At 73.8% G+C, this 56,455-nt stretch carries 53 protein-coding genes and 2 rRNA genes (1 of these 55 only partly in view); 18 read left to right on the top strand and 37 right to left on the bottom strand.

What is annotated here, in order from left to right:
* Together ABFY07_RS20485 and ABFY07_RS20490 are read right to left on the bottom strand one after the other, a co-directional pair.
* On the bottom strand, nucleotides 1-1,371 hold the 5' portion of the coding sequence (locus tag ABFY07_RS20485) for an FAD/NAD(P)-binding protein (RefSeq protein WP_346175888.1). The gene continues 516 nt to the left of window position 1, outside the view; the window shows 1,371 of its 1,887 coding nt (coding positions 1-1,371); it begins with the start codon at nucleotides 1,369-1,371; the stop codon falls past the left edge of the window.
* Between the two features lie 416 nt (nucleotides 1,372-1,787).
* On the bottom strand, nucleotides 1,788-3,044 hold the full coding sequence (locus ABFY07_RS20490; RefSeq protein ID WP_346175889.1) for a DUF5685 family protein: 1,257 nt from the start codon (nucleotides 3,042-3,044) through the stop codon (nucleotides 1,788-1,790).
* 237 nt (nucleotides 3,045-3,281) lie between these two features.
* Here ABFY07_RS20490 and ABFY07_RS20495 point away from each other — a divergent pair, with 237 nt between their 5' ends.
* Nucleotides 3,282-3,713, top strand: a complete 432-nt coding sequence (locus tag ABFY07_RS20495; protein ID WP_065958123.1) for a cell division protein SepF — start codon at nucleotides 3,282-3,284, stop codon at nucleotides 3,711-3,713.
* A gap of 39 nt (nucleotides 3,714-3,752) precedes the next feature.
* Here the strand turns inward: ABFY07_RS20495 and ABFY07_RS20500 are convergent, their stop codons facing one another.
* Both ABFY07_RS20500 and ABFY07_RS20505 read right to left on the bottom strand, forming a co-directional pair.
* Nucleotides 3,753-4,949 (bottom strand): acyl-CoA dehydrogenase family protein, encoded by a 1,197-nt coding sequence (locus ABFY07_RS20500; protein WP_346175890.1) that lies wholly within the window; start codon nucleotides 4,947-4,949, stop codon nucleotides 3,753-3,755.
* Between the two features lie 133 nt (nucleotides 4,950-5,082).
* Nucleotides 5,083-6,879, bottom strand: coding sequence for an MFS transporter (locus ABFY07_RS20505; protein WP_346175891.1), 1,797 nt, complete (start codon nucleotides 6,877-6,879; stop codon nucleotides 5,083-5,085).
* Nucleotides 6,880-7,123: 244 nt separating this feature from the next.
* Between ABFY07_RS20505 and ABFY07_RS20510 the strand changes: the two genes are divergently transcribed.
* Both ABFY07_RS20510 and ABFY07_RS20515 read left to right on the top strand, forming a co-directional pair.
* The gene (locus ABFY07_RS20510; RefSeq protein WP_346175892.1) at nucleotides 7,124-8,311 is read left to right on the top strand and encodes a mannosyltransferase family protein; all 1,188 of its coding nucleotides are present in this window, start codon (nucleotides 7,124-7,126) and stop codon (nucleotides 8,309-8,311) included.
* Between the two features lie 276 nt (nucleotides 8,312-8,587).
* A complete protein-coding gene (locus ABFY07_RS20515; protein ID WP_346175893.1) occupies nucleotides 8,588-9,640 on the top strand; it encodes a phosphatase PAP2 family protein in 1,053 nt (350 codons plus the stop codon).
* A 133-nt stretch (nucleotides 9,641-9,773) separates the two neighbouring features.
* On the opposite strand, the gene ABFY07_RS20520 is transcribed toward ABFY07_RS20515, so the two are convergent.
* Complete coding sequence (locus ABFY07_RS20520; RefSeq protein ID WP_065958132.1) at nucleotides 9,774-9,989, bottom strand: I78 family peptidase inhibitor; 216 nt, start codon at nucleotides 9,987-9,989, stop codon at nucleotides 9,774-9,776.
* A gap of 382 nt (nucleotides 9,990-10,371) precedes the next feature.
* Here ABFY07_RS20520 and gvpO point away from each other — a divergent pair, with 382 nt between their 5' ends.
* From gvpO to ctaD, 9 genes are all read left to right on the top strand, one after another.
* Nucleotides 10,372-10,674, top strand: coding sequence for a gas vesicle protein GvpO (gene gvpO / locus ABFY07_RS20525; protein WP_346175894.1), 303 nt, complete (start codon nucleotides 10,372-10,374; stop codon nucleotides 10,672-10,674).
* Nucleotides 10,675-10,737: 63 nt separating this feature from the next.
* Nucleotides 10,738-11,211, top strand: a complete 474-nt coding sequence (locus ABFY07_RS20530) for a gas vesicle structural protein GvpA (protein ID WP_346175895.1) — start codon at nucleotides 10,738-10,740, stop codon at nucleotides 11,209-11,211.
* Nucleotides 11,208-11,927, top strand: a complete 720-nt coding sequence (locus tag ABFY07_RS20535) for a GvpL/GvpF family gas vesicle protein (protein ID WP_346175896.1) — start codon at nucleotides 11,208-11,210, stop codon at nucleotides 11,925-11,927. The genes ABFY07_RS20530 and ABFY07_RS20535 overlap by 4 nt, the downstream gene beginning before the upstream one ends.
* An 8-nt stretch (nucleotides 11,928-11,935) precedes the next feature.
* A complete protein-coding gene (locus tag ABFY07_RS20540) occupies nucleotides 11,936-12,136 on the top strand; it encodes a gas vesicle protein GvpG (RefSeq protein ID WP_065958137.1) in 201 nt (66 codons plus the stop codon).
* Between the two features lie 107 nt (nucleotides 12,137-12,243).
* Entirely contained in the window at nucleotides 12,244-12,552 is a 309-nt protein-coding gene (locus ABFY07_RS20545) for a gas vesicle protein (protein ID WP_065958148.1), read from the top strand.
* The gene (locus tag ABFY07_RS20550) at nucleotides 12,549-13,388 is read left to right on the top strand and encodes a GvpL/GvpF family gas vesicle protein (protein WP_346175897.1); all 840 of its coding nucleotides are present in this window, start codon (nucleotides 12,549-12,551) and stop codon (nucleotides 13,386-13,388) included. Before ABFY07_RS20545 ends, ABFY07_RS20550 begins: the two co-directional genes overlap by 4 nt.
* Nucleotides 13,385-13,621, top strand: a complete 237-nt coding sequence (locus tag ABFY07_RS20555) for a gas vesicle protein (RefSeq protein ID WP_065958143.1) — start codon at nucleotides 13,385-13,387, stop codon at nucleotides 13,619-13,621. The genes ABFY07_RS20550 and ABFY07_RS20555 overlap by 4 nt, the downstream gene beginning before the upstream one ends.
* Nucleotides 13,618-13,896: a gas vesicle protein K gene (locus tag ABFY07_RS20560; protein WP_065958145.1), complete on the top strand. Its 279-nt coding sequence runs from the start codon at nucleotides 13,618-13,620 to the stop codon at nucleotides 13,894-13,896. Before ABFY07_RS20555 ends, ABFY07_RS20560 begins: the two co-directional genes overlap by 4 nt.
* Before the next feature lie 91 nt (nucleotides 13,897-13,987).
* Entirely contained in the window at nucleotides 13,988-15,706 is a 1,719-nt protein-coding gene (gene ctaD, locus ABFY07_RS20565) for an aa3-type cytochrome oxidase subunit I (protein ID WP_346175898.1), read from the top strand.
* On the opposite strand, the gene ABFY07_RS20570 is transcribed toward ctaD, so the two are convergent.
* The 4 genes from ABFY07_RS20570 to ABFY07_RS20585 all read right to left on the bottom strand — a co-directional run bounded on the left by ABFY07_RS20570 (nucleotide 15,666) and on the right by ABFY07_RS20585 (nucleotide 19,082).
* Nucleotides 15,666-16,625, bottom strand: a complete 960-nt coding sequence (locus tag ABFY07_RS20570) for a helix-turn-helix transcriptional regulator (RefSeq protein ID WP_065958149.1) — start codon at nucleotides 16,623-16,625, stop codon at nucleotides 15,666-15,668. The genes ctaD and ABFY07_RS20570 overlap by 41 nt on opposite strands.
* A 69-nt stretch (nucleotides 16,626-16,694) precedes the next feature.
* A complete protein-coding gene (locus ABFY07_RS20575; RefSeq protein WP_065958151.1) occupies nucleotides 16,695-16,865 on the bottom strand; it encodes a hydrophobic protein in 171 nt (56 codons plus the stop codon).
* An 88-nt stretch (nucleotides 16,866-16,953) separates the two neighbouring features.
* Nucleotides 16,954-17,835, bottom strand: coding sequence for a hypothetical protein (locus ABFY07_RS20580; RefSeq protein WP_346175899.1), 882 nt, complete (start codon nucleotides 17,833-17,835; stop codon nucleotides 16,954-16,956).
* Entirely contained in the window at nucleotides 17,832-19,082 is a 1,251-nt protein-coding gene (locus ABFY07_RS20585; protein WP_346175900.1) for a glycosyltransferase family 4 protein, read from the bottom strand. Before ABFY07_RS20585 ends, ABFY07_RS20580 begins: the two co-directional genes overlap by 4 nt.
* Before the next feature lie 271 nt (nucleotides 19,083-19,353).
* On the opposite strand from ABFY07_RS20585, the gene ABFY07_RS20590 reads away from it, so the two are divergent.
* Complete coding sequence (locus tag ABFY07_RS20590; protein ID WP_346175901.1) at nucleotides 19,354-20,151, top strand: hypothetical protein; 798 nt, start codon at nucleotides 19,354-19,356, stop codon at nucleotides 20,149-20,151.
* Between the two features lie 202 nt (nucleotides 20,152-20,353).
* Entirely contained in the window at nucleotides 20,354-20,737 is a 384-nt protein-coding gene (locus ABFY07_RS20595) for a hypothetical protein (RefSeq protein WP_346175902.1), read from the top strand.
* Nucleotides 20,738-20,764: 27 nt separating this feature from the next.
* Here the strand turns inward: ABFY07_RS20595 and der are convergent, their stop codons facing one another.
* From der to ABFY07_RS20665, 14 genes are all read right to left on the bottom strand, one after another.
* Nucleotides 20,765-22,225, bottom strand: coding sequence for a ribosome biogenesis GTPase Der (der, locus tag ABFY07_RS20600; RefSeq protein ID WP_346175903.1), 1,461 nt, complete (start codon nucleotides 22,223-22,225; stop codon nucleotides 20,765-20,767).
* Between the two features lie 72 nt (nucleotides 22,226-22,297).
* The gene (locus ABFY07_RS20605; RefSeq protein ID WP_346175929.1) at nucleotides 22,298-22,897 is read right to left on the bottom strand and encodes a lysophospholipid acyltransferase family protein; all 600 of its coding nucleotides are present in this window, start codon (nucleotides 22,895-22,897) and stop codon (nucleotides 22,298-22,300) included.
* 179 nt (nucleotides 22,898-23,076) lie between these two features.
* Complete coding sequence (gene cmk / locus ABFY07_RS20610) at nucleotides 23,077-23,790, bottom strand: (d)CMP kinase (RefSeq protein WP_346175904.1); 714 nt, start codon at nucleotides 23,788-23,790, stop codon at nucleotides 23,077-23,079.
* A 170-nt stretch (nucleotides 23,791-23,960) separates the two neighbouring features.
* A complete protein-coding gene (locus ABFY07_RS20615) occupies nucleotides 23,961-25,058 on the bottom strand; it encodes a prephenate dehydrogenase (RefSeq protein WP_346175905.1) in 1,098 nt (365 codons plus the stop codon).
* Nucleotides 25,055-25,417, bottom strand: coding sequence for a chorismate mutase (aroH, locus tag ABFY07_RS20620; RefSeq protein ID WP_065958165.1), 363 nt, complete (start codon nucleotides 25,415-25,417; stop codon nucleotides 25,055-25,057). The genes ABFY07_RS20615 and aroH overlap by 4 nt, the downstream gene beginning before the upstream one ends.
* Before the next feature lie 189 nt (nucleotides 25,418-25,606).
* A complete protein-coding gene (locus tag ABFY07_RS20625) occupies nucleotides 25,607-26,656 on the bottom strand; it encodes a pseudouridine synthase (RefSeq protein WP_346175906.1) in 1,050 nt (349 codons plus the stop codon).
* A complete protein-coding gene (gene scpB, locus ABFY07_RS20630; RefSeq protein ID WP_346175907.1) occupies nucleotides 26,656-27,378 on the bottom strand; it encodes an SMC-Scp complex subunit ScpB in 723 nt (240 codons plus the stop codon). Before scpB ends, ABFY07_RS20625 begins: the two co-directional genes overlap by 1 nt.
* The gene (locus ABFY07_RS20635) at nucleotides 27,375-28,601 is read right to left on the bottom strand and encodes a segregation and condensation protein A (protein WP_346175908.1); all 1,227 of its coding nucleotides are present in this window, start codon (nucleotides 28,599-28,601) and stop codon (nucleotides 27,375-27,377) included. The genes scpB and ABFY07_RS20635 overlap by 4 nt, the downstream gene beginning before the upstream one ends.
* Nucleotides 28,602-28,671: 70 nt before the next feature.
* Complete coding sequence (locus ABFY07_RS20640) at nucleotides 28,672-29,268, bottom strand: hypothetical protein (protein WP_346175909.1); 597 nt, start codon at nucleotides 29,266-29,268, stop codon at nucleotides 28,672-28,674.
* A complete protein-coding gene (locus ABFY07_RS20645; RefSeq protein ID WP_065958178.1) occupies nucleotides 29,253-30,269 on the bottom strand; it encodes a ParA family protein in 1,017 nt (338 codons plus the stop codon). Before ABFY07_RS20645 ends, ABFY07_RS20640 begins: the two co-directional genes overlap by 16 nt.
* Nucleotides 30,270-30,781: 512 nt before the next feature.
* A complete protein-coding gene (gene ald / locus ABFY07_RS20650) occupies nucleotides 30,782-31,897 on the bottom strand; it encodes an alanine dehydrogenase (protein ID WP_346175930.1) in 1,116 nt (371 codons plus the stop codon).
* Between the two features lie 143 nt (nucleotides 31,898-32,040).
* Nucleotides 32,041-34,194, bottom strand: coding sequence for a tetratricopeptide repeat protein (locus ABFY07_RS20655; RefSeq protein WP_428836970.1), 2,154 nt, complete (start codon nucleotides 34,192-34,194; stop codon nucleotides 32,041-32,043).
* Between the two features lie 211 nt (nucleotides 34,195-34,405).
* The gene (locus tag ABFY07_RS20660) at nucleotides 34,406-35,032 is read right to left on the bottom strand and encodes an NUDIX domain-containing protein (protein WP_346175910.1); all 627 of its coding nucleotides are present in this window, start codon (nucleotides 35,030-35,032) and stop codon (nucleotides 34,406-34,408) included.
* Between the two features lie 107 nt (nucleotides 35,033-35,139).
* Nucleotides 35,140-36,816 carry a CTP synthase gene (locus tag ABFY07_RS20665; RefSeq protein WP_346175911.1) on the bottom strand — a complete coding sequence of 559 codons (1,677 nt, stop codon included), beginning with the start codon at nucleotides 36,814-36,816 and terminating at the stop codon, nucleotides 35,140-35,142.
* A gap of 396 nt (nucleotides 36,817-37,212) precedes the next feature.
* Here ABFY07_RS20665 and ABFY07_RS20670 point away from each other — a divergent pair, with 396 nt between their 5' ends.
* A complete protein-coding gene (locus ABFY07_RS20670; RefSeq protein ID WP_065958186.1) occupies nucleotides 37,213-39,015 on the top strand; it encodes a glycoside hydrolase family 15 protein in 1,803 nt (600 codons plus the stop codon).
* 20 nt (nucleotides 39,016-39,035) lie between these two features.
* The gene (locus ABFY07_RS20675) at nucleotides 39,036-40,760 is read left to right on the top strand and encodes a PucR family transcriptional regulator (protein ID WP_346175912.1); all 1,725 of its coding nucleotides are present in this window, start codon (nucleotides 39,036-39,038) and stop codon (nucleotides 40,758-40,760) included.
* Nucleotides 40,761-40,817: 57 nt separating this feature from the next.
* On the opposite strand, the gene ABFY07_RS20680 is transcribed toward ABFY07_RS20675, so the two are convergent.
* From ABFY07_RS20680 to ABFY07_RS20705, 6 genes are all read right to left on the bottom strand, one after another.
* Entirely contained in the window at nucleotides 40,818-42,029 is a 1,212-nt protein-coding gene (locus ABFY07_RS20680; RefSeq protein WP_346175913.1) for a glycoside hydrolase family 64 protein, read from the bottom strand.
* Between the two features lie 165 nt (nucleotides 42,030-42,194).
* The gene (locus tag ABFY07_RS20685; RefSeq protein ID WP_346175914.1) at nucleotides 42,195-43,334 is read right to left on the bottom strand and encodes a glycosyltransferase family 4 protein; all 1,140 of its coding nucleotides are present in this window, start codon (nucleotides 43,332-43,334) and stop codon (nucleotides 42,195-42,197) included.
* Between the two features lie 231 nt (nucleotides 43,335-43,565).
* Nucleotides 43,566-45,317: a DNA repair protein RecN gene (gene recN / locus ABFY07_RS20690; protein ID WP_346175915.1), complete on the bottom strand. Its 1,752-nt coding sequence runs from the start codon at nucleotides 45,315-45,317 to the stop codon at nucleotides 43,566-43,568.
* A 158-nt stretch (nucleotides 45,318-45,475) separates the two neighbouring features.
* Nucleotides 45,476-46,405: an NAD kinase gene (locus tag ABFY07_RS20695; RefSeq protein WP_346175916.1), complete on the bottom strand. Its 930-nt coding sequence runs from the start codon at nucleotides 46,403-46,405 to the stop codon at nucleotides 45,476-45,478.
* The gene (locus ABFY07_RS20700; RefSeq protein WP_346175932.1) at nucleotides 46,402-47,268 is read right to left on the bottom strand and encodes a TlyA family RNA methyltransferase; all 867 of its coding nucleotides are present in this window, start codon (nucleotides 47,266-47,268) and stop codon (nucleotides 46,402-46,404) included. The genes ABFY07_RS20695 and ABFY07_RS20700 overlap by 4 nt, the downstream gene beginning before the upstream one ends.
* A gap of 69 nt (nucleotides 47,269-47,337) precedes the next feature.
* The gene (locus ABFY07_RS20705) at nucleotides 47,338-47,628 is read right to left on the bottom strand and encodes a hypothetical protein (RefSeq protein ID WP_346175917.1); all 291 of its coding nucleotides are present in this window, start codon (nucleotides 47,626-47,628) and stop codon (nucleotides 47,338-47,340) included.
* Between the two features lie 65 nt (nucleotides 47,629-47,693).
* On the opposite strand from ABFY07_RS20705, the gene ABFY07_RS20710 reads away from it, so the two are divergent.
* A complete protein-coding gene (locus tag ABFY07_RS20710) occupies nucleotides 47,694-48,041 on the top strand; it encodes a sterol-binding protein (protein WP_346175918.1) in 348 nt (115 codons plus the stop codon).
* On the opposite strand, the gene ABFY07_RS20715 is transcribed toward ABFY07_RS20710, so the two are convergent.
* From ABFY07_RS20715 to ABFY07_RS20730, 4 genes are all read right to left on the bottom strand, one after another.
* Nucleotides 47,989-48,909 (bottom strand): ABC transporter ATP-binding protein, encoded by a 921-nt coding sequence (locus tag ABFY07_RS20715; protein WP_346175933.1) that lies wholly within the window; start codon nucleotides 48,907-48,909, stop codon nucleotides 47,989-47,991. The genes ABFY07_RS20710 and ABFY07_RS20715 overlap by 53 nt on opposite strands.
* Nucleotides 48,910-49,064: 155 nt before the next feature.
* Complete coding sequence (locus ABFY07_RS20720) at nucleotides 49,065-50,108, bottom strand: FecCD family ABC transporter permease (protein WP_428836972.1); 1,044 nt, start codon at nucleotides 50,106-50,108, stop codon at nucleotides 49,065-49,067.
* 38 nt (nucleotides 50,109-50,146) lie between these two features.
* Nucleotides 50,147-51,199, bottom strand: coding sequence for a FecCD family ABC transporter permease (locus ABFY07_RS20725; RefSeq protein ID WP_065958215.1), 1,053 nt, complete (start codon nucleotides 51,197-51,199; stop codon nucleotides 50,147-50,149).
* 174 nt (nucleotides 51,200-51,373) lie between these two features.
* Entirely contained in the window at nucleotides 51,374-52,429 is a 1,056-nt protein-coding gene (locus ABFY07_RS20730; RefSeq protein WP_346175919.1) for an HAD-IIA family hydrolase, read from the bottom strand.
* Nucleotides 52,430-52,507: 78 nt separating this feature from the next.
* On the opposite strand from ABFY07_RS20730, the gene ABFY07_RS20735 reads away from it, so the two are divergent.
* A complete protein-coding gene (locus tag ABFY07_RS20735) occupies nucleotides 52,508-53,815 on the top strand; it encodes a DUF1015 domain-containing protein (protein ID WP_346175920.1) in 1,308 nt (435 codons plus the stop codon).
* Between the two features lie 99 nt (nucleotides 53,816-53,914).
* Here the strand turns inward: ABFY07_RS20735 and ABFY07_RS20740 are convergent, their stop codons facing one another.
* The 4 genes from ABFY07_RS20740 to ABFY07_RS20755 form a co-directional block, all read right to left on the bottom strand.
* The gene (locus ABFY07_RS20740; RefSeq protein WP_346175935.1) at nucleotides 53,915-54,754 is read right to left on the bottom strand and encodes a tetratricopeptide repeat protein; all 840 of its coding nucleotides are present in this window, start codon (nucleotides 54,752-54,754) and stop codon (nucleotides 53,915-53,917) included.
* A gap of 23 nt (nucleotides 54,755-54,777) precedes the next feature.
* On the bottom strand, nucleotides 54,778-56,013 hold the full coding sequence (locus tag ABFY07_RS20745) for a hypothetical protein (protein WP_346175921.1): 1,236 nt from the start codon (nucleotides 56,011-56,013) through the stop codon (nucleotides 54,778-54,780).
* Nucleotides 56,014-56,095: 82 nt separating this feature from the next.
* Nucleotides 56,096-56,212, bottom strand: a 5S ribosomal RNA gene (gene rrf / locus ABFY07_RS20750).
* Between the two features lie 128 nt (nucleotides 56,213-56,340).
* Nucleotides 56,341-56,455: ribosomal RNA gene (locus ABFY07_RS20755) — 23S ribosomal RNA — on the bottom strand; the annotation flags it as partial.

The following is a 56,455-nucleotide window of genomic DNA, read 5'->3' on the forward strand; positions in this document are numbered from 1 at the left end:
GATGTCGCCGAGCCGGAGCAGCTGGCCGTACACGGACAGCAGGGCGAGGAAGACCGCGAGATCGGGGCTGTGCTCGGGGTCGTGGCGGCGGGCGAGGTCGGCCTCGATGTGCCGGCGCAGCTCCTGTTGCAGGGCCTCGGGGCTGTCGAACCGCCGCCCGGCCAGGGGCCGGTCGAGGGTTTCCAGGTCGAGCCGGTCCGCCGGGTCGGGGACGGCGGCCGCGATCAGGGCGCGCTGTTCGGGGCCGCCGGGCGGGCAGGCGGCGTACCGCGCCTCGAAGTCGGGCCAGGGCGTGGCCGTGCGCTCCGGGTGGGCGGTGAACAGCCGGTGGTAGTGGGCGAAGCCGAGCTCCTTGGCGATCAGCGGCCACAGGTCGCGGCGGAAGTCGGGCCGGCCGGGGCGCCGCAGCAACTCCTCGACCTGGGCGGGCCCGAAGAAGCGGGGCAGCGGCGGGCGTTCGCCCCACCACCGGTAGCCGATCTTGGAGCGGTACGGGACGCCGCGCCGCGACCCGACGTACAGCACGGGCTCGCGGCCAGAGGGCCGGTACGCCGGCGCTCCGGTGCCGTCGCCGGTCTCCTCGTAGCGCCCGCCGCGGCCCTCGGTGAGCAGGACCATCAGGTCGATGAAGGCCAGCCCGAAGCCGCGCACCAGGACCGGCTCGCCGGGGCGCAGCCGGCTCAGGTCGCTGTCGGCGGTGAACTCGGGGGGCAGGTGGACGAGTCCGTGGTCGGCGGCGAAGGAGGCGAGCGCCCGCTGCCGCGGGTCGGGTTCGGCGTCGAGGTGTCCGAGGGCGAGGACGACGGCGTCGGCGCGGAGCGGGGTGGCCCGCCCCTCCAGCCACACCCGCTGGGTGCCGTCGCGCGGACCGGTGATCCGTACGGCGCGGCAGGGGTGCCGGTGGACCGTGACGGAGGGCGGCAGAGCGGCCACCGCCCGCTCGAGCACCCAGGCCAGATACGCGCTCTGGAGCCGTCTGCTGGCGAAGCTCTGGCCGGTCAGCGCGGCCGCCTCGGCGGCGAGTTCGGGGGCGAGGTCCACGGCGAGCGCCCCGGCGCGGACGCGCTCGGCCCACTCGGCGAGGGAGGGGCCGGGGCGGATCGGGCCCTCGCGCTCGACGGTGTCGTCGGTGAACATGGTGACGTCCTCGGCCATGGAGTTCATCCACAGCAGCGGGGACTGGTCGGGGCGCCAGACCCGGCCGCCGCCGGGCGGATGCGGGTCGACCAGGTGCAGTTCGAGCGGGGTGGCGTCGCCGTACAGCTCGGGGGCGTTGGCGGCGAGGCGCTCCACGAGGCCGGTGCCGCGGGGGCCCGCGCCGACGATCACCACGGCAGGGGGGCGGGAGGGAAGGTCCGGTCGCACGGACATGCGGAAGGCTCCGTCGGTTCGTCAGAGAACACGCCAGTGGCCTTCACACCGGCCGCGCCCCTCAGCACGGCCTGCCGCCGAGGCTAAGCCGTCCCTACGCCCCGCTGTCAAGGCTGTCCGAACTGTGAGCGGCGCGTCTCACGGGCAGTTGACGGGACACCGCAAGGCTGTTCCACTGGGGCCATGCAGCCACGTCAGCGACTGATCACGCGCGGACACATCGACTTCGGTCGGGTGTGGTCCGCGTCCTGTTCGGGCTGACCGCCGCCTCCGCCGCTGCCGGCGTTCCGAGGCCTTCGCCTGCCACACTCCCGTAATTCACGCATCAACGCGCCTTCACACACGCGTCAGCGCTTCACCCTCCCCCGCGCTCCCCTCGCGCTTCCCTCGTGCTCTTCTCCGGCTTGCTCAGCCTGTCAGCAATCGCAGCCGCAGCCATCGCAACAGTCACAGCTACAGCAATTGCCACAGCAGTCGCCGCAGTCACAGCAGTCGCAGCAATCGCTGCAGTCATCGCACTTGTGGCACCAGCCCTCGCGCGGCTGGCCGGTCCACGGGTCGTCGTACGGGTCCTTGCAGCACACCTGGCAGGTGCAGAAGAGGCCGGCCCACACCGCGCATCCGGCTATCAGCCCGCGCCGCCTGCGGTTCGGCGGCTCGGGCGGGGTGCCGGGGCCGCCGGGGCCGGGCCCGTACGGGTTGTTGATCCACGGCGACTGCGGCGGCGGCGCGCCGTGCGCGGCGTGTCCCGGCTGCGCGGCCTGCCCCGGGTGCGCGGCCTGTCCCGGCTGCGCGGTGGACGGCCCGTGGGAACAGGACGTGGTGCCGAACGTCCGGTCCACCGCGCGCTCCAGCTCGTGCGCCAGCAGGACGTGCGCGAGCCGGCCGCTCACGAACTCCACCTCGCGCAGCGCCAGCCGCACCCCGTGCACCGCGTCGTCGCACAGCCTGCGCACCTCGGCCAGATCCGCCCCGGTGGCGGTGATCGGGTTCCACGCGCCGGTCGCGGTGTCCTCGGCCAGGTCCTCCACCGCGTCCAGCAGATGCGCGAGCCGGCCGAACAGCCGCCCCGCCTCCTCCAGCGGCGCCCGGTTGCCGGGGCGCCCGGCCAGCACGGCGGTGTGTCCGAAGGCCGCGGCGGTCGCGGTCTCGGTCGGCTCGGTGACGGCCAGCAGCGGCGTGCCCGGGCCCGCCGCCCGCTCTATCCCCTCCTGGCGGCCGACCGCGTCGAGCAGTACGGCGGTGTCGAAGCCGAGCTCCGCGCCACCGCGGGCGCCCGCCCGGTCCCACCCGGCGGCGACCCGGCGGGCGGCCGCGGCGACCGGCCGGCGCGCCAACGCCCCGTCGCCGTCGGCCACATGATCCCGGATCTTCGCCGAGGCCAGCACCAGGGAGACGGTGGCCGCCAGCCGCGCGCCCTCCCCCTGGGCCACCGACGCGGTCCGCATGCCGCGCAGCGGGCAGGGCCCGGCGGTGCGCCGCCACCCCTCCGCGCGCGGCGACTGGGCCTCCACGAGGACCGAGACGACCAGGCCGTCGTAATTGGTGGCGATCCGCGCGAACTGCCCCCGGGCACCGCGCAACGCGAGGCACAACCCGCACAGATGCGCCATCCACTCGGAGCGCAGTTTTTCCGACAGCCGGTGCCGGCAAGGGCGGATAATGCCAAACAACTTTCTCCCCGTTCACCCGTACGTCCCCGGCGTCACCCGTCCGGCCCGGCGGAGTCTACCCAGCGCCCCGTCAGCGCCTTTCAGCAGGAGGAACTCTGATTCGCCGCCATACGTTGTGCACCAGTACCGTCACGAATCCCCTGTGCGGCCGCAATCCACGTGGCACACCTTCCGCATCATGGACGACGATAGAGGGGGCAGGCGCAGTACAGAGAGCGGCAGCGAAAGGAGGCGTCCATGGGATCGGTGCGCAAGGCGAGTGCTTGGCTTGGCCTCGTCGACGACAGCGATGACGAGCGCTACTACGACGACGACTACGCCGAGGGACCCGAGCCCGGCGACGCCTGGGTGACCGACCCGCGGGTGCGGGTCGCCGACCAGGCCGCGCGGGACGAGGGCACCCGCATCGCCACGGTCACCCCCGAGACCTTCCGCGACGCCCGCGGCATCGGCGAGATGTTCCGGGAGGGCGTGCCGGTCATCGTGAATCTGACGGCCATGGAGCCCGCCGACGCCAAGCGCGTGGTCGACTTCGCGGCCGGGCTGATCTTCGGGCTGCGCGGCTCGATCGACCGCGTGGCCAACCGCGTCTTCCTCCTGACGCCGCCGGACTACGAGGTGCTCAGCGCCAACAGAAGCCACGCCACGGGCTTCTTCAACCAGAGCTAGGCGAGGCGCCTCACCCGACCGCGCTCCACCCGACCGCGCTCACCGGAACGCGTCCAGTCCGGTGAGCGCCTTGCCGAGCACCAGTTGGTGCATTTCGACGGTGCCCTCGTAGGTGAGCACCGATTCCAGATTCGTCGCGTGCCGCATCACCGGGTACTCGAGGGAGATCCCGTTGGCGCCCAGGATCGTCCGGGCCGTGCGGCAGATCTCGATCGCCTCCCGCACATTGTTGAGCTTGCCGAGGCTGACCTGCTCGGGGCGGAGCGTTCCGGCGTCCATGCGCAGGCCCAGATGATGGGCGAGCAGCACGCCCTTGTGCAGTTCCACCGCCATGTCGGCGAGCTTGGCCTGGGTGAGCTGGAAGCCGCCGATGGGCCGGCCGAACTGCTCGCGGGATGTGGCGTACGCGAGCGCCGCCTCGAAACAGGCCCGCGCCGCGCCCATCGCGCCCCAGACGATGCCGTAGCGGGCGTGGCTCAGACAGCTGAGCGGCCCGCGCAGTCCGGTGACCCCCGGCAGCACGGCGTCCGCGGGCAGCCGAACCTCGTCCATCACCAGCTCGCTGGTCACCGAGGCGCGCAGCGACCACTTGTGCCGGATCTCGGGGGCCGAGAAGCCGGGGGTGTCCGTGGGCACGGCGAACCCCCGGATGCCCTCGTCGGTGCGGGCCCAGACCACCGCGACCCCGGCCACCGAGCCATTGGTGATCCACATCTTGCGGCCGGTGAGCACCCAGTCGGAGCCGTCCCGCTTGGCGTGGGTGCGCATCGCGGCCGGGTCCGAGCCGTGGTCGGGCTCGGTCAGCCCGAAGCAGCCGATGATCTCGCCGGTGGCCATGCGGGGCAGCCACCGCTCCTTCTGCTCCTCGGAGCCGAAGCGGTGGATCGCGTACATGGCCAGGGAGCCCTGTACGGACACCAGGGAGCGGATCCCGGAGTCGGCGGCCTCCAGCTCCAGGCAGGCCAGCCCGTACTGGACGGCGCTCGCGCCCGCGCAGCCGTATCCCGTCAGCGACATGCCGAGCGCGCCGAGGGAGCCGAGTTCGCGGGCCAGCTCGCGGATGCCGGGCAGCTCGCCGCGCTCGTACCAGTCGGCGATGTGCGGCAGGACGCGGTCGGCGGCCCACTGCCGCACCGTGGTGCGGACGGCGAGGTCCTCGGGGGTGAGCAGGTCGTCGATCCCGAGCGGGTCGGCGGGGTCGAACGGCGGCAGGCTGCGGGTGGGGCCCTGGGACATCGGTTCGCCCTCCGGTTCCGGTGCGGTTCGGCTGCGTTCGGACGACGCTACGACCAGGTGATCTTCGCCGTCCAGACCGCCGGGCTCCGCCGACCGTCCGGACCGCCGACCGCCGGGCCGTCGGCCGGCGCCCTCAGCCGGAGGACTTCACGTGCACGGCGGCGCGGTCCTGGCGGGAGACCCGCGCGGCGCCGGTGTCCCGCGCCGCGCCGGGGCCCGTCTCGGAACCAGAGCCCGAACCGGAACCGGAGCCGGGGTCGGAACCAGAGCCGGAGTCGGAGCCGGTCTCGGGGGCTGCGGCCGTCCCCGCCTCGCGCCCCGTGCCGGTCCCGCACGCGGCGTCCGCCCCGTCCTTGTCGGCGGGCGCGCACTCCATCGACTTCGGCAGCCGCAACGCCGCCAGCGCCCCCACCAGCAGCAGGGCCGCGCTGACCGCCAGCGTGACATGCAGGCCGTGGACGAAGGACCGGCGCGCGGCCGCGCGCAGCGCCTCGCCCGCCGAGCCGCCGAGCCGGTCGGAGACCTTGTAGGCGACGCCGAGCGACTGGGTCGCGGCCGAGCTGGCGGACTTCGGCACGCCCGCGACGGAGGAGACCCCGGGCGCGTACGCGGCGTTCATGACGCTGCCCAGGAGGGCTATGCCGATGCCGGCGCCGAGCTGGTAGGAGGTCTCGCCGATGGCGGCCGCGCCGCCCGCGGACTTGACCGAGGCCTCGTTGAGCATCGACTCGTACGCGCCGAAGAGCGTGGTCTCCAGGCCGAAGCCGAGGAAGAGGAAGGCGCCGACCAGGACCGCGGGCCGGTCGGACTGGCCCATGACGACCAGGGAGAGGACGGCCGCCGCGGTGAGCGAGAAGCCGAAGGCGACCATGGTGCGGGGGCCGAGCCGCTGGAGCATCCGGGACCCGGCGAGCCCGGCGGCCATCGCGGCGAGGGTGAGCGGCAGCAGCCGCATGCCCGTCTCGAGCGGCGTGAGGCCGAGGACGAGCTGCAGGTACTGGGCGGCTATGAGTTCCAGGCCGACGAGCGCCAGCAGGGCGAGCACGATGCAGCCGACGGAGATGCTGAACGCGGGCCGGGAGAACAGCCGCAGGTCCACCAGCGGATGCTCGCGGCGGCGCTGCCGGCGTACGAAGAGCACCAGCAGGACCACGCCGACCACGACGGGGGCGGCGGTGACGGGCTCCAGCAGCCCCGCGCCGCTGCCCACCCGCTTGACGCCGAAGACCAGGCAGAACAGCCCGCAGGCGGCCATGATCGCGCCCAGCACGTCCCAGGGGCCGTCGCGGTCGCCGGTGGACTCCGGCAGCAGCCAGCGGCCGACGGGCAGGGCGACCGCCATCAGCGGGATGTTGATGAAGAAGACCGAGCCCCACCAGAAGTGCTCCAGCAGGAAGCCGCCGAGCAGCGGCCCGACGGCCGCGCCCACTGCGGCCACCGCGCTCCATATGCCGATGGCCAGGGCCCGCTCCCGGCGGTCCGGGAAGACCTGGCGCAGGATCGACAGCGTCGCGGGCATGATCATCGCGCCGCCGACACCCAGGATGGCGCGGGCCACGATGAGGATCTGCGGGGTGCCGGCCTCGGCGGCGAGGGCCGAGGCCGCGCCGAAGAGGCCGTAGCCGAGCAGCAGCACCCGGCGGCGGCCGACCCGGTCGCCGAGCGTGCCGAACAGGATCAGCAGGGAGGCGCAGACCAGCGGGTACGCGTCGACGATCCACAGCAGCTCGATCGACCCCGGCCGCAGGTCCTCGGTGACGGCGGGGACCGCGACGTGCAGCACGGTCCCGTCGACGGCGACGAGCAGCAGACTGACGCAGAGCACGAGGAGGACGACCCAGCGGTTGGCTCCGCCGGACGCCTCGGTGCCGCGCCACTGCCGGGGGACGCCCGCCGTCCGTCGTTTTCCGGCCGTGGTCGTCCCGGACATAAACCGCACCTCCCTGTCTTGCGCTCGCGGCCCCTCGGGGGCGGGACGTCATGGCTGAGGACGTCCGGCGACCCGGCGGCGAGGGCGAGTGAATGGTCAGCGTACGCGAGTCGTCACGCGGGTCGTGTGGCCCATCCCATGTTGAGACCCACGTCGCAGAGGTGAACGCAGGCGTACGTTCCGGTGTCCCCCATTTGTCCCTCCCGTCGGCCGCCGGAATCGCGCCTGGATAATCGGGTCCGTGATGGGACTCGCCCGAGCCGACGCCCCGGCCGGAGAACACGACGAACGGGCGGGCCGCACGGTTCCCGCCGCGCTTCACCGGGCCGCTCCGGCGCTCCTGGCGTATGCGGGGACGCGGCTGCTGGGCATCGCGGTTCTCGCCATCTGGGCCGCGGTGGCGGGCAAGAGCTGGCACCAGCTGCTCTCCGCCCGCTGGGACTCTCTGTGGTACTCGCGCATCGCCGAGGACGGCTACGGCCACACGCTCCACCTGCCCGACGGCTCGGTCCACTCCGATCTGGCCTTCTTCCCGCTGCTGCCCTGGCTGGAGCGGCTGATCTCGGCGCTGACCCCGCTGGACGCGGCGGACGCCGGGCTGGCGGTGAGCTGGGTCTCCTCGCTGTTCGCCGCGTGGGGGATCTTCGCGGTCGGGGACCGGCTGCACGGGAGGCGGGTGGGCACGGCGCTGGTCGTGCTGTGGGCGGTGCTCCCCGTCGGGATCGTGCAGTCGATGGCGTACTCCGAGTCGCTCTTCACCGCACTGGCCGCGTGGGGGGTGTACGCGCTGCTCACCGGGCGGTGGGTGGGGGCCGGATCGCTCGCCGCGCTCGCCGGGCTGACCCGGCCGGTGGGGGTCGCGGTGGTCGCGGCGGTGTGGCTCACGGCGGCCGCGGCCCTGCTGCCCGGCGGGCGGTGGCGCGGGGCGTGGCGTCCGGAGCACCGCCGGATGCTGCTGGGGGTGGCGCTGGCCCCGCTCGGCTGGCTGGGCTATGTGGCGTGGGTGGGGGCGCGGACCGGAAGCGTCACCGGCTATCTCCGGGTCCAGGAGGGCTGGCGGAACGGATTCGACGGCGGCCTGGCCTTCGCGCGCTTCGTGGGCGGTCTACTGGCCGGGCCCGCCTTTCCGGCCGGGCTGGGGCTGCTGATCGGCGTGGCCGCGCTGCTCCGGCTGTTCGTGGAGTGCGTACGGCGGCAGGAGCCGCCGCCGCTGCTGGTGTACGCGGGGGCGGTGCTGGCCCTCGCGCTGACCGCGAAGGGCTACTTCGGCTCCAAGCCGCGGCTGCTCGTCCCCGCCTTCCCCGTCCTGCTGCCGATCGCGGCCGCCCTCGCGCGCCTGCCCGCGGTCAGGGCCGCGCTGGTCCTCGGGGCGGTGGGGCTCGGGTCGGCGCTGTACGGGGCCTTCTGGCTGAACGGCACGGGGCCGCCGTGAGAAGGGCGGACGGGCGCCGGGCGGGGCTCGGCGACAGGCGGGGAAACGGCGAGGAACGCCCCGGCTAATCGCCGATAAACGGCGCTGTAAGAATTCCATAAAGAAGTGCGGGAGCGGCTTCGGGAAGGCCGCTCCCGGAAAAGCCATGACCACCCGCGCATTCCTTCGGAATGGCGGGTCGTAAAACCCTGGACGAGACCCACTCCACATCACATCGTCATCACAAAGCGACCTGATCGACTGAAGCGGCCTGTCACGCAATGTAACGTCGATTGAGTGCGTACCGATGACAAGCTCCCTCGGACGGAGGGGCGCCCGAGCGATCTGGCGCGACCGCGCATGACCCGGACCCGGCGCTGGCTGCTCGGGTCCACCGTCGCGGTGTACGTGGCGACCGTGGTCGGGGTGCTCACCACGTCCTGGCTGGTGCAGCTCGACTGGCAGGTCATGCTGTTCCGGCCGTACAAGCAGTGGCCCGCGTTCCACACCTTCCTGGACTACTTCGTGGTCATGGGCCAGCGCGGCCCCACCGCGGTGGCGGTGGCCGCCTGGCTGGGCTGGTGCTGCCACAAGCAGCGCACCATGCGCCCGCTGATCGTGCTGGGGACGTCCCTGCTGCTGCTGAACATGACCGTCGGCGCGGTCAAACTGGGCCTGGGCAGGCTCGGTCCGCACTACGCGACCACGGTCGGCTCGAACGAGATGTGGGGCAACGGCGATATATTTCCTTCGGGTCACACCGCGAACGCGGTGGTCACCTGGGGTGTGCTGGCCTATCTGGCGACCACTCCCCGGGCCCGCAGGGTCGCCTCGGTCATCGCGGCGGCCTTCGCCTTCGGTGTCGGCATGACCACCGTCTACCTCGGCACCCACTGGGTCAGTGACGTGGTGCTCGGCTGGGCGGCCGGGGTGCTGGTGCTGCTGGCCCTGCCGTGGCTGGAGCCCGCCATGGGGCGCGCCGAGGTGCTGCTGCAGATCCTGTACCGGGCGGTGCGCGAGCGCCGGCTGCCGGTGTCGCTGCCGGTCTCCCGGCCGGTGGCCGGTTCCGGTCTGGCCACCCCGCGCGCGGCGCGCGACGGCGAGCTGCCGGCCCGCGAGACGGTGGGTGTCGGCGGCCGGGCGGGCGGGGCCGCGGGGCATGTGCCCGAGGGCCGGCCGCACCATCCGCTGCGGTCGCACCCGATCCGCCCGGAGCGGTCCGCCGTCGCCCCGGGCGGCAGCCGCCGCCCGCCGCACGCCGACCGGCTCTCGCACGCCGACCGGCTGCCGCGCGCCACGTCACCGCTGGGCGCGCCCGCGGGCCGCGGCCGCACCGCCACCGGCGGCTGACCGCCGGCGGGCCCGAGGGGGTGGTACGCACCCACGCTCCCCGAAGGCCCCGGACCATCGCACCGACGGGCCCGGGCGCTCCCGCAGAGCGTCCGGGGCCGTCGCCGTACCGGCGTCGTGGCGTCCCGCGCCGTCATCCCTTCCAGCAGCGCCGCACCACGTCGTCGGCCACTTCGAAGTTGATCCTCCCCCGCAGGTACTCCAGGGTGATGACGGTGCCCGGAGGAAGGGCGCGCACGGTGGTCCAGCCCCGTTCCCGGGCGCGCTCCTCGGCGGCCCGGGCGGTAAGGCCCACATAGCTGTCGAAGTCGTCGTCGGGTTCCGCGGCGGGCGTGGGTACAGGTGCCATGACGCCACCGTATGCGGGGGGACGGGGTGGTGACACCCTGGTGTCCGCCGCCCGCTGACACGGGCTCACCCGCGCCGTGTCCCTCACTCGTCACACTTGTGTCACAGAAAACACGCCCGGGTTTCCTCCCGGCTCCGTCACTCGTCCGTGCCCTCTGTTGACGGCGCGAAGGTGACGGCGAGTTTCCGCCGAAATCCCTCGCATTGGCCTCGGCCCGCTATTGCCGGGGCCGCCTCGCGGCAACTCGGGCGCGAATTCCCGGACCATGGCGGAAATGAGCCCCTCGCGCTCACGGAACGCACAATTCCGCCACAAACTCACCGAGTCGGCGGTCACAGGTTTGCTCCCGGCGGGACGCGGTACCCGCCGCTACGAGGCACACATGACAGACACATCAGATGAGACCGGTAAGAAGACGACGAACGGCGGACCGACACCGCTGGCGCTCATGCGCGCCGCCCGCGAGCAGCTCGCCGAGCTGACGGGTCTGTACCCCGAGGCGCTGCCGCGCCTGGAGCGGACCGAGGAGGGCTGGGTGCTGGACGCCGAAGTGGTGGAGCTGGCCCGGGTGCCGGAGACGATGAGCCTGATGGCGTTGTACGAGGTGACCCTCGACCCGGACGGCCAGCTCACCGGCTACCGCCGTGTCCGCCGCTACGAACGCGGGCGGAGCGACCGCGGCTGACGCCCCGCCGGCACCGCCCCGGGCCCGCGCGGCCCGGCCGGCCACGAGAGGAAGACACCCGACATGACCACCGTTGTCCCGGCACAGCAGAGCAGAAGCGGAGGCGGCACCAGCGGCCTGTACGACGTCCTCGAGCTGATTCTCGACCGAGGGCTGGTGATCGACGCGTTCATCCGCGTCTCGCTGGTCGGCATCGAGATCCTCAAGATCGACGTCCGGGTCGTGGTGGCGAGCGTGGACACCTATCTGCGGTTCGCCGAGGCATGCAACCGCCTCGACCTGGAGGCCGGCCCGAACAAGTCCGCCGGCCTGCCCGAACTCCTGGACGGCGCCACCGAGAGCGCCGCGCGCAGCAAGACCAAGGGCGCGCTCTCCGGCGCCGGACAGTCCGTCTCCAAGGCGGCCCACTCCATCGCCGACGCGCTCCGGCCCTCGGGCGGGAGCGGCGACGAGGAGGCCGAGGAGGAGTCGCAGGGCCGCGGCCGGCGCACGGCCACCCGTAAGGCCTCGTCGAAGAAGGCGGAGGAGGGCGAGTGAGCACCTACGTCTACGGCATCACCCAGGGCGCGGTCCCGGACCTGCGCGACAAGCTGCTGGGCATCGGCGACCCGCCCAAGCCGGTGCGCGCCCTGACCGAGGGCGAGTTGTCCGCGATCGTCAGCGACTGCCCCGAGCAGCTCCGGCCCAAGCGGCGCGATCTGATCGCCCACCAGCACGTGCTGGCCGAGGTGAGCGGCGACCGGGCCGTGCTGCCGATGCGGTTCGGCAGCGTCTCCCCCAGCGACGAGGACGTGCGCGGGGTGCTGGCCGAGCAGGCCGACCGCTACCAGGCGCAGCTCCGGCGTCTGGCACACCGCGTGGAGTACAACGTCAAGGCGGTGCACGACGAGGACGCGGTGCTCCACCAGGTGCTCGCCGAGGAGCCGGAGCTGCGGGCGATGGCCGAGGCCAACCGGGCCGCGGGCGGGGGCACCTACGAGGACCGGCTGCGCTTCGGCGAGCTGATGGCGGGCGCCGTGCGGGCCCGCGAGGTGCGGGACGCCCAGCTCGTCGAGAAGACCCTGACGGCGGCCGCCGAGGAGGTGCGGCCCGGCCCGGACAGCGGCGGCTGGTTCGTGAACCTGTCGTTCCTCGTCGGCAAGGACGGCGGGGGCGCGCTGACGGACGCGGTGGCCGAGCTGGAGCGGGCGCATCCGCGGCTGAAGCTGCGGGTCCACGGCCCGCTGCCGCCGTACAGCTTCGTCGAGTCGTAGGCCGGCACATGATCGGCTGGGTGCTGCGGCAGCTCATCGCCCAGGCGGAGCGGGAGTACTACGACCCGGCGAACGTCCAGCGGGCGCTGGCCGAACTGGCGGCGCGGCTGGAGGAAGGGCAGATCGGCGAGGAGGAGTTCGAGCGGCGGGAGGACGAGCTGCTCGACCGGCTGGAGGAGGCGCAGCGATGGGCGAACGGGATCCGCTGACCACCGAGCGGGGACCCGGCGGGCCGACCGGTGCGCCCGGGCCGGCCGCCGGGGCCGCGCCCTACGGGTCGTCCGGACGCGAACCGTCCGGCTTCGGGTCCCGGGGCCTGGCCTCGCCGGGCCAGGGGTCGTCGGGCTACTACGGGCTCGCGGGGTCCGGCGACTCCGCCAACCTGGCCGACATTCTGGAGCGCGTCCTGGACAAGGGCGTGGTCATCGCGGGCGACATCCGCATCAATCTGCTCGACATCGAACTTCTCACGATCAAGCTGCGGCTGGTCGTGGCCTCCGTCGACAAGGCCAAGGAGATGGGCATCGACTGGTGGGAGCGCGATCCCGCCCTGTCGTCCCGTGCCAGGGGCCGCGAGCTCGACGGCGGCGACGGCGGGAACACCGGCGGGGAGGACAGGCCATGACGCGGGAGCTGGAGTACGCGTACGGGGTGGTCCGGGACACCGGGGCGCCCGACCCCCTCCCCCCGGGGGTGCTCGGCGTCGCGGGCGGCCCGGTGCGCGCGGTGCGCCACCGGGGGCTCGCGGTGCTGGCGAGCCCGGTCCCGGCCGAGGAGTTCGAGGAGGGGCCGCTGCGCGCCCGGCTGGAGGACCTGGCCTGGCTGGAGGAGGTCGCCCGCGCCCACCAGCGGGTGGTCAACGCGGCGGGCGCGGTCGGCTGCGTGGTGCCGGTGGGGATGGCCACCGTCTGCCGGGGCGAGGAAGGGCTGCGGCGGATGCTGGAGGAGGGGCACCCGCGCTTCACCGGGGCGCTGGACCGGCTGGAGGGCCGGGTCGAATGGGGTGTCAAGGTGTACGCGGGGCCGGCCGGCGCGGAAGCGGCGGCCGGCGGGCCCGCCCCGGCCCCCGCCGGGGCACCCGCCCCGCCCTCCGCCAAAGCCTCCTCCAGGGGGCTCTCGGGCCGCGACTACCTGCGGCGGCGCACCGCGCAGCGGCGGGCGCAGGAGCAGCGCTGGCAGCGCGCGGAGGACGGCGCGCGCCTGGTGCACGAGACGCTCGCCGGTCTCGCCGAGCGCGCCCGGCTGCACCCTCCGCAGGACGGGCGGCTGTCCGGCGTGACGGACCGCAATGTGCTCAACGCCGCCTATCTGGTGCCGCATGAGCACAGCGAGGGCTTCGCGGCGCGGGTGCGGGAGCTGGCGGACCGGCTGCCGGGGCTGCGGGTCGAGCTGACCGGCCCCTGGGCGCCTTACTCCTTCGTGGCCCCCGACCCGGCGGACCGGGCGAGGGCGACGTCATGACGACCCCGGCGACCAGTGCGCCCGATCCGACGAGTCCGACGAGTCCGACCAGTCCCCTCGCCCAGCGTCCCGTCGCCCTGGTGGACCTGCTGGACCGGCTGCTGGCGGGCGGCGTGGTCGTGGTCGGCGACCTCACCCTGCGGATCGCCGATGTGGACCTCGTACGCATCGATCTGCGCGCGCTCATCAGCTCGGTGAGCGAGAACGTGCCGTCCCCCTGGGAGGAACCGTGACCCGCAGGCTGGAGCTGGACCAGGAGAGCGTCGAGCGCGATCTGATGCGGCTGGTGCTCACGGTCGTGGAGCTGCTGCGCCAGCTCATGGAGCGGCAGGCGCTGCGCCGGGTCGAGCAGGGCGGGCTGACCGAGGACCAGGAGGAGCGCATCGGGCTGACCCTGATGCTGCTGGAGGACCGCATGGGCGAGCTGTGCGAGCGCTACGGCATCGGGCGCTCGGACCTCAATCTGGACCTTGGGCCACTCGGGCCGCTGTTGCCCCCGACGGAGTGAGGCGTGGGGCGCACCCGCGCCTCCGCGCGCCCGGCGCGCGCATCATGGCCACAGCCGAAAGCCCGCCGAAGCCCACCCAGAAGGAGCGCCGATGGGTACGGAGACCGCGCAGGCGGCTGCCGGACCGGTGCGGGAGCCGGGCGTGGGCCGGATCCTGGTGGACTGGCTGACCACCACCGACCACAAGAAGATCGGGCATCTGTATCTGATCACCGCGTTCGGCTTCTTCCTGGTGGCGGGGGTGCTGGCGATGGTGATGCGCGCCGAGCTGGCCAGGCCCGGGCTCCAGCTGATGTCGAGCGAGGCGTACAACCAGGCGTTCACCATGCACGGCACGATCATGCTGCTGCTGTTCGCGACGCCGGCCTTCGCCGGCTTCGCCAACGAGATCATGCCGCTGCAGATCGGCGCGCCCGACGTGGCCTTCCCGCGCCTGAACATGTTCTCGTACTGGCTGTTCCTGTTCGGCGGGGTGATCGTGGTGTGCGGCCTGGCCGTGCCCGGGGGCGGCCCGGACTACGGCTGGACCGCGTACGCCCCGCTCAACAGCTCGGTGCGCAATCCGGGCGTGGGCGCCGACATGTGGATCATGGGGCTGGCGCTGGCGGGGTTCGGCACGATCCTCGGCGCGGTGAACTTCCTGACGACCATCCTCACGCTGCGCGCCCCCGGGATGACGATGTTCCGGATGCCGATCTTCACCTGGAACATCCTCTTCACCTCGATCATGGTCCTGATGGCCTTCCCGGTGCTGGCGGCGGCGCTGCTGTGCCTGGAGGCGGACCGGCGGTTCGGGGCGCTGGTCTTCGACGCCCGGTTCGGCGGCACGCTGCTGTGGCAGCACCTGTTCTGGTTCTTCGGCCACCCCGAGGTGTACATCATCGCGCTGCCGTTCTTCGGCATCATCACCGAGATCATCCCGGTCTTCTCCCGCAAGCCGGTCTTCGGCTATCTGACCCTGATCGGCGCGACCATCGCCATCACCTCGCTGTCGATGATGGTGTGGGCCCACCACATGTTCGCCACCGGCGCGGTGCTGCTGCCGTTCTTCTCCCTGCTGTCCTTCCTGATCGCCGTGCCGACCGGGGTGAAGTTCTTCAACTGGATCGGCACCATGTTCGGCGGCTCGGTGTCCTTCGAGGCGCCGATGCTGTGGGCGGTCGGCTTCCTGGTCAGCTTTCTCTTCGGCGGGCTGACCGGGGTGATCCTGGCCTCGCCCCCGCTGGACTTCCACGTCACCGACACCTATTTCGTGGTGGGCCACTTCCACTACGTCGTCTTCGGGACGGTGGTCTTCGCGATGTTCGCGGGGTTCTACTTCTGGTGGCCCAAGTTCACCGGCAAGCTGCTCGACGACCGGCTCGGGCGGATCCACTTCTGGACGCTGTTCGTCGGCTTCCACGCCACCTTCCTGGTGCACCACTGGCTGGGCGCCCAGGGCATGCCGCGCCGCTACGCCGACTATCTGGCGGCCGACGGCTTCACCGCGCTCAACACCGTCTCCTCCCTCGGCTCCTTCCTGCTGGGCCTGTCCACCCTGCCGTTCCTCTACAACGTCTGGAAGACGGCCCGGCACGGCACGAGGGTCGAGGCCGACGACCCCTGGGGGTACGGCCGCTCCCTGGAGTGGGCGACCTCCTGCCCGCCGCCCCGGCACAACTTCGCCGCCCTGCCGCGCATCCGCTCCGAGTCCCCCGCCTTCGACCTGCACCACCCGGCGGTGTCCCAGGTCGAGGAGAAGGACCAGCAGCTCAAGCCTCAGGGCTCGGTCAGCCCAGGGAGCGAGCCAGGCGATCCCGGAGCGTCCTGATGTGGTCGTGCAACTCGGGCGGCTCGCGCACCTCGAAATCCACGCCGAGCATGGCGATGTGAACCGTCATGATGTCCAGGCTCCCGGCCCCGGTGTGCAGCAGACAGCTGTGCTCGTCCACCGGCTCCAGGGTCCCGGCCGCGGGCGAGAGCCGCTCGGCGGCCTCCTCGGCGGACACCCGCAGCAGCACCGTGGCCTTCTCGGCGTACGCGCGGGTGGACACCCCCTCGCGGACATAGGCGGCCAGGTCCTCCGCGGGCGGACGGCGCGGCGCGAAACGCGGGCCGTGCGGCGGGGTCGGGGTGATGCGGTCGGCCCGGAAGGTACGCCAGTCCTCCCGGTCCACGTCCCACGCGACCAGGTACCAGCGGCGCTGCGCGGCCACCAGCCGGTGCGGCTCGGCCGTGCGGCGGCTGACCGCGCCCTGGTGGTCGCGGTACTCGAAGCGCAGCCGGTGGCTGTCCCGGCAGGCGTTGGCCAGCTCGGTCAGCACCTCGGGATCGACGGTGGGCCCGCGGAACGCCCCCACCATGGGCACGGTGAAGGAGCTCAGCGCCCCCACCCGGCGGCGCAGCCGGTCCGGCAGCACCTGCTCCAGCTTGGCGAGGGCGCGCACCGACGTCTCCTCGATGCCCTCCACCCCGCCGCCCGCCGCCTGCCGCAGCCCCACCGCGACCGCCACCGCCTCGTCGTCGTCGAGCAGCAGCGGCGGAAGCTGGGCGCCCGGGCCGAGCTGGTAGCCGCCGGCCGTCCCCGGCGCGGAGTGCACGGGATAGCCCAGCTCACGCAGCCGGTCGACGTCCCGGCGCACGGTGCGCGTGGTCACCTTCAGACGGTCGGCCAGCTCGGCCCCGGACCATTCACGGTGGGCCTGGAGGAGCGAGAGCAGACGGAGCAGGCGGGCGGAGGTCTCCAACATGGCGCCGAGTGTGCCAGCCGCCGAGGACAGGGGCTGTCCTCGGCGGCTGTCTGCGGCGCGATGTCCTCGTCACCAGCGGTACCAGTGGGTCCGGCGGCCGCCCGTCCCGGTGCGGTGGAACAGGAACCCGAGCAGCCAGACCACCAGGACCGCGAGCGCGAGCCACCACAGCGCCTTGACGGCGAATCCGACCCCGAACAGGACCACGGCGAGGAGCAGCACCAGAATGACAGGAATCATCTTTCACACCTCCACGGGTGCGAGTGCCCCCTGTATCCAGGCTAATACGGGTTCGCCGTAAAGGATCTCCCCATCTTCTCCGCACTCGCTAGGCGTCCTCCACACGCACCGCCAGATCGTTGTTGGTGGTGTAGTACGGACCGGCCTTGGCGGGGCCGTGCGGCGCGGCGACCGGCTGCGCCGGATAGCTGAAGATCTCCTTCTTGTCCGGCACGTCGTCCAGGATGCGCGCCAGCCGCGCCGGGGCCGCGTCCGGGCCGGCCGGGCGCAGCCACAGGTCCCACGCCTCCTCGCCGCCCTTCCAGCCCTCCGCCAACTCCGCGAGCGGCAGTGTGAAGGAGAACTCGGTGTCGTCCTCCAGCACCGGCTTCCCCGTCCACACCCGGGACGCGTCGCGCCGGCAGCGGGCCTCCACGACCGCCCCGGCCAGCCACTCGGCCGGGTTCCCCACCCGGTACAGCCGGCCGCGCACCGCCAGCTCCCCGCCCTCGGCGCGGATCTCCCCCGCCTCGGCGTGCGGGGCGCGCCGCCAGCTGCGCAGCGAGAGGTTGCCGTGCTTGGTCGGGTAGGGGATGCGGACGGACAGCGGCGAGGTGCTGGGGCCCGGCCGGCGGTCCACGAGCGAACGCAGGTCGTTCAGGCCCGGCGCGACCCGCCGCGGCTCGGCGTCGCCGTGCGCCACGTGCACGTCCCAGCGCCCCTCGGGCAGCGGCACCGTGCTGGGCAGCGCGGCCTGCGGCCTGCCGTCCTCGGCGGACGCCAGCGGCAGCCGCACCTCGTCCTCGGCGCCGGGGTCCGCGCCCCGGCGCACCAGCACCAGCGCGTCGACCGGCCCGGCCTCGCCGGGAGCCGCCGCGGGCCCGGGGCGGACCCAGTCGGAGACGTGGAAGGTCAGCCCGCCCGCGGAGTCCGCCACGCAGTGGGCGCGCGGCGGAGCGGCGGCCGTGTCGGGTATCTCGATCTCACTCACGCTGCGCGCATCCTTCCCAGTGCATTCCGGCCGGCGTCCTTCGTCGCGAACGCGCCGCTCAGGAGGGCGCCGCGGGCGCGGTGCACGCTGCCGCGCACCTTGCCGCGCGCGAGCAGGTCGGTGAAGAGCGACTCGTAGCGCCCGGCCACGCGGGAGGGGTCGAAGCGGGCGGAGCGTTTCAGCGCCTCCCGGCCCATCCGCTGCCGCAGTTCGTCGTCGTTGATGAGGTCCAGGAGCGCCGCGGCGATCCCGTCCACGTCTCCGTTGGGGACCAGCCGGCCGTCCACGCCGTTGTCGATGATCTCGGCGGGCCCGTGCGGGCAGTCGGTGGCGACCACCGGGAGTCCGCAGCGCATCGCCTCGACGATGGTCATCCCGAAGGACTCCATGCTGGAGGTCACGGCCGCGATCGAGCCCTTGGCCCACTCCGGGTCCAGCGGGTTCGCGGGGCCCATGAGGTAGATGTGGTTGTACAGGCCCAGGTGGTCTATGAGGTCGCGCAGCTTGGCGTGCTGGGCGCCGCCCCCGTAGATCCGCAGCCGCCAGTCGGGGCGGACCGCGATGACCTTCTCGAAGGCCCGTATCAGCAGGTCGTAGCGTTTCACCGGGGCGAGCCTGCCGGCCGCGACGACCCACTTGCCGGTGCCGTCGGCGGGCTCCAGGCACGGCTCGGGCACGCTGTTGGGCACCGCCTCCAGCCGTACGCCCGGCAGCCGCATCTGGCCGCGGTAGGTCTCGGCGTCCGCCCGGGTGACGGTGGTGACCGCGTCGAGCCGGGGGTAGGCGCCGCGCAGCGCCCGCTTGAGCGCCTTGGGGTGGGTGCCGAGCGTCAGGTGCTCCTGGCCGACGCGCACGGGCCCGCGCCGGGCCTCGCGGGCGATGTGCACGTTCAGGCCGGGGCGGGTGCCCACCACGACATCGGCGTCCAGGCGCCTGAGGTGCTCGGCTATCCGCCGGTCGGTGAGCCGGCTGTACTGCTTGTACCGGCCCTCGCTGCGCGGGAAGACCCGTGCGGGACGGGCGTGGTCAGGGTCCGCCCCCTCGTAGGTCGGGCTCTTCTTGCGGAGGTCCACCAGGTGACTGAGCCGTACGTTCGGCCCCGGGTCGAAAACCGGCGCATCACGATGGCGGAACACCGAGACGATCTCCACGTCGTGTTGTTCGCCCAGGGTGCGGGCGAGGTTGTACGTGGTCCGGATCGTCCCGCCGATCCCGTACGCGTTGTGAATCAGGAATGAGATATGCATCCGTCCCGGTATCCAGCCATTTCCCACCGTTTCCCCGCGGACAGCCGATCTCGTCCGCCTATCACTGGGTCAGACCGGGGAATGACCTTGATGGTTGGTCATCATCACCGTCTTGTTCTTGAACGTATGTCAAATCGGTAGCCAACATGCGGAACTTTTACGGGATTCAGCTCATCAGACCCTCAAGCGCAGTGACCCCGCCGCGCAAGGTCCGTTGACTACATGGAGCCGGGAAACCGCCCGGCCGCGGACCGATACCGAGGAGCCACCCGTGCCGCGCATGCTCGACGTCAGCGACGACGTACGCGCCGAGATCGGCGACGAAGAAGCCGACCGGCTGCTGGCCGGCGAGAACGCCCCGGGCAGCTACGACTGCACCTCCTGCCGCACCCCCGGGAACACCGACCAGGAGCGCACCAGCACCGTGCTGTTCGTGGGCCAGGAGACGGCGGTGCTCGCCTTCGCGCACGCGACCTGCGTCCCCTCCCAGGTCGTCCCGGTCTCCGAGGAGCAGCTGCAGGGGGCCGTGCGGTCCATCATCGCCGAGGACCACGCGCCGCCCGTCCCCGATCCGCGGCCCGCCGCCGACGCCCAGCAGGCGGTGCTCGGCGTCACCAGCGGGGTCGTCCTGGTGGGCGGCGAGGCCCGGCCCGCCCTCGTGGTCGAACCGACCGAGCCGATCGCCCGCGCCGGCGCCCTCGGCGCGGGCGGCGACGACTTCCTGCCGCTGCTGACCGAGCACGGCTTCCTGCCGGTGTACGACCTCGGCCGGCCGCCGGCGCCCATCCCCGGCTGGTCCGTGCTGCTGGCCGCCGGGCAGCTGCACGCCGTGCTGATGCCGACCCCGGGCGGCGGCGCGCCCGTGGCGTGGTGGCAGGCCCACCGCCCGATGCCGGTGAGCGACGGCTGGCGGTCCGCCGTCGGCAGGTCCCAGCAGGTCCTGGTCTACGCGGCGGCGGCCGGCACGATCGGCACCCAGCCGCGCGAGGACCAGCTGCGCGCCGCCCTGGAGCGGGCCGCCGCGCGCGGCGCCCTGGTCGGCGCCGCCATGCCACTCGCGGGCACCTGATCCCATGACCGCCCCCGCGCCCCACCGCGCCGACCTGGTCCACGCGGCACATTCCCCGCCGATCCCGCATCCGACGGGCGGCCGGGTCGTTGGCACATACGTGCACGCATACGACCCGCCCTCCCGAGCCTCTTCCGCCCCGCCCTCCCGAGCCCTGTACGAGCCTCCCGCCCGGTCCCGGTACCACGCCCACATCCCGGCGATGCGCCCGGCGCAGGAGACCCTCGGCGAGCACCGGCGGCCGTCCGCCACGCCGATCTACGACGCGCTGTACGCGGAGTACCGGAGGCTGTTCCGGGCCCTGCCCGGCGACCGCTCGGACGAGGAGGACCTGGGGTTCACGGCGTTCAGCGCCATCGGACAGCCCGGCCAGCCCCGCGGGCTGACCAGCGGCGGCCAGGGCCACACGGGCGGCTACCCCGGCCAGGCGGCGGCCCACGGCCACCCCGGGGGTCACGGCTACCCGGGAGGTCACGGCTACCCGGGCGGCCACACCGGGGGCTGGGAGCCCGCCGGGCGGCACCACCGCGCCTATCTGCCCGCGCTGCCGCCCGGACAGCGCGACGGGCGGGGCCACGGATACTGACTCCGTGTCCCCGCCCGTGCCAGCGGGCTACTTCTTGCGGCCGCGCTTCTCGCGCACGCGCACCGAGATCTGCAGCGGAGTCCCCTCGAAGCCGAACTCCTCGCGCAGCCGCCGCTCGATGAACCGGCGGTAGCCCGCCTCCAGGAAGCCGGAGGCGAACAGCACGAAGCGCGGCGGCCTGGTCCCGGCCTGCGTCCCGAAGAGGATGCGGGGCTGCTTGCCGCCGCGGACCGGGTGCGGATGGGAGGCGACGATCTCACCGAGGAAGGCGTTGAGCCGCCCGGTCGGCACCCGGGTCTCCCACCCGTCGAGCGCCGTCTCGATCGCGGGGACCAGCTTCTCCATGTGCCGGCCCGTACGCGCCGAGACATTTACCCGCGGCGCCCACTGGATCTGGCCCAGCTCGGTCTCGATCTCGCGCTCGAGGTAGTAGCGGCGCTCCTCGTCGAGCGTGTCCCACTTGTTGTACGCGACCACGATCGCCCGCCCCGCCTCGACCGCCATCGAGACGATCCGCTGGTCCTGGACGCTGATGGACTCGCTCGCGTCGATCAGGACGACCGCGACCTCGGCCTTCTCCACGGCGGCCGCGGTGCGCAGCGAGGCGTAGTAGTCCGCGCCCTCCTGGAGGTGCACCCGGCGGCGGATACCGGCCGTGTCCACGAACTTCCAGGTCTTCCCGCCGAGTTCGATCATCTCGTCGACCGGGTCGCGGGTGGTGCCCGCCATCTCGTTGACGACCACCCGCTCCTCGCCTGCCACCTTGTTGAGCAGGGACGACTTGCCCACGTTCGGGCGGCCGATGAGCGCGATACGGCGCGGGCCGCCGACGGTGGCCCCGAAGGTCTGGGCCGGGGCCTCGGGCAGCGCCTCCAGCACGGCGTCCAGCATGTCGCCGGTGCCGCGGCCGTGCAGCGCGGAGACCGGGTACGGCTCGCCGAGGCCCAGCGACCACAGCATGGCCGCGTCGGCCTCGCCGCTGGGGCCGTCGACCTTGTTGGCGCACAGCACCACGGGCTTCCCGGCCCGGCGCAGCAGCTTGACCACGGCCTCGTCGGTGTCGGTGGCGCCGACCGTGGCGTCCACCACGAACACCACCGCGTCGGCGGCCTCGATGGCGAACTCGGCCTGCGCGGCCACGGACGCGTCGATGCCGAGCACGTCCTGCTCCCAGCCGCCGGTGTCGACCACCTTGAAGCGGCGGCCGGACCACTCGGCCTCATAGGTCACCCGGTCGCGGGTGACGCCGGGGCGGTCCTCGACGACCGCCTCCCGGCGGCCGATGATCCGGTTCACCAGAGTCGACTTGCCGACATTCGGGCGGCCCACGACGGCGAGGACGGTGAGCGGGCCGTGCCCCGCCGCGGCCAGGTCGCCCTCGACCTGCTCCAGGTCGAAGCCCTCTTCCGCGGCGAGCTCCATGAACTCCGCGTACTCGGCGTCACCAAGCTCACCGTGCGCCGCGCCGGTGTGGATCTGGTCGTTCATGAAGTCATTCCTCGTCGTCCGTCGCCGCTGCTCGCGGCTGCCGAGGGCCCGTACGGCCCTCGGGTGTCACGTCTATGGGTGGCCGTGGCGGCCGGTGAGCCGCCTGGCGTCCGCCAGATGCGCCCCCAGCCGCTTCTGGATGCGCACGGTCGCCTCGTCCAGGGCCGCGCGGGTCCGCCGGCCGCTGCCGTCGCCCGCCTCGAAGGGGTCGCCGAAGACCACGTCGATCCGGCTGCGCAGCGGCGGCAGCCCCGGCACCAGCCGGCCGCGCCGCTGCGCGGTGCCCAGCACCGCGACGGGCACGATCGGGGCGCCCGACCGTACGGCGAAGTAGGCGAGCCCGGCGCGCAGCGAGGCGAAGTCGCCCTCGCCGCGGGTGCCCTCGGGGAAGATCCCCAGCACCCCGCCGCGCTCCAGCACGCCCAGGGCCTCCGTGATCGCCGCCCGGTCGGCGCTCGCCCGGTCCACCTTCAACTGCCCGATCCCGCGCAGGAACGGGTCCAGCGGACCGACGAACGCCTCCTTCTTGACCAGGAAGTGCACCGGCCGCGGCGAGGTGCCGATCAGCATCGGGCCGTCGAGGTTGTGGGAGTGGTTCCCGGCGAGGATGACGGGCCCGGAGGCCGGAATCCGCCAGGCACCCAGCACCCGCGGCCGCCACAGCCCGTACATCAGGCCGATGCCGATCCGGCGGCCGACCGCGGCGCCGCCCGCGCTGGGCAGCGCGTGGGGGGCCTTGGTGGTCGTGCCGGCCTTGCCGGTGCTGGTGGCCTTGGTGGTCTTATCGGCCCTGCCGGTGCCGGCGGTCTTGTCTGCCTTGGCGGCTTCGGTGGCTTTATCGGCGCTGGAGGTCACGCGGACCGCTTCTCCTCGACGAGGGTGACCACGCACTCGATGACCTGCTCCAGGGTCAGCTCGGTGGTGTCCACCTCGATCGCGTCGTCCGCCTTGGCGAGCGGCGAGGTCTTGCGGCCCGAGTCGGCGGCGTCCCGCTTGGCCAGCGCGGCCTGCGTGGCGGCCAGGTCCGCGGCGTCCTTGCCCCTCAGCTCCCCGCTGCGGCGGGCCGCCCGCGCCTCGGCCGAGGCGGTCAGGAAGATCTTGACGTCGGCGTCCGGCAGCACGGTGGTGCCGATGTCCCGGCCCTCCACGACGATGCCGCGCGGCGCCTCGGTCGCGATGGTCCGCTGCAGCTCGGTGATCCGCGCCCGCACCTCGGGGACCGCGCTGACCGCGCTGACCTTGGAGGTGACCTCCTGGGTGCGGATCGGGCCGGAGACGTCCACGCCGTCCACGGTGATGGTGGGGTTCGCCGGGTCGGTGCCGGAGACGATGCCGGGCTTGCCCGCGGCGTCGGCCACGGCCGTGGCGTCCTCGACGTCGATGCCGTTGTTCACCATCCACCAGGTGATCGCCCGGTACTGGGCGCCGGTGTCGAGGTAGCCGAGGCCGAGCTTGGCCGCGACGGCCTTGGAGGTGCTGGACTTGCCCGTGCCTGCGGGGCCGTCGATCGCGACAATCACTGCTGCCGGGGCGGTCCGGGCGGCGGTTTCCACGGTGACAGACACCTTTCTGGTACACGGGCGGTTTCGCGGGCCCCCCTTCGAGAGCCTCGCACAAGGTTACTGCCGGATCGACCAACCCCGTGCCGCTCCATCGCCGCCCTCGCACCGCTCGGCGCCAGGGCGCCTCCCGGGCTTCGGGACGGCTGCGTCGGACTCCGTCCGCCGGTCGCCGGTCACTGCCGGATCGACCAGCCCCGCTCCCTGAGGGCGGCCGTGAGGCCCGGCGCCGCCTGGGGTTCGACGAAGAGCTGGATCAGGCCGGACTGCTGACCGGTCGCGTGCTCGATCCGCACGTCCTCGATGTTGACCCCGGCACGGCCGGCGTCGGCGAAGATGCGGGCCAGCTCGCCGGGCTGGTCGCCGATGAACACCGCCACCGTCTCGTACGCGGCCGGGGCCGCGCCGTGTTTGCCCGGGACCCGCTCGCGGCCCGCGTTGCCGCGCCGCAGCACGTCCTCGATGCCCTGGGCGCCGTCGCCGCGCTTGTCCTCGTCGGCCGACTGCAGGGCGCGCAGCGACCGCACCGTCTCGTCGAGGTCGGCGGCCACCGCGGCGAGGATGTCGGCCACCGGGCCCGGGTTGGCGGAGAGGATGTCGACCCACATGCCGGGGTCGGAGGCGGCGATCCGGGTCACATCGCGGATGCCCTGCCCGCACAGCCGCACCGCCGCCTCGTCCGCGTCCTCCAGCCGCGCCGCGACCATGCTGGAGAGCAGCTGCGGGGTGTGCGAGACCAGCGCGACGGCCCGGTCGTGGGCGTCCGCGTCCATCACCACGGGCACCGCCCGGCACAGCGCGACCAGCTCCAGCGCCAGGTTGAGCACCTCGGTGTCGGTGGCGGCGCCGGCGGCACTGGTCGGCGTGAGCACCCACGGCCGCCCCTCGAACAGGTCCGCCGTCCCGGCCAGCGGCCCCGAGCGCTCGGCGCCCGCCATGGGGTGGGTGCCGATGTAGCGGGTCAGGTCGCAGCCGAGGGCCTCCAGCTCGCGGCGCGGGCCGCCCTTGACGCTGGCGACGTCCAGGAAGCCGCGCGCGGCGCCGCGCGCGATCGCCTCGGCGACGGTCCGGGCCACATGGGCGGGCGGCACGGCCACCACCGCCAGGTCGACCGGTCCCTCCGGCTCCTGTACCGACCCGGCGCCGAGGGCCGCCGCCGTACGGGCCCGGTCCGGGTCGTGGTCGCTGAGGTGCACCCGCACCCCGCGGCCCGCCAGGGCGAGCGCCACGGAGGTGCCGATCAGGCCGGTGCCGATGACGAGGGCGGTTCTCACTGGGCGATGTCCTTACGGAGGGCTGCGGCGGCGCCGAGGTAGACGTGGGCGACGTCGGACTTGGCCAGGTCGGTCTCGACGTGCGCCAGGATGCGCACCACCCTCGGCATGGCCCCGGCGATGTCGAGCTCCTGCGCGCAGATCAGCGGCACGTCGGTGATGCCGAGCTTGCGGGCGGCGACGGCGGGGAAGTCGCTGTGCAGGTCGGGGGTGGCCGTGAACCAGACGCTGATCAGGTCGTCCGGGGTCAGGCTGTTGCGCTCCAGGATGGCGGTGAGCAGCGCGGAGACCTGCTCGTGCATGTGGCGCGGCTCGTCCCGCTCCAGCTGGACGGCCCCGCGGACCGCTCGTACCGCCACGTCCCTCTCCCTCCGGCTTCGTCCAGGGCCGGGGGCCCGGCCCCCGTCGTCCCCCGTCAGCCTAGCGAGGGCGGGCGGCCGGACCGCGGCCGCGACCACCCTGCGGACAACCGCCGTCCTCCGCCGTCATCCGTCCCGAGCCTCACCGAGCCGTCCCGAGCCGTCCCGACCCGCCGTCGTCCGTCGCGGTCATAGATCGACCTCGCGCATCAGCATGCCGACCTCCGTGTTGGTCAGCCGCCGCAGCCAGCCGGACTTCTGGTCGCCCAGCGCGATCGGGCCGAAGGCCGTGCGCACCAGCTTGTCGACCGGGAAGCCGGCCTCGGCGAGCATGCGCCGCACGATGTGCTTGCGGCCCTCGTGCAGGCTCACCTCGACCAGGTAGTTCTTGCCGGTGTTCTGCACGACCCGGAAGTGGTCGGCGCGGGCGTAGCCGTCCTCGAGCGGGATGCCGTCCTTGAGCCGCTTGCCGAGGTCGCGCGGGAGGGGGCCCTGGATCGCGGCGAGGTAGGTCTTGGTGACGCCGTAGCGGGGGTGGGTGAGGCGGTGGGCCAGCTCGCCGTGGTTGGTGAGCAGGATGATGCCCTCGGTCTCGGTGTCGAGGCGGCCGACGTGGAAGAGCCGGGTCTCGCGGTTGGTGACGTAGTCGCCCAGGCACTGGCGGCCGTCCGGGTCCTCCATGGTGGAGACGACGCCCGCCGGCTTGTTCAGCGCGAAGAAGAGGTACGACTGGGTGGCGACGGTCAGCCCGTCCACCTTGATCTCGTCCTTCTCCGGGTCGACGCGCAGCCCCTGCTCCGTGACGATCTTGCCGTTGACCTCGACCCGGGCCTGGTCGATGAGCTCCTCGCAGGCGCGGCGCGAGCCCAGGCCGGCGCGGGCGAGGACCTTCTGCAGCCGCTCGCCCTCCTGCTCGGCCCCGGGGAACGTCTTGGGCAGCTTGACCCGCGGCTTGTCGTGCCGGGCGCGGTTGCGCTCCTCGATCTGGGCCTCGTACTCGCGCGGGCGGGCCGGTGCGGCGGGCTTGCGGCCGCCGCCGCTCTTGGCGCCGGACTTCGGCCCGCCGCTCCCCTGGCCACCCCTCTTCGGGCCGCCGGTCTGGCCGCCGCCCACGTCGTAGCGGCGCTCCTCGGGGCGGGGACGGCCCGCGCGCTTCTGCTTGTCGTCGCGCCCGTTGCCCGCGCCCCGGTAGTTCTGCCGACCGCCGGTGCCCCTGCTGTTCCTGCCGCTGCTTCGCATCAAGTTTCCGTCTGAGAGTGGCCGTTGTCGCGGCCGTTGTCGTCGCTGTCGTCGTTGCTGTCGGTGCCTGCGCTGCTGTCGTCGTCCGGGTCCGGTGCGTCCGGGTCGAAGGACGGCAGCCCTTCCTGGGACTCGCCCTCGACCGCGTCCGCCTCCGGGAGGAACGGGGCCAGCTCGGGAAGCTCGTCCAGGTCGCGCAGGCCCATCCGCTCCAGGAAGTAATTCGTCGTCCTGTACAGGATCGCACCTGTCTCGGGTTCCGTTCCCGCCTCCTCCACCAGACCGCGCTGCAGGAGGGTCCGCATCACGCCGTCGCAGTTCACGCCGCGTACGGCCGAGACACGGGAACGGCTGACCGGCTGACGGTACGCGACCACGGCGAGGGTTTCCAAAGCGGCCTGGGTGAGCCGGGCCTGCTGGCCGTCCAGGACGAAGCGCTCGACGGCCGCGGCGTAGGCGGGGCTGGTGTAGAAGCGCCAGCCGCCCGCGACCAGCCGCAGCTCGAAACCGCGGCCCTGCGCTTCGTACTCGTCCGCCAGCTCGCGCAGCGCGCTCCGGACGGCCCGGCGCGGCCGGTCCAGGATCTTGGCCAGGTGGTCCTCGGTGGCCGGCTCGTCGACGACCATGAGGACCGCCTCCAGGGCGGGCTTGAGGTCCAGCTCGGCGAGGTCCGCGGTCCCGGCCGGGGCCTCGGCGGTGCGGGATGGCTGCTGCTCGCTCACGTCTCTGCCTCCTCCTTCTCCTCCGTGTGGGGCCGCGGCTTCCGTTCCCGCCCGTCCTGGTGCTCTTCCTGGTCGAACTCGTCGGTGACCCGGGGCTGCCGGTCCTCCGCACCCGTCCAGCGCACCATGAGGGAGCCCAGCGCCTCCTCCTGGTCCAGCCGCACCGCGCGCTCCCGGTAGAGCTCCAGCAGGGCCAGGAACCGCGCGACGACGGTCAGCACGTCGGGGGCGTCCTCGGTCAGCGTGGTGAAGCTCGCCTCCCCCAGCTCGCGCAGCCGCGCCACCACGACCTCCGCCTGCTCGCGCACGCTGACCAGCGGGGCGTGGATGTGGTCGACGTACACCTGCGGCTTCGGCTTGGGCTGCATCGCCTTCACGGCCAGCTTCGCGAACCCCTCCGCGCCGATGCTGATGACGACCTCGGGCAGGAGGTCCGCGTGGTGCGGCTCCAGGCCCACGGTACGGGGGTAGCGGCGGGACTCGGCGATCAGCCGGTCATTGAGGATGTCGGCGACGCGTTTGAACGCGCGGTACTGCAGAAGCCGCGCGAAGAGCAGGTCGCGGGCCTCCAGCAGGGCCAGGTCGGCCTCGTCCTCGACCTCGGCGGCGGGCAGCAGCCGCGCGGCCTTGAGATCGAGCAGGGTCGCGGCGACGACCAGGAACTCGGTGGTCTGGTCGAGGTCCCAGTCCGGCCCCATGGCCCGGATGTGCGCCATGAACTCGTCGGTGACCTTGGAGAGGGCGACCTCGGTGACGTCGAGCTTGTGCTTGGAGATCAGCTGAAGCAGCAGGTCGAAGGGGCCCTCGAAGTTCGCCAGCCGCACGGTGAACTTGTTGTCCCCCGCCGTCCGGTCATCCCCTTCCCCCTTGGGCTCCGGCCCGGCGTCCGGGGTCGACTCGACGGCGGCCTCCGCCGCGTCGCCCGTCGGCTCGACGGCCGGGGTCGGCGCGGGAGCGGGCTCGGGGCGGTCGGCCGTCTCGGGGGCCACCTCGCGGTCGGCCGCCTCGCGGTCGGCCGTCTCGGGGGCCACCTCGCGGTCGGCCGCCTCGCGGTCGGCCGTCTCGGGGGCCGTCTCGCGGTCGGCCGTCTCCTGGTCGGGGGGCGTGGGGCCCGGGGGCCGTTCGCCCGGCGTGCCCGTCGCGCGCGGCCCCGTGCCGGGGCCCCGGCCGAGGGTGCGGCGGGGCGGGCGAGGGGGCTGGGCGGGGGTGGGGTTCGTGGGCATCGCGGTCCAGGGAGCGGGGGTCGGGCGGCGCGGCAGCCCGTTTGAGCGGGCAGGCTATCGCCCGACCCCGTCAGCGACCGCGCAGGCGGCGCACCAGGATGCTCGCGTCGCCGCGCGACTCCAGGTCGGCGAGGACGACCGCGACCGCCTCGCGGACGATCCGCCCGCGGTCGACGGCGAGGCCGTGTTCGCCGCGCAGCACCAGCCGCGCGTGCTCGAGGTCCATCAGCTCCTCGGCGGAGACATAGACCGTGATCTTCTCGTCGTGGCGCTCACGGCCGCTGGGGCGGCGGTTGGCCGCGCGGCCGCGGCGGCGGGCGGGGCCCGCCTGGGCGGGCGCGGCCGGGCCGTCCTGCGGCTGGCGGGTGCCGCGCCGCTCCCCGCCGCCGGCCGGGCGGCGGTCGCCGACGGGTTCCGGGCGGGTGCCGGCCTCCCGGCCGCTGTGCTCGGCCGTCCCGGGCTGCTCCGCGCCCTCCGCGGCCCGCCGCTCCCCCGGGCCGCCCTCGGCCCCGTCGGGGGCCGCGTCGGGGTCGGCCGCCGGGGCGGGCACCCTGGCCTCGCCGCCCGTCTGGCGGCGGGAGGACGCAGGGGAGGACGACTGGAGCGCCATGCCTCCGGTGGTGCGGAACAGTTCGTCGGCTCCCGGCAGACTCACTCGGCGTGACACCGGGCGAGCACCTCCCTGGCGAGCTGGCGGTAGGCGGCGGCACCGACGGAGTTGGACGCGTACGTGGTGATCGGCTCACCCGCGACCGTGGTCTCGGGGAAGCGGACCGTGCGGCCGATGACCGTGTGGTAGACGTGGTCGTCGAACGCCTCGACCACCCGCGCCAGGACCTCACGGCTGTGCACGGTGCGCGAGTCGTACATCGTGGCGAGGATGCCGTCGAGTTCGAGGTCGGGGTTGAGCCGCTCCTGGACCTTCTCGATCGTCTCGGTGAGCAACGCCACACCGCGCAGGGCGAAGAACTCGCACTCGAGCGGCACGATCACCTTGTGCGCCGCGGTGAGCGCGTTCACGGTGAGCAGGCCGAGCGAGGGCTGGCAGTCGATGACGATGTAGTCGTAGTCCGCCATCAGCGGCTTGAGCGCGCGCTGCAGGGTGGACTCCCGGGCGACCTCACTGACCAGCTGCACCTCGGCGGCCGACAAGTCGATATTGCTGGGCAGCAGGTCCATGTTGGGCACGGCCGTCTTGAGCAGCACCTCGTCGGCCGACATGCCCCGCTCCATGAGCAGGTTGTAGACCGTGAGGTCGAGCTCCATCGGGTTGACGCCGAGGCCGACCGACAGGGCGCCCTGCGGGTCGAAGTCGACGAGCAGCACCCGGCGTCCGTATTCGGCGAGGGCCGCGCCCAGGTTGATGGTGGAGGTGGTCTTGCCGACGCCGCCCTTCTGGTTGCACATCGCGATGATCTTCGCGGGGCCGTGGTCGGTCAGCGGTCCGGGGATCGGGAAGTAGGGCAGCGGCCGCCCGGTGGGGCCGATGCGCTCGCGTCGCTGGCGGGCCGCGTCGGGCGCGAGTGTGGCCGCGTACTCGGGGTCCGGCTCGTACTCGGCGTCCGGGTCGTAGAAGTGCCCGTCGGGGAGGTCGTCGTAGTCGGCGAAGCGGGCGGGATCCATGCCCCCCTGGTCGCCGGCCATGGCGTTCACGTGATGGCCGTCCATGCTCTGACTCTGGTGGGCTGTCGTCATGTTCTGGTGCGTGGCGAAGGTGTGGACAGCGACAGAGCCGACAGCCTCGAGCCCCGTGGGACCCTGGCCCCGCGCAGCCGATCCTGGTTGACCACCCCCGGGAGAAAATGTCGACTCATTCACAAGTCGTCCTACCTCCTTGGTGACCAGGAAATTTCTAGATAGGTCAGCGTGACACCATGCCGACGGTTGGCGACTCTATGGCGTGTCGGCGGTTCGCAGCAACACAATCCACCGGAGACGGCAGGATGTGTCGGCAATCGAACACCGCGCTGTCAAGGGCGTATGGGGCGCGAAGCGAGGATTCCTCGACCGGCAAAGCGCCTGAATGGTTACTTTTAGGGCGAGTTGACAGAGAGGCCTGTCACCCGCGTTACGGGTCGTATCGGACACATCAACGGCCGGGTCCCGCCCTTCGGCAAGACCCGGCCGGATGCCCGTTATTGACCTGTTGTTGACGGTCGGAGTTGACCGCCCGGCCGGTTTCAGCCCAGCAGGGAGGTCAGTTCGACGGACGTCATACCGTGCGCCTCGGCGACCGGCCCGTAAACGACCTCGCCCTCATGGACGTTGAGCCCCTTGGCCAGCGCCGCGTCCCGGCGCAGCGCCTCCCGCCAGCCGCGGTTGGCCAGCTCCACGATGTACGGCAGCGTGGCGTTGGTGAGCGCGTGGGTGGAGGTGTTGGGCACCGCGCCCGGCATGTTGGCCACGCAGTAGAAGACCGACTCGTGGACCGTGAAGGTCGGCTCGGCGTGGGTGGTGGGCCGGGAGTCCTCGAAGCAGCCGCCCTGGTCGATCGCGATGTCGACAAGTACACTTCCGGGCTTCATCCGGGAGACCATCTCGTTGGTGACCAGCTTGGGCGCCTTGGCGCCGGGGATGAGCACCGCGCCGATGACGAGGTCGGCGGCGAGCACGGCCTTCTCCAGCTCGTAGGCGTTGGAGGAGATGGTCTGCACCCGGTTGCCGAAGATCTTGTCGGCCTCGCGCAGCTTGTTGATGTCCTTGTCGAGCAGGGTGACTTGGAAGCCCATGCCGAGGGCGATCTGCGCGGCGTTCCAGCCGGAGACGCCGCCGCCGATGACCACGGCCCGGCCGGCCGCCACGCCCGGGACCCCGCCGGGCAGCACCCCGCGCCCGCCGGCCGACCGCATCAGGTGGTACGCGCCGACCTGGGGCGCGATGCGGCCCGCGACCTCGGACATCGGGGCGAGCAGCGGCAGCGCGCGGCCCGCGGTCTCGACCGTCTCGTAGGCGATGGCGGTGGTGCCGGACTCCAGCAGCGCGTCCGTGCAGGCGCGGGAGGCGGCCAGGTGGAGGTAGGTGAAGAGGGTCTGGTCCTTGCGCAGCCGGTGGTACTCCTCCGCGATGGGCTCCTTGACCTTCAGCAGCAGGTCGGCGGTGGCCCAGACGTCGTCCGCGGAGCCGAGGATGCCCGCGCCGGCGGCCGTGTACTCCTCGTCCGTGATGGAGGAGCCGAGGCCGGCGCCCCGCTCCACGAAGACCTCATGGCCGCCGCGGACCAGCTCATGCACCCCGGCGGGGGTGATGGCCACGCGGAACTCGTTGTTCTTGACCTCGCGGGGAATGCCGACCTTCACGTCGATCACGGTCCTTGAATCTGGGGGGATATCCGGGTTTTACGCAGACAAACCGGAATGCGTCCGCATGCCGGAGACGACCGCAACAATCGCGGTACACCCAGTCTAATGAAGGATGCCGCACTGTCTAGCCTTGCATTGCATCAATCTTCCGCTGATCCACCACTGATTTCGTAGGTCGTCGACCGCTGTCGGGCCGCCAGTCGCCGCGCGGCGCGCCGATGCGCCTCCGCCGCCCCCGGATCGCCGAGCCGGTCCAGGGCGTCCGCGGCCCGCAGCGCCCCCTGCGGATTGCCCGCCCGGCGGAAGGCGGCCCCGGCCGCCCGCCAGGAGCGCAGCGCCTCGCCCCACTGGCCGGTGCGGGAGTGGACCGCGCCCAGCCGCTCGTACAGCCTGGCCTCGCCGATCCGGTCGCCGCGGGACAGCCGCAGCTCGAGCGCGCGCCCGTACCAGTCGGCCGCCCGGTGCCAGTCCCCCAGGTCCTCGTAGGTGCAGCCGATGGACTCCAGCGAGCGCCCGGTGGTGTACGGGTCGCCCGCCTCCCGGGCCGCCTCCAGGGCGTGCTTGTAGCGGACCAGCGACTCCTCCACCCGGCCCGCCCGCGCGTCCAGGTCGCCCAGGTTGAGCAGCGCCGCGGCCTCCTCGACCGGCAGGTCGCGGCGGCGGGCCACGTCGAGCACCAGCCGGTGCAGCCCGTACAGCTCGGGGGCGGCCTCCTCGGCGCTCCGGTGGGCGCCGAGCGCGTGCGTCAGCGCGCCCACCAGGCGGCGCGCCAGCGTGTCGAGCCCGCCGTCCTCGACGGCCAGCCGGGCGGCCTCCAGCAGCACCGGCAGCCGCGACTCCAGCCACTCGGCGGCGGCCGCCGACGAGGGGAACCGCAGCGGCCGCGGCATCCCCGCCAGCTTCCTGCGGGCGGCCGAGCCGGGCGGCTCGGCCGCCAGGCGGCAGGCGTGGAGCTGCCGCACGGTCCGCTCCAGCATCCGGGCCCCCGCCAGCTCCACCTCGGCCGGGCGCTCCTGGGCGCGCAGCGCCGCCCGCAGCATCGGCACCAGACAGCCGGGCACCAGGTACTGGCGCTGCCCCAGCGGGCGCAGCAGACCGTGGGCGACGAAGCCCTCCAGCGCGGCCTCGGCGTCCGGCACCGAGCAGCCGGCCAGCGCGGACGCCAGGTGCGGGTCGGCCCAGCCGCCGGGCGCGAGCACCAGCAGCCGCAGCAGCCGGGCGGCGGCGGGCGGCAGCGCCTCGTACGCCAGCCGGAAGGCGCGGGCCAGCGGGCGCGCGCCGCGGTCCTGGTCGCCGACGGTCGGCGGCAGCTCCCGCAGCCGCTTCACCGCGTCGGCGACGGACGCCATGGGGCGGGCGGCGAGCCAGCCGCCGGCCAGGACCAGCGCGGCGGGCTGGCCGCCGCACTCCTCGACGAGCGACTGCGCGGCCGTCGGGTCGACGGTGATGCGGGTCGCCCCGGCGTACTGCGCAAGCAGCCCGATGGCCGCGCTCACATCGAGCCCGCCGAGCGTGCACGGCCGCACATCGGGCACCCCGGTCAACGGGCCCCGCGAGACGGCGACGACCAGGCTGTCCGGCGCGTCCGGCAGCAGCGCGTCCACCTGCTCGGCGCCGACCGCGTCGTCGAACAGCAGCAGAGCGCGCTTGCCCGCCAGCGCGTCGCGCAGCGCCTCGCACAGCTCGTCCTCGTCCGCCCCGGCCACGACCTTCACCCCGAGCACGGCCAGCAGGTCGCGGGCGGTCCGCTCCAGAGGCACCGGATCGCCGGCCGAGGTGGCCAGCCGCGCGCGCAGCACCCCGTCGGGGTAGTCCTCGGCCAGCCGCCGCACCAGCTCCTCGGCCAGCGCGGTACGGCCCGAACCGGGGCGGCCCGCGATCAGCAGCACCCGGCTGCGGGGCGCCTTGCGGCCGGCGAGGGTGTCCAGGCCGGCCCGCTCGATGTCGGCCCGCAGCGCCAGCAGCTCGCGCCGCCGCCCCGCGAAGCCCGAGCCCACGGAGGCCGCCGCCGCGAACAGCACGGCGCGCGTCGCGCCGCTCCACAGGCCGCCCGCGTCGCGTTCGGACGCCTGCCGGTCGGACGCCTGCCGGTCGAGGGGAGGCTCGGCGCGCCCGGCGGGGGCCGGAGCCTGCCCGGCGGGGGGTTCCGCGCGCCCGGTCGCGGGGCGGTCGGCGGCCCGGGGCGACGGGGTGGCGCGGCGGGGCGCGGGGCGGGGCTGGGATCCGGCGGCAGGCGGCGGCTGCCGCCTTTGGGGGGTCGGCGCCCCATCGGTGTCGACCGCCTGCTCCGCCACGGGCCCCACTCCCGTCCACCTGCGCGTACGAACCCGCCGCGGGTGCGGTCGGGATCCCTCCGAGCGTAGTTCACCGCGCGTCAGCGCTCCGGCACTCCCGGCCGATGCGGCGGAGAGAAAATCACCTGATCGGATGCGCCGATGTTCGGATTGGGGTGGTCTTTCCAGTCTTCCCCAAGGAGCGCGGCCGCGGCCGGGCCCGGGGGTGGTGCTACGCCTCGAAGGGACGGGCCGGCCAGGGGGCGTTCGCCGGGCGGAGGGCCTCGAAGCCGGCGCCCGTCCGCGCCGCGAGGGCCGCCAGGGCGCCGACCGCCAGGCAGGTGTTGTGCAGTTCGCCCGCCAGGACGCCGGCGACCAGATCGTCGAGGGGGACGCGGGCCAGCTCCATGTCCGCCTCCTCGTGGTCCCCCTCGTACCGCTCGCCCTCGGCGTCGGAGATCCCCCGGGCCAGGAAGATCCGCACGGCCTCGTCACTGCCGCCCGGCGAGGGGTAGACGTCGGTCAGCACCCGCCAGTCCTCGGCCTTGACGTGGGCCTCCTCGTACAGCTCCCGCTGGGCGGCGTGCAGCGGGTTCTCGCCGGGTACGTCGAGCAGGCCGGCCGGGATCTCCCACAGCCGCTGCCGCACCGGGTGGCGGTACTGGCGCACCACGACCACACGGCCCTCGCCGTCGAGGGCGAGGACGGCCACCGACCCGGGGTGGGTCTGGTAGTCGCGGGACGACCGGGAGCCGTCGGGCATGACCACCTCGTCGGTGCGCACACCGGTCTTGTGGCCGGTGAACGGCGTCTCGGTGGCGGTGACCCGCCACTCCTCGGGGGTGTCCGTGATGCGCATGTTTCCTCTCAGCAACGCTTGTGGCTCGGCTCGCAAGCGAACCGAGCCGGCGGGTGGGCCCGGGCGGGGGCGGCGGGGGCCGCTTCCGCCCGGGCCCACCGTAGCCCTCAGGCCCCCGCGCGCTGTCCGGCCTCGGCCGACTGCCGGGCCACGGCGGCCTTCACCAGGCCCGCGAAGAGCGGGTGCGGGCGGGTCGGCCGGGAGCGCAGCTCCGGGTGGGCCTGGGTGCCGACCAGGTACGGGTGCACCTCGCGCGGGTACTCCACGTACTCGACCAGCTTGTTGTCGGGCGAGGTGCCGGAGAACAGCAGGCCGGCCTTCTTCTCCAGCTCACCGCGGTAGGAGTTGTTGACCTCGTAGCGGTGGCGGTGGCGCTCCTCGACGTACGGCTGGTCGCCGTAGACCTCGCGGACGATCGAGCCCTCGGCGAGCTTGGCCGGGTACATGCCCAGCCGCATGGTGCCGCCCATGTCGCCCTCGCCCGCGACGATGTCGAGCTGCTCGGCCATGGTGGAGATCACCGGGTCGCTGGTGGCGGGCTCGAACTCGGTGGAGTTGGCGCCCTCGATGCCCGCCAGGTTCCGCGCCGCCTCGATGACGATGCACTGCAGGCCCAGGCACAGCCCCAGCAGCGGGATCTTGTTCTCGCGGGCGTAGGTGATCGCGCCGACCTTGCCGTTCACCCCGCGGTCGCCGAAGCCGCCGGGAACGCAGATCGCGTCGACGTCGGCCAGCTGCTGCCGGGCGCCGGCGGGCGTGCGGCAGTCGTCGGAGGTCACCCACTTGATCTTGACGCGGGCGTTGTTGGCGAAGCCGCCGGCGCGCAGCGCCTCGGTCACCGACAGATAGGCGTCGGGCAGGTCGATGTACTTGCCGACCAGCGCCACGGTGACCTCGTGGTCGGGCTGGTGGACCCGCTTGAGCAGGTCGTCCCACTGGGTCCACTCGACATCGCGGAAGGGCAGGTCGAGGCGGCGCACCACATAGGCGTCCAGGCCCTCGGAGTGGAGCACCTTGGGGATGTCGTAGATCGACTTGGCGTCGATGGCGGCGACCACGGCGGCCTCGTCGACGTCGCACATCAGCGAGATCTTGCGCTTGATGGAGGTCGGGACCTCGCGGTCGGCGCGCAGCACGATCGCGTCGGGCTGGATGCCGATGTTGCGCAGGGCGGCGACCGAGTGCTGGGTGGGCTTGGTCTTGAGCTCGCCGGACGGGCCGATGTAGGGCAGCAGCGAGATGTGCACCACGAAGACGTTGTCCCGGCCGACCTCGTGCCGGACCTGGCGCACGGCCTCCAGGAAGGGCAGCGACTCGATGTCGCCGACGGTCCCGCCGACCTCGGTGATCACGACGTCCACGTCGTCCGTCGCCATCCGCCGGATGCGGTGCTTGATCTCGTTGGTGATGTGCGGGATGACCTGCACGGTGTCGCCGAGGTACTCGCCGCGCCGCTCCTTGGCGATCACGGTGGAGTAGACCTGGCCGGTGGTCACGTTGGCCGAGCCGTCGAGGTCCACGTCCAGGAACCGCTCGTAGTGGCCGATGTCCAGGTCGGTCTCGGCGCCGTCGTTGGTGACGAAGACCTCGCCGTGCTGGAACGGGTTCATGGTGCCCGGGTCGACGTTCAGGTACGGGTCGAGCTTCTGCATGGTCACGCGCAGACCGCGCGCCTTGAGGAGGGCACCCAGGCTGGAGGCGGTCAGGCCCTTGCCGAGTGAGGAAGCGACACCCCCGGTGACGAAGATGTGCTTGGTCGTCGTTGGCTTAGCGGCAATGGCCAAGAGGGGGCTCCCGTGGTCGCGAGGTGAGGGGCGGGGTGCGGCAGCCGCCCCGGTTTTCCGGGGGCGCCGTCGGTGAGGTTCGGGGGGTTTGCGCCCACCGCTCCACGGGCTACCAGGGTATCAGTGCGCCCTGGGGACCGCGGGGGGTGCGACTGCGCGACCGGTCGAACACCATGCGTGACCTGGCCACCCGATCGGCCGCCGGGATCCGAGCCACGATGTGGGACGGCTCGAGCGGATCACTGTTCTCCGTCGTATCCTGCTCGGACGCAATGCTGCGAGCCGGCCGGCTAGGCACCACCAGCACGCCCCCGGAACCAAGCGCTCGTCGAGAACTTCCGAGACCGTGGAAAAATGCCTTTCAGGGCACCGCGGCCGTTCGAATGGGGATAGTACGTGGCCGGGCGTATCGAGGACTACGCACTGATCGGTGATATGCAGACCGCCGCCCTGGTCTGCAGAGACGGCACGGTCGACTGGCTTTGTCTGCCGCGCTTCGATTCGCATGCCGTCTTCGCCGGGCTGCTGGGCACCGAGGAGCACGGCTTCTGGCGCCTGGGGCCCGCCCAGGCCGCGGGCGCCACGCCCCCGGCCGCCGACCGCCGCCGCTACCGAGGGGACTCGCTGGTCCTCGAGTCGGAGTGGGACACCCCGCGCGGCACGGTCCGCGTGATCGACTTCATGCCGCCGCGCGACGGGGCCCCGCAGCTGGTGCGGATCGTCGAGGGCGTCAGCGGCCGGGTGCCGATGCGCTCGGCGCTGCGGATGCGCTTCTCGTACGGCTGGGTCGTGCCGTGGGTGCACAAGATCGACGCGCGGACGGTCGCCGTCGCCGGACCCGACTCGGTGTGGCTGGACACCGAGGTCGACACCTACGGCAAGGACCTGACCACCTACTCGGACTTCACGGTCGCCCCCGGCGACCGGATCGCGTTCACCATCAGCTGGCAGCCCTCGCACCGCGAGGCGCCCGCGCTGCCGGATCCGGAGGGCGCCCTGGAGGCGACCGAGGTCTTCTGGCGCGAGTGGGTCGAGCATTGCACGTACCACGGCCCCTACCGGGACGCGGTGGTCCGCTCGCTGATCACCCTCAAGGCGCTCACCTACGCCCCCACCGGCGGCATCGTCGCCGCGCCCACCACCTCGCTGCCCGAGGAGATCGGCGGCGTCCGCAACTGGGACTACCGCTACACCTGGCTGCGGGACGCGGCGATCACCCTGTCGTCCCTGCTGCGCACCGGCTACCGCGAGGAGGCGCGCGCCTGGCGCGAGTGGCTGCTGCGCGCGGTCGCGGGCGACCCGGAGAACCTCCAGATCATGTACGGCATCGCGGGCGAGCGCGAGCTGGGCGAGGCCGAGCTGCCCTGGCTGCCCGGCTACGAGGGCTCCCAGCCCGTCCGGGTGGGCAACGGCGCGGCCGGACAGCTCCAGCTGGACGTGTACGGCGAGGTCACCGAGGCGTTGCACCTGGCGCACATGACCGGCCTGGCCCGCAACGACTACGCGAGCGTGCTGCAGCTGAAGCTGATCCGCTACCTCGAGGAGCACTGGGACGAGCCGGACGAGGGCATCTGGGAGGTGCGCGGGCCGCGCCGGCACTTCGTGCACTCCAAGGTGATGGCCTGGGTCGCGGTGGACCGCACCGTCAAGCTCATCGAATCGGGCGACGTGGACGGGCCGTTGGACCGCTGGCGTGAGCTGCGCGACGAGATCCACCGCGATGTGTGCGAGAAGGGCTACGACGCCGAGCGCAACACCTTCACCCAGTCCTACGGCTCCCGGGAGCTGGACGCCTCGCTGCTGCTGATCCCGCAGATGGGCTTCCTGCCGCCGGACGACAAGCGGGTCATCGGGACCATCGAGGCCATCCAGCGGGAGCTGTCGACCCCCGACGGCTTCGTCCTGCGCTACCCGACGGCCGGCGAGGACGCGGGCGTGGACGGCCTGGAGGGCGACGAGGGGGCCTTCCTGGCCTGCTCGTTCTGGCTCGCCGACGACCTGGCGATGATCGGGCGGGTCGACGAGGCGCGCAAGCTCTTCGAGAAGCTGCTCTCGCTCCGCAACGACCTGGGGCTGCTGGCCGAGGAGTGGGACCCGCGGCTGCAGCGGCAGGTGGGCAACTTCCCGCAGGCCTTCAGCCATGTGCCGCTGATCGACACGGCGCTGCGGCTGACCGCGTCCGGGGCGTACGGAGGGTAGGCCAGGTCACGTACCCGCCCATGGCACCGCACGGGCCCGGGCCACAGGGGTCCGGGCCGCAGGGGTCCGGGCCGCAGGGGACGATCACCGTGGCGCGGGCCCTGGAGCTCCCCGCCCTGCGCCGCGGGCTGCCCGAGGTCGTGGCCGCCGAGGACGGCCTCGACCGGCCGGTGCGCTGGGTCCACGCGGGCGAGGCCCCCAACATCGCCTCCCTGCTCAAGGGCGGCGAGCTGCTGCTCACCCAGGGGCTGGGCGTCGGCCCGCGCGCGGCCGAGCAGCGGGCCTTCGTCCGCAGGCTCGCCGAACGCGGGATCGCGGCGCTGGTGGTGGAGCTGGGGTCCCGGTTCACCACGCTGCCGGCCGCGGTGGTCGACACGGCGCGCTCCCACGGGCTGCCGCTGGTGCAGCTCCACCGCGAAGTGCCGTTCGTCGCGGTCACCGAGGAGATCCACACCGAGATCGTCAATGAGCACTACGCGGTGCTGCGCCGGGCCGAGGTGGTGCACCGCGAGTGCACCGAGGTGCTGCTGCGCGGCGGCGGGGTGCCCGAGATCCTGCGGCTGTTCGCCCGGTTCGCGGGCAATCCGGTCTTCCTGGAGTCCCCCGAGGGGCAGCTGTGGTACGCGGCGGGGCCGGGCCCGGGTGATCCCCGGCCGACGGGCACCGATCCGCTGCAGGTGTGGGAGGGGCTCCGGGCGCGGCGCGCCGACCGGCGCCCCGAGCCGCCGGCGGGCAGCGTGGTGGCGGACGTCCCGGGCGGCGGGCCGGGGCCGGGCACCGTACGGGCGCGGCTGACCGTGCTGCCGGTCGCCGGGCCGCTGGCCCCGGTGCACCGGCTGGCCGCGGAGCGGACCGCCGACCTGCTGGCGGTGGTGTTGCTGCGCGCCCGCCAGGAGGAGGAGCTGACCGCGCGCGGGCGCGGGGACTTCCTCGCCGATCTCGCCGAGGGCCGGATCGCGCCCGCCGACGCCCCCGCCCAGGCCAGGGTGCTGGGCTTCCGGCCGGGCGACGGGCCGCTGCTGCCGGTGGTGATGCGGCTGACCGACCTGGCGGACCCTCCGGGGCTCGGCCCCCTGGAGCCGGGGCAGGGCCCGGGCGCGCGGGAGAGCTGGGCGGCGCTGGCCCACGCATTGCGGGACGAGCTGGCGGGGGTGGGGGCGCCGGTGCTGCTGGGCGTACGGCTCCCGGAGCGGCGGGTCCCGCTGCTGGTGGGGCTGCGGGACGCGGCGGAGCGCGGCGCGGTGGCCGAGCGGGTCGCGGCGGCCCTGCGCGCCGGGGTGGAGCGGGCCTGGCCGGAGCGGGCCGGGGCGCGCCCGCCGGTGGTGGTCGCCGGGCTCCCGGGCGGCTGGGACGCGGTCGGCGCCGAGCTGCGCCACGCCGCGCAGGCGGCGAGCGCGGCGCGCGGGCTGACCGACCGCCCCTGGCACGACGTACGGAGCCTGGATGTCGACCTGTTGCTGTGGCGACTGCGCGAGCACGGCGACCTGGCTGCCTTTGTCGACCGGGTGATCGGCCCGCTGCTCGCCCACGACCGCGCGGCCAGGCCGCCGCTGGTCCCGACGCTGGAGGCGTATCTGCGGCACGCGGGCCGCAAGGCGGAGACGGCCCGCGCGCTGCACCTCAACCGCCAGACGCTGTACGACCGGCTGGCGCGGATCGGCCGGCTGCTGGGCAGCGACCTGGAGGACCCCCAGACGGTGCTCGCGCTGAGCCTGGCCCTCCAGGCCCGCCGCCATGTGCGCTGAGCGGCGCGTTCACCGGACCCATTCACCCGACCGGGGGGGTTTCCGCCTCGGAAGACCTCAGAAGGGGGTCAGGGTGAGCGTGGCGGCCGTCGGGGCGGTGTCCTGGATGTACGAGGCGAAGTCGGCGACGTCGTCGAAGGCGAAGCCGTACGCCTTGCCGTCGGCGGCCGCCGCGTGCATGGCCTTGGCGTAGTGGTTGGTGACCGGTGAGGTGTAGAAGGCGGCCGGGTCGGTGGTCGGCTGGGCGGCCGTGCTGTGCAGGGTGGTGCGGTTGAAACCCGCGCCGAGGACGGCCGCGACCGGGCCCGTGGTGCCGTCGTTGGGGGCGGCCAGCGCGCCGTCGCAGAAGAGCACGTCCCGGGTGGAGGGCTTGGCGAAGGACACGGAGGCGGGGCCGGTGAAGGACAGCCTCCCGCCGCTCACCCGGCCGGTGAAGGTGCCCGCGTTGGTGGTGACCCTGAGGTCCTTCGCGGCGTAGGCGGCCCACACCTGGTCGATGTAGCCGGCGAGGTAGTCCTTGGCGAACAGCCCCGCGTCCAGGCCGTGTCCGGGGGCGATGACCCGCAGGCCGTCGCCGAGCACCAGGGGCGCGAAGGCCTCGACGGCCAAGAGGTCGGCGAAGACCCTGGCGCGGGCGCCGTTCTTGAGCGTGCCGGTGGTCTGGTCCTTCGCCCCGGTGAGGCGGATGGACATCGGGACGCTGAACATGTCGACCATGGTGGTGTTGCAGAACATCCCGGCGGAGTTGAAGGTGAACTCCGCGCAGTCGTGCAGCACGCGGTAGTTGGGGTCGCTCGCCACCCAGCCCGCCGGGTACTGCAGGGCCGGGTTGCCCGCGCCGTCGGTGACCGCCTTGAACTTGAGCTTGGAGCCGAGCGCGACATAGATCCGGCCGGACATCGGGGGCAGGGTCAGCCGGGTGTCCCCGCTCGCGGCGAGCGGGATGGCGTAGTCGGTCCAGCCGTCGGGTCCGTTGTCGGACAGCGCGATGGGGGCGACCTTGCCGTCCGGGGTGACCCGGACCTGCCGGCCGCCCTCGTTGCCGACGATGTAGACCCATATCGACGCGTTGCCGAACTGGCCCGTGCGGTTGACGACCGTGAGCGGCAGCGTGGCGGCGCGCTCCGCCGAGTGGGGACGGCCGGCGGCGAGGTCAGCCGCGTCGGCGCGGCCGCCCGCGAGGGTGAGGCCGGAACCGGCGGCAGCGGCGGCGGCGAGCCCGCCGAGCAGCCTCCTGCGGCTGAATGTTCCACTTCTCATCGTGCTCATGACATGTACTCCTCGGCGTCGTGGGGGTGTGCCGGGACAGGGTGGGGGGCGGCGGGAGAGATCGTCGTGAGAGCGCTCTCTCGCTCCTTGCGCAGCACCCTGCCCATCACCCGCCCCGGGCGTCAAGCACTTCGCCGACTCAGGTCTGAACCAATCGCGAACCTGTCACCCCGATGCCAACTCGTCGTAGACGCTGAGGACATGGGCGACCGTGTCGTCCTCCGTGGGCCAGCCCGCCGTCCGCGCCCGCCCCGCCGCCGCCAGCTCCGCCCGGCGCACCGGGTCCCCCAGCAGCCGGATCACCGCGCCCGCCAGGGCCTCCGGCTCCCCGTACGGCACCAGCTCCGCCGCCTCCCCCACCAGCTCCGGCACCCCGCCGACCGCCGTGGCCACCAGCGGCACGCCCGCGTGCAGCGCCTCCTGGGCCAGCAGCGACCGCGCCTCCCACCGGCTGGAGAGCACCGCGACATCGGCGGCCGCCAGCAGCGCGGGCACATCGTCCCGGCGGCCCAGCAGCCGCACCGGCAGTTCCTCGGCGTCGATCCGGCGCTGCAGCGCCGCCCGGCCCGCCCCCTCCCCCGCGATCACCAGCAGCGGCTGGGGGTCCAGCGCCCGCCACACCCGGGCCGCGTCCAGCAGCGGCCAAAAGCCCCGGTCCGTCACCAGTCGGCCCACCGCCAGCAGCAACGGCCGCTCCACAGAACCGAGTTCGGCCCGCGCCTTCTGCCGCCACCCGTCCTCCCTGGAGGGCGTACGGCCCGGCGCGGGCACCGCGACCGGCGCGAGCCGGGCATCGCGCGCCCCCCGCGCCCGTGCCCGGTCCACCAGGTCCGACGACGCGCCGAGCACGATCGCGGCCCGGCGCGCCACCCTGCGCTCCATGAGGCCCACGGCACGCGCCCGCGCGCCCTCGGCATACGGCTTGGTGTGCCAGGTGACGAGCAGCGGCACGCCCCGGCCGCGCAGCGCCAGCGCGGCCAGCAGCCCGGGCCGCAGGCCGTGCGCGTGCACCAGCCCCGCCTCCGCCCCGGCCGCCCGCAGCGCCGCGACGGCCCCCGCGTCCGTACGGGCGTCCAGCCCCTCGAACCGCGCGCCCGCCTCCGTGAACCCGTACCCCCGCTCCGCCCGCCGCGGCCCGCACACGGTCACCCGCAGCCCGCGCGCCACCAACCCGGCCGTCAGCGACCGGACGTGCACGCCGCTGCCGGAGCTGCCGCCGCCGAGCACCTGGAGGATGTGCAGGGGCGGCTGCCCGTGCGGGTTCCCGTGCGGCGGGGCCGGGGTGCTGCTCACGGTGCTGCTCACGCGGGACGGGCTCCTGAGGGGACGGCGATCGGGCGTGGGGCGTGGGCGCGCGGCGGTGCGGGTGCGCTCCGCCCAGGATGCCAGCCCGCGGGCCGCCCCCGGCGCCACGGCCCCGCCGCACCCCCGCCGTTGGCTCGCCCGTACGTCCAGGAGTTCACCCGTACGGGGGGGCGGCGCCGGCGACCCCGGGGCGCCGCTGGTGGCCCCGGGGCGGCGCCCCGGGGCGCGCGGTCAGCGGCCCGCGCGGGCGGTGGCCAGAAGCTCCTCCGCGTGGGCCCGCGCGAGCTCCGAGTCCTCCTGGCCCGCGAGCATGCGCGACAGCTCCCGCACGCGGTCCTCGCCCTCCATCGCCTTCACACCGCTGCGCGTGACCGCCCCGTCGTTGGTCTTCTCCACCACCAGGTGCCGGTCGGCGAAGGCCGCGACCTGGGGCAGATGGGTGACGACCACGACCTGCGCGGTCCGGGCCAGCTTGGCCAGGCGCCGGCCGACCTCGACCGCCGCCTTGCCGCCGACGCCCTGGTCGACCTCGTCGAACAGATAGGTCGGCACGGGGTCGGCACCCGCGAAGACCACCTCCACCGCGAGCATCACCCGGGACAGCTCACCGCCCGAGGCGCCCTTGGCGATCGGGCGGGGCGGGGCGCCCGGGTGGGGTGCGAGGAGCAGCTCGACCTCGTCGGCCCCGTGCGGCCCGAACTGCACCGCGCGGCCGCCCACCTCGATGCCCGCCGGCTCCTCGGCGGCCTCGGTCTGGCTGATCGCGAAGCTGACCCGGGCGTGCGGCATCGCCAGGGACGCCAGCTCCGCGGTCACCGCGTCGGCGAAGCGCGCCGCCGCCTCCGTACGGGCGTCGGTGAGCGCCTGCGCGAGCTCGCCCAGTTCGGCGCGGAGCGCGTCGCGCTCGGCGGTCAGCTCGCCGATGCGGTCGTCGTCGCCGTCCAGCTCGGCCAGCCGGGCGGCGCTCCGCTCGGCCCAGGCCAGCACGTCGGCGATGTCCTCGCCGTACTTGCGGGTCAGGTGGGACAGCGCGGCCCGGCGCTCCTCGACGGCCGCCAGCCGCAGCGGGTCGGCGTCCAGGTCGTCCGCGTAGCCCGCGAGCTCCCCGGCCACATCGGACAGCAGGATGCCGACCTCGGCGATCCGGTCGGCGAGCGCGGCGAGCGCCGGGTCGTGGGAGCGGACGCCCTCCAGCGCCCGGTGCGCGCCCGCGACCAGGGCCCCCGCGTCCACCCCCTCGGGGTCCTCCGGGTGCCCGGCCAGGGCGGTGTGCGCGGCGGTGGCGGCGGAGGCCAGGGCCTCGGCGTGGCCGAGGCGCTCCGCCTCCGCGGCCAGCTCGGCGTCCTCTCCCGGCAGCGGCTCGGCCGCGGCGATCTCCTCGAGGCCGAAGCGCAGCAGATCCGCCTCCTGCGCCCGCTCCCGCGCCCGGGTGGTCAGCTCGTCCAGCTCGGCGCTGACCGCGCGCAGCCGCCGGTAGGCGGCCGCGTACTTCTCCAGCGGCCCCGCGACCGCCTCCCCCGCGTACCGGTCGAGCGCCTGGCGCTGCCGGGCCGGGCGCAGCAGGCCCTGCTGGTCGGTCTGGCCGTGCACGGCCACCAACTCGTCCGCCAGCTCGGCCAGCAGTCCCACGGGCACCGAGCGGCCGCCCACATGGGCGCGCGAGCGGCCCTCTGCGGAGATCGTGCGGCTGATCAGCAGCGCGCCGTCGTCCAGTTCGGCGCCCGCCTCCTCGGCCCGGACGGCGGCCGACGACCGCCCGTCCACCGTGATCCGGCCCTCGACGACCGCCGCCTTCGCCCCGATCCGCACCAGGGCGGCGTCGGCCCGCCCGCCCAGCAGCAGGCCGAGGCTGGTGACGACCATGGTCTTGCCCGCGCCGGTCTCACCGGTCACCGCGGTGAAACCGGGTGACAGTTCGACGACGGCGTCATCGATGACGCCCAGGGCACGTATCCGCATCTCCTCCAGCACGCCCACGACCATACGAGGTTTCGCGGGCCCGATGCGACGGGGCTCCCTCCTTCGGGACGCCTTGTGCCCGTACGTGACGCCGTTGCCCGTACCTGATGTCGTGCCCGTACCTGACGCCGGTGCCCGTACCTGACGCTGTTGCCCTACGTGACGCCGTGCCCCCGTGCCGTCTAGTGCGGCGCGCCGCGCCAGCCGGCGACCGGGAGGGCGAACTTCGCCACCAGCCGGTCGGTGAAGGACGCGTGGTGCAGCCGGGCCAGCCGCACCGGCACCGCGCCCCGCCGCACCTCGACCCGCGCGCCCGCGGGCAGTTCGACGGTGCGCCGCCCGTCGCACCACAGCACCCCGTGCGGGGTCTGCGGCTGCACTTCGACGGCGAGCACCGAGCGCGGCGAGGTGACCAGGGGCTTGGCGAAGAGGGCGTGCGCGCTGATGGGGACCATCAGCAGCGCCTCGACCTCGGGCCACACCACCGGGCCGCCGGCCGAGAAGGCGTAGGCGGTCGAGCCGGTGGGGGTCGCGCAGACCACGCCGTCGCCGCCGAAGCGGGAGACGGGGCGGCCGTCGACCTCGGTGACGACCTCCAGCAGGCGCTCGCGCGCGGCCTTCTCGACCGACGCCTCGTTCAGCGCCCAGTCGGTGTGCACGATCTGCCCGTCGGTGCGGACCAGCACATCGAGGGTCATCCGCTCCTCGACCTCGTAGGACCGGGTCACGACGCGATCCACGACCTTGTCGAGGTCGTCCCGCTCGGCCTCGGCGAGGAAGCCGACCCGGCCCAGGTTGACCCCGAGCATCGGCACCCCGGAGATGCGTGAGAACTCCGCTCCGCGCAGCAGCGTGCCGTCGCCGCCGAGGACCACCAGCAGCTCGCAGCCGTCCAGCACGTCCGGACCGGCCTCGACCAGCTCGACCTCGGCCGGCAGCGGCAGGTCCGCGGCCTCCGCGGCCAGCACCCGCACCCCGATGCCGCAGCGCAGCAGGCCCTGGACGACGAGCTCGGCGCTGCGGATGGCCGCGGGGCGGCCGGTGTGCGCGAGCAGGAACACGGTGCGCTCGGCTGCTGCCGAAGCTGCTTGTGAAGCTCCTGAAGTGGTCAACTGGGCCCCTCCGCCACTGCACGGTCGACATCGGCCGGGTCGAGTGCCGGCGCCCCGGCGCGCATCCACAGAAAGTACTCGACGTTGCCCGACGGGCCGGGCAACGGGCTCGCGGTGACCCCCAGGACACCCAGCCCCAGCCCCGCCGCCTGCTCGGCGACCGTACGGACGGCCTCGGCGCGCAGCCGCGCGCTGCGCACCACCCCGCCGCTGCCCAGCCGCTCCTTGCCGACCTCGAACTGGGGCTTGACCATCAGCACCAGGTCGGCGTCGGGCGCGGCGCAGCGCACCAGGGCGGGCAGCACCAGCCCCAGCGGGATGAAGGACAGGTCACCGACGACCAGGTCCACGGGGTCACCGCCGATCTGCTCGAGCGTCAATTCACGTACGTTCGTACGGTCCTTGACGGTGACCCGTTCATCGCTCTGCAGGGACCACGCGAGTTGTCCGTATCCGACGTCGACGGCGACGACATGGGCGGCGCCGGCGCGCAGCAGCACATCGGTGAAGCCCCCGGTGGACGCCCCGGCGTCCAGGGCGCGCCGCCCGGCGACCTTCAGGCCGCCGCCTCCCGAGCCGTCCCCGGGGGCGGGCGCGCCGGTCCTTTCGCGGTACTCCTCGCTGAAGGCGAGCAGCGCGCCCGCGAGCTTGTGGCCGCCGCGCGACACGTAGTCCGGGTCGCTGTCGTCCTTGCTGACCACCAGCGCCACGCTGGTCTCCACCTGGGTGGCGGGTTTGGTCGCGGTCCGCCCGGCGACGGTCACCCGGCCCGCGGCGATCAGCTGGCTCGCGTGCTCGCGCGAGCGGGCCAGCTTGCGGCGCACCAGCTCCGCGTCGAGTCGTACGCGTCGTGGGCGGGTCACTGCCACGGGTGGTTCAGCTCCTGTCGTCTGCTGCGTGTCTTCTGGTGCGGCGGCCGGTGGGGCGGCCGCTCAGGGGGCGGCGGGCGGTGCGGGGGCCGGAGGGCCGGGCCGGCGGTCCAGGGCGGTCAGCGCGTCGCGCAGGCCCCGGTGGACATCCTCGTACACCTCCAGATGGCCGCTCGCGGCGAGGTGGTCGGCGTCGGCCAGCCGGTCCAGCCAGGCGTCGATGTCGGCGACCCCGGTGGGTGTGCGGGTGACCCCGAGCGGCGCGGGATCCGCCGGGCGCGCCGCCTCGGCGGACGGCCCCGGCACGGGCTCCGGCGTCGGCTCGGGCCGCGCGCCCTCCATCGGCTCACTCATGGTCCCGACGCTACCGCGAATCGCTCATCCTCCGACGTACGGGACCTGGGGTACCGTCTGTCGCGATGGCGACCATGGAGGAGTGCCGCAGCGCACTCGAGAAGCTGGCGGAGAACCTGGCGGGCGCGGACGGGGACCTCCGCAGCGCCGCCGCGCTCGACCGCTCGGTGAGCTGCCGTGTCACCGACCTCGACGTCACCTTCCTCGGACGTCTCACCGGCGGCCGCATAGAGGACGTGACGGCCGTGCCGGGCCTGCCCTCCGAGCGCGCCGAGATCCGGCTGACGATGTCCGGCGACGACCTGGTGGCCCTGGTCGGCGGCGAGCTGCACTTCGCGCGCGCCTGGGGCAGCGGCCGGGTCAAGCTGGAGGCCGGGTTCCGCGATCTGCTGCGGCTGCGGAAGCTGCTGTAGCCCCGGCCATCGCCCTCGCGGCCGCTCCCCCGGCCACGGCTCCAGTCCCGGTGCCGGCCCCCGCCGTACGGGACCTCCGGGCGGCGGGCACCACCAGCGGGGTGCCGGTCTCGGGGTCGTCGATGACCTGGCAGCGCAGCCCGAAGACCCGCTCCACCAGCTCGGCGGTCACCACCTCGCCGGGCGGGCCCTCGGCGACCACCTCCCCGCCGCGCATCGCGATCAGGTGGGTGGCGTAGCGGGCGGCGTGGTTGAGGTCGTGGAGGACGGCGACGAGGGTGCGGCCCTGCTCCTCGTGGAGCTGGGCGCACAGGTCGAGGACGTCGATCTGGTGCTGGATGTCCAGGTAGGTCGTCGGCTCGTCGAGGAGCAGCAGCGGGGTCTGCTGGGCGATGGCCATGGCGATCCACACCCGCTGCCGCTGGCCGCCGGACAGTTCGTCGACATAGCGGTCCGCCAGCTCGGCGACGCCGGTCGCCGCCATCGACTCGCCGACGATCCGCTCGTCCGTCTCCGACCACTGCCGCAGCAGCCCCTGGTGCGGATAGCGGCCGCGTGCCACCAGGTCCGCGACGGTGATCCCGTCCGGCGCGATCGAGGACTGCGGCAGCAGTCCGAGGGTGCGGGCGACCTTCTTGGCGGGCAGCGAGCCGATCGCCTGCCCGTCCAGCAGCACCGAGCCGGTGGTCGGCCTGAGCATCCGGGACAGGGCGCGCAGCAGCGTGGACTTGCCGCAGGCGTTGGGCCCGACGATCACGGTGAAGGAGTGGTCGGGGATGGCCACGGAGAGGTCTTCGGCCACGGTGCGCCGGTCGTAGGCGAGGGTGAGTCCTTCGGCGGTGAGCCGCTGTCGGGTGTCCTTGCGCATGCCGTCCGTACCTTCCGTGCCCACGGTGCCCCCTGTGCCCTCTGTGTCGCTCATGCCGTTCCTGCCGTCCCCGCCGTTCCTGCCGTCCTCGCCGTCCCCGCCGTTCCTGCCGTCCTCGCCGTCCTCGCCGTTCCTTCCGTCCCTTGGGTGCCTCGTCATATGCGCCCCGCCCGGCGCTCGGTGATCAGCAGGCCCAGCAGGTAGCAGCCGCCCAGCACGCCGGTCACCACGCCCACCGGGAGCTGGTCCGCCCCGAAGAGCCGCTGCGCGGACCAGTCGGCGGTGATCAGCAGGGCCGCGCCCATCAGGGCGGCGGGCAGCAGGTTCGGCCCGGTGGCGCGGGTGAGCCTGCGGGCCAGCTGCGGCGCGACGAGCGCGACGAAGGCGACGGGCCCGGCGGCGGACGTGGCGGCCGCGGTCAGCACGACGGCGCCCAGGACCATCACCAGCCGGGTCCGCTCGACCCGCACCCCCAGGGCGTACGCGCTGTCGTCGCCCATCTCCAGCATCCGCAGCTCCCTGGCGTGGCCGAGCACCAGCGGCAGCACGACCGCGCACACGCAGGCCAGGGGCACCACCTGCCCCCAGTCCCGCCCGTTGAGCGAGCCGGTCAGCCACACCATGGCGCGCGAGGCGTCCACCAGGTCGGCCTTGGTCAGCAGATAGCCGTTGACGGCGCTCAGCATCGCGGACGCGCCGATGCCCACGAGCACCAGCCGGTAGCCGTGCACGCCCTTCCGCCAGGCCAGCGCGTAGACGCCGAGCCCGGTCAGCAGCCCGCCCGCCACGGCCCCGGCCGCGACCTCGTTCGGGCCGCCCTGGAACAGCACGATGACCGTGAGCGCCCCGGCCGCCGACCCCTGTCCGAAGCCGACCACGTCCGGGCTGCCCAGCGGGTTGCGGGACACGCTCTGGAAGAGCGCTCCCGCCAGGCCGAGGGAGGCGCCCACGAGCAGCCCGACCAGGACGCGCGGCAGCCGCAGCTCGTTGACGATGTAGTCCTGGATCGTGGTGCCGCCCCCGAAGAGGGTGCGTACGACGTCGCCGGGCGCCATCGAGAAGTCGCCGGTGCCGATCAGCACCACGCTCATGCCCAGCGCCACGACGGCCAGCGCCAGCCCCACCAGCGCCGCCCGGACGTCCACCCGGAGCGACAGCCCGCCGCGGGTCCGCAGGGTGGTCCCCCGCACCGGGGCCAGGGGCGCCGTACCGCTCTTGCTCTCGTGCACGCTCGCGTTCACAGCTGGGCCATCCTCCGGCGCCGGACGAGGTAGATGAAGACGGGTCCGCCGATGAGCGTGGTGACCACGCCGGCCTGAAGCTCCGAGGGCCGGGACACCACCCGGCCGATCACATCGGCCGCCAGCAGCAGCACCGGCGAGAGCACCGCGGCGTACGGCAGGGTCCAGCGCAGATCGGGCCCGGTGAGCGCCCGTACGACATGCGGCACCATCAGGCCGACGAAGGCGATCGGCCCGCAGGCGGCGGTCGCGGCCCCGCACAGCAGGGTGACGGCGGCCATGGCGAGCAGCCGGGTGCGGCCCAGCCGGGTGCCCAGGGCGCGCGCCGTGTCGTCCCCGAGCGCCACGGCGTTCAGCGACCGGCCGAGCGCCAGGGCGAGCACCGCGCCCACGACGAGGAACGGGGCGACCTGCTTGACGACCGTCATGTTCGCGGAGGCGAGCGAACCGACCGTCCAGAAGCGCATCTTGTCCAGAGCGGCCGTGTCCAGCAGCTCAACGGCGTTGACATAGCCGTACAGCGCGGCGTACACGGCCGTTCCGGCGAGCGCCAGCCGCACCGGCGTGGCCCCCCGGCTGCCGCCGAGCGCGTAGACGAGCACGGACGCGACGGCGGTGCCCAGGAAGGCGAACCACACATAGCCGGTCAGGGAGGTGACGCCGAGAAAGCTGATGGCGGAGACGACGGCGGCGGACGCGCCCGCGTTCAGGCCGAGCAGCCCCGGGTCGGCGAGCGGATTGCGGGTGAGCGCCTGGATCACCGCTCCCGCGAGCCCGAGCGCGGCACCCACCAGCAGCCCGAGCACGGTACGCGGCACCCGCACGTCCCGGACCACCACATCGGTGTCGCTGCCGCTGTAGTGGGCCAGCCCGTGCCACACCTCGCCCAGCGTGATCGGCTTGGCGCCGATCGCCACGCTGGCGGCGGCGACCACCAGCAGGACCCCCAGGGAGGCCGCGAGCCCGGCCGCGCGGCGCGCGGCGCGCCGCCCGGGCGGTGGTGCGGTCGCTGTCTCGGTCCCGGCTCTCACCGGACTGACCAGGGTCACGCGGAACTCCACCTCGCAGCAAGGCCGATCACAACTCAGGTTAGGTTAACCTAACCTACTTTGCCGCGCCTGGGGAGGGGCCGTCACCGACAGGGACAGGAGCGAGCGGGGCCTGCGAGCGGGGTGCGTGGGAGCACGGGCCTGCGAGCGGGGCGCGAGGGACGGGGCAGGGCTTCACAGCCCCAGCCGCGCCAGCGCCTTCTCCGCGTCCGCCGCACACGCCCCGGACCCGGCCTCGTCCCACGCCGCCGCGCACAGCGCCCGCAGCCCGTTGATCGGGTCGTCGCCCTCCCCCTCCAGCACCAGCGCGCCCTGGCGCACCCGGGCCAGCCAGCCACCACAGCGGAAGCCGCCGTCCGCCCCCGACCCCGCGGGCGTCACCTCGGGCTGGGGCGCCAGCAGGCCCCTCAGGTCGCGTTCCACATAGCTCGGCCGGTGCCGGGGCTCGGCGGCCAGCAGCCCCGCCGGGGAGGTCACCCCGGTCAGGACCAGCAGCGAGTCGACGCCGCCCGCGTACGCGCCCTCGATGTCGGTGTCCAGCCGGTCCCCCACCACCAGCGGCCGCCGCGCGCCGGTCCGCAGGATCGTCTCCCGGTGCATCGGGGGCAGCGGCTTCCCCGCGACCTGCGGGGAGCGGCCCGTGACGATCCGTACGACCTCCACCGCCGCGCCATTGCCCGGCGCGATGCCCCGGCCGCTCGGAATCGTGAGGTCCGCGTTGGAGGCGAACCACGGCAGGCCGCGCGCCACCGCGTACCCGGCCTCCGCCAGCCGCCCCCAGGGCAGCTCCGGCCCGCCGTACCCCTGGACCACCGCCGCCGGATCGTCGTCCGCCGACTCCACCGGCACCAGACCCCGCTCGCGCAGCGCCACCCGCAGCCCCTCGCCGCCGATCACCAGCACCCGGGCCCCGGCCGGGAGCTGCTCGGCGATCAGCCGGGCCACCGCCTGCGCCGAGGTGATCACGTCCTCGGGCCCGGCCGGCACCCCGAGCCGGGTCAGGTGCTCCGCCACCGCCTCCGGCGTCCGCAGCGCGTTGTTCGTCACGTACGCCAGCCGCATCCCGCCGTCCCGCGCGGCGCCCAGCGACTCCACGGCGTGCTCGATCGCCTCGCCCCCCGCGTAGACCACCCCGTCGAGGTCCAGCAGGGCGGTGTCGTACGCCTCGCTCAGCGGCCGCTCACTGGCCACGGGCCGGATCCGGGCGTTCTGGGTGACGGGGGGATTCATGGGGGACACGCTCCTCGCATGTATGTGCGTCTGCCCCCCGATCATCGCCTATCACGCCGGACGGCATAGCATTCACTGATGAGCATTCCAGGGCCTGTCGGGCAAGGTCTTCAGCTCGCCCCGTTCCGGGGATTGCGCTACGTCGCGGAGCGGGTCGGCAGCCTGGCCGCCGTCACCTCCCCGCCGTACGACGTCGTGGTGCGGCCCGACGGGCTGCGCGCGCTCGAGACGGCGGACCCGTACAACATCGTCCGCCTCATCCTCCCCCAGGCCGGCACCCCCGCCGACCGCCACCGGCAGGCCGCCGAGACCCTGCGCCGCTGGCAGGCCGACGGGATACTCGCCCCCGACCCCGAGCCCGCGCTCTACGTCTACGAGCAGCGCGACGGCCACCTGCTGCAGCGGGGGATCATCGGCGCCCTGCGGCTGAGCCCGCGCGAGGAGGGCGTGGTCCTCCCGCACGAGGAGGTCATGCCGCACGTCGTGGACGACCGCGCCGCCCTGATGCGCGCCACCGACGCCAATCTCGAGCCGCTGCTGCTCGCCTACCGCAGCGACGGCTCGGTCACCGGCGCCGCCTCCGTCGTCGAACGCACCGCCCGGCTCCGCCCGTTGCTGTCCACGACCACCGAGGACGGCTTCAGCCACCACCTGTGGCGGGTGACCGACCCGGCCGACCTCGCCGAGATCGCCGCCGACCTGCGCCACCGGCAGGCCCTCATCGCCGACGGCCACCACCGCTGGGCCACCTACCTGCGGCTGCGCGAGGAGCGGACGGAGCCCGGCCCCTGGGACTTCGGGCTGGTCCTGCTCGTCGACACCGCCCGCTATCCGCTCCGGGTCAGGGCCATCCACCGGCTGCTCCACCAGCTGTCGCCCGCCGACGCGCTGGCCGCCCTGGGCACCCTGAGCACGCCGGAGGGCTCCGCCTTCCGCGTACGGGCGGTCGACGGCCCGCTCCCCCAGGCCCTGGCCACCCTCGCGAAGGCCGCCGACGAGCCGGGGGCCGGCAATGCCTTCCTGCTCGCCGGGGACGGCGGCTTCCACCTCCTGGACCGCCCCGACCCCGCGCTCCTGGCGCGTACGGTCCCCACCGACCGGCCGGAGGCCTGGCGCACCCTCGACGCGACGGTCCTGCACGCCCTGCTGCTCCAGCACATCTGGCAGGTCCCGGACACCCCCGGCCACATCGGCTACCTCCATGACGCGGCGGCGGCCGTGGAGCAGGCGGAGCGGCACGGCGGCACGGCGGTGCTGATGCACCCGGTGCGGGAAGGGGTCGTCCACGACCTGGCCCGCCAGGGGATCCCCATGCCGCACAAGTCCACCTCCTTCGGGCCGAAGCCCGCGTCGGGCCTGGTCCTGCGGAGCCTCGCGCTCGGCTGACGACATGCAACGCGGTGGGGGCGGAACGCGGTGAGGGCGGAACCCGTGGGTTCCGCCCTCACTCAGCTCTCTCGGCCCTTGGCTCTTCTTCGGCCGGGGTCAGCCGCCGTCGGCCTCGCGCTCCGGACGGTCGGCCTGGGCGGCCTCGGTGCCCTCGGCAGTCTCGGCGTCGTCCTCGGGCTCGTCCCCGGCCTTGTCACCGGCCTCGTCCTCGGCCTTGTCCTCGACCGGTGCCTCCTCGGGCTCCGTGACCTTCTCCGACGCCGCGAGTTCCTCGGGCTCAGCGGGTTCCTCCGGCTCCTCGGGGGCGAGCGCGTCCACGAACTCCACGCCGTCCAGCTCCGCGAGCCGGTCGGACGCGTCCGTGGTCCCGCCCTGGTCCGCCTCCAGCGCCTTGGCGAACCACTCCCGGGCCTCGTCCTCACGGCCGACGGCCAGCAGCGCGTCGGCGTACGCGTAGCGCAGCCGCGCGGTCCACGGCTGTACGGACTGGGAGGCCAGCTCAGGGCTCTGCAGCGTCACCACGGCGGCGTCGACCTGGCCCATGTCGCGCCGGGCGCCCGCCGCGACCAGCCGCATCTCGACCTGCCCGGCCCGGTCCAGCTTCTGCACCTCGGGCTCGCCGGCCATCGCCAGAGCCCGCTCCGGGCGACCCATGCCGCGCTCGCAGTCGGCCATCACGGGCCACAGCTCGGCGGTGCCGGTCATCCGCCGCGCCGCGCGGAACTCCGCCAGCGCCTCCGCGTACTTCGCGACGGCGTACGAGGCGAAGCCCGCGGCCTCGCGCACGGCCGCGACGCGGGAGGCGAGCCGCAGCGCCACGCGCGAGTACTCGTACGCCCGCTCGGGCTCGTCGTCCAGCAGCTTGGCGACCATCACGAGGTTCTTCGCCACGTCGTCGGCGAGCGTCTTGGGCAGGCTCATGAGCTCCTGCCGCACGCTCTTGTCGATCTCGTCCCCGGTCACGTCCTCGGGGATCGGCAGCCGCTTGACCGGCTCGCGGTCGCGGTCACGGTCGCGGCCGCGGTCGTCCCGGCGCCCGTAGCCGCCGGACCGGTCGTCGCGGCGCTGGTAACCGCCACCGGAACGCTCGTCGCGGCCCCGGCCCTGGCCCCCGTACGGCCGACGCGGTCCACGGTCGTCCCGCCCGCGGAAGCCGCCCTCGCGGTCGTCCCGGCGCGGCGCGCGCGGCCGGTCGTCACGGCGGTCGTCACGGCGCTCATCACGCCGGTCATCGCGGCGGTCATCGCGGCGGAAACCGCCACGGTCGTCGTCCCGGCGGAAGGAGGGCCGGTCGTCACGGCGCTCGAACCCGCCGCCGGCGCGCCCTCCACGGTCGCGGTCGTCGCGTCGCGGCCCGCGCGGCCGCTCATCACGGCGGTCGTCGCGCCGGTCGTCGCGGCGAAAGCCGCCACGGTCGTCGTCCCGGCGGTACGAAGGCCGGTCGTCGCGGCGCTCGTCCCGCCGGTCGCCGCGCTGGTCATCCCTGCGGTAATCACGACGCTCCTCGCGGCGGTCGTCACGCCGGAAGCCACCGCGATCGTCGTCGCGACGGAAGCCGCCACGGTCATCGTCCCGGCGGAACCCGGGCCGGTCGTCGCGGTCCCGACGGAATCCGCCCTGGCGGAACCCTCCCTCGCGGTCGTCGCGGCGCGGCGCGCGCGGCCGGTCGTCACGGCGGTCATCACGCCGGTCATCGCGGCGGAAACCGCCACGGTCGTCGTCCCGGCGGTACGAAGGCCGGTCGTCGCGGCGCTCGTCCCGCCGGTCGTCACGACGGTCGAACCCGCCACCGGGACGGCCACCCCGGTCGTCACGGCGTCCGTACCCGCCGGGCCGTCCGCCGCGGTCGTCGTCACGGCGAGGACCACGCGGCCGGTCATCGCGGCGGTCGTCACGCCGGAAGCCACCGCGGTCCTCATCGCGGCGGAAGCCGCCACGGTCCCCACGGTCCCGGTCCCGGTCGTCGCCGCGGCGGAAGCCACCGCGGTCGTCATCCCGCCGGGGACGGTAGGGGCGCTCATCGCGTCCGCGACGGAACCCGCCACGATCGCCATCACGTCGCGGCCCGGACTCGCGGAAGTCGCGCCGGTCACCGCCGTCCCGGCGCCGCGGCTCCCGATCCGGACGATCGTCGGGGGAGTTGGTGGACATCGACGTGACTCCTGTCTTGAGGTACTGCGGCCATTCTCGCGCATCGGACGTGCCAACGCGTTACAGCAAAAACAAAAGGACCCCTGGTCCCAGCATGAACGCTGGGACCAGGGGTCCTCAAAGATTGTTCGGCGGCGTCCTACTCTCCCACAGGGTCCCCCCTGCAGTACCATCGGCGCTGAAAGGCTTAGCTTCCGGGTTCGGAATGTAACCGGGCGTTTCCCTAACGCAATGACCACCGAAACCCTATTGCCCATCCCGCGACCGCGGGGATTGGACAGGGCAGCGAACAAGCACACTGTTCAGTTAAGTGCGGCTCAACCGGTGCGACTGTTCGCAACCCGGGAACCACACAGTGGACGCGAGCAACTGAGGACAAGCCCTCGGCCTATTAGTACCAGTCAACTCCACCGGTCACCCGGCTTCCATATCTGGCCTATCAACCCAGTCGTCTACTGGGAGCCTTACCCCATCAAGTGGGTGGGA

Source organism: Streptomyces sparsogenes subsp. cuspidosporus (genome assembly GCF_039532705.1).
Classification (GTDB): Bacteria; Actinomycetota; Actinomycetes; order Streptomycetales; family Streptomycetaceae; genus Streptomyces; species Streptomyces sparsogenes.

Bases quoted from the DNA above. Each gene is read 5' to 3' on its own strand.
- ABFY07_RS20635 (WP_346175908.1), bottom strand. From the start codon at position 28,601: ATGCCCACGAACCCCACCCCCGCCCAGCCCCCTCGCCCGCCCCGCCGC.
- ABFY07_RS20585 (WP_346175900.1), bottom strand. From the start codon at position 19,082: ATGCATATCTCATTCCTGATTCACAACGCGTACGGGATCGGCGGGACG.
- der (WP_346175903.1), bottom strand. From the start codon at position 22,225: ATGAACGACCAGATCCACACCGGCGCGGCGCACGGTGAGCTTGGTGAC.
- ABFY07_RS20555 (WP_065958143.1), top strand. From the start codon at position 13,385: ATGACGACCCCGGCGACCAGTGCGCCCGATCCGACGAGTCCGACGAGT.
- ABFY07_RS20520 (WP_065958132.1), bottom strand. From the start codon at position 9,989: ATGGCACCTGTACCCACGCCCGCCGCGGAACCCGACGACGACTTCGAC.
- gvpO (WP_346175894.1), top strand. From the start codon at position 10,372: ATGACAGACACATCAGATGAGACCGGTAAGAAGACGACGAACGGCGGA.
- ABFY07_RS20735 (WP_346175920.1), top strand. From the start codon at position 52,508: ATGAGCATTCCAGGGCCTGTCGGGCAAGGTCTTCAGCTCGCCCCGTTC.
- recN (WP_346175915.1), bottom strand. From the start codon at position 45,317: ATGGTCGTGGGCGTGCTGGAGGAGATGCGGATACGTGCCCTGGGCGTC.
- ABFY07_RS20680 (WP_346175913.1), bottom strand. From the start codon at position 42,029: ATGAGCACGATGAGAAGTGGAACATTCAGCCGCAGGAGGCTGCTCGGC.
- ABFY07_RS20540 (WP_065958137.1), top strand. From the start codon at position 11,936: ATGATCGGCTGGGTGCTGCGGCAGCTCATCGCCCAGGCGGAGCGGGAG.
- ABFY07_RS20710 (WP_346175918.1), top strand. From the start codon at position 47,694: ATGGCGACCATGGAGGAGTGCCGCAGCGCACTCGAGAAGCTGGCGGAG.
- ABFY07_RS20570 (WP_065958149.1), bottom strand. From the start codon at position 16,625: ATGTTGGAGACCTCCGCCCGCCTGCTCCGTCTGCTCTCGCTCCTCCAG.
- ABFY07_RS20705 (WP_346175917.1), bottom strand. From the start codon at position 47,628: ATGAGTGAGCCGATGGAGGGCGCGCGGCCCGAGCCGACGCCGGAGCCC.
- ABFY07_RS20645 (WP_065958178.1), bottom strand. From the start codon at position 30,269: ATGGACGGCCATCACGTGAACGCCATGGCCGGCGACCAGGGGGGCATG.
- ABFY07_RS20730 (WP_346175919.1), bottom strand. From the start codon at position 52,429: ATGAATCCCCCCGTCACCCAGAACGCCCGGATCCGGCCCGTGGCCAGT.
- ABFY07_RS20745 (WP_346175921.1), bottom strand. From the start codon at position 56,013: ATGCGCGAGAATGGCCGCAGTACCTCAAGACAGGAGTCACGTCGATGT.
- ctaD (WP_346175898.1), top strand. From the start codon at position 13,988: ATGGGTACGGAGACCGCGCAGGCGGCTGCCGGACCGGTGCGGGAGCCG.
- ABFY07_RS20660 (WP_346175910.1), bottom strand. From the start codon at position 35,032: ATGCGCATCACGGACACCCCCGAGGAGTGGCGGGTCACCGCCACCGAG.
- ABFY07_RS20605 (WP_346175929.1), bottom strand. From the start codon at position 22,897: ATGTACGGGCTGTGGCGGCCGCGGGTGCTGGGTGCCTGGCGGATTCCG.
- ABFY07_RS20495 (WP_065958123.1), top strand. From the start codon at position 3,282: ATGGGATCGGTGCGCAAGGCGAGTGCTTGGCTTGGCCTCGTCGACGAC.
- ABFY07_RS20500 (WP_346175890.1), bottom strand. From the start codon at position 4,949: ATGTCCCAGGGCCCCACCCGCAGCCTGCCGCCGTTCGACCCCGCCGAC.
- ABFY07_RS20530 (WP_346175895.1), top strand. From the start codon at position 10,738: ATGACCACCGTTGTCCCGGCACAGCAGAGCAGAAGCGGAGGCGGCACC.
- ABFY07_RS20715 (WP_346175933.1), bottom strand. From the start codon at position 48,909: ATGCGCAAGGACACCCGACAGCGGCTCACCGCCGAAGGACTCACCCTC.
- ABFY07_RS20595 (WP_346175902.1), top strand. From the start codon at position 20,354: ATGCGCCCGGCGCAGGAGACCCTCGGCGAGCACCGGCGGCCGTCCGCC.
- ABFY07_RS20510 (WP_346175892.1), top strand. From the start codon at position 7,124: ATGGGACTCGCCCGAGCCGACGCCCCGGCCGGAGAACACGACGAACGG.
- ABFY07_RS20675 (WP_346175912.1), top strand. From the start codon at position 39,036: ATGGCACCGCACGGGCCCGGGCCACAGGGGTCCGGGCCGCAGGGGTCC.
- ABFY07_RS20550 (WP_346175897.1), top strand. From the start codon at position 12,549: ATGACGCGGGAGCTGGAGTACGCGTACGGGGTGGTCCGGGACACCGGG.
- ABFY07_RS20575 (WP_065958151.1), bottom strand. From the start codon at position 16,865: ATGATTCCTGTCATTCTGGTGCTGCTCCTCGCCGTGGTCCTGTTCGGG.
- ABFY07_RS20505 (WP_346175891.1), bottom strand. From the start codon at position 6,879: ATGTCCGGGACGACCACGGCCGGAAAACGACGGACGGCGGGCGTCCCC.
- ABFY07_RS20625 (WP_346175906.1), bottom strand. From the start codon at position 26,656: ATGCGAAGCAGCGGCAGGAACAGCAGGGGCACCGGCGGTCGGCAGAAC.